Source organism: Flavobacterium sp. AC267, assembly GCF_979258715.1.
Genome location: NZ_OZ409875.1, coordinates 922357 through 980027, shown reverse-complemented (window position 1 = coordinate 980027; position 57671 = coordinate 922357). Strand labels below are relative to the sequence as shown.

At 33.9% G+C, this 57671-nt stretch carries 44 protein-coding genes and 12 pseudogenes (2 of these 56 only partly in view); 32 read left to right on the top strand and 24 right to left on the bottom strand.

Annotation, left to right across the window (positions count from 1 at the left end; translation table 11 throughout):
- From ACZZ95_RS05145 to ACZZ95_RS05075, 15 genes and pseudogenes are all read left to right on the top strand, one after another.
- Positions 1–1568 carry the 3' portion of a hypothetical protein gene (locus ACZZ95_RS05145; protein WP_463468270.1) on the top strand. The gene continues 568 nt to the left of window position 1, outside the view, so the window shows 1568 of its 2136 coding nt (coding positions 569–2136); its start codon lies off the left edge, out of view; its stop codon occupies positions 1566–1568.
- Complete coding sequence (locus ACZZ95_RS05140) at positions 1534–2712, top strand: hypothetical protein (protein ID WP_463468269.1); 1179 nt, start codon at positions 1534–1536, stop codon at positions 2710–2712. Before ACZZ95_RS05145 ends, ACZZ95_RS05140 begins: the two co-directional genes overlap by 35 nt.
- Complete coding sequence (locus ACZZ95_RS05135; RefSeq protein WP_463468268.1) at positions 2687–3841, top strand: SprB repeat-containing protein; 1155 nt, start codon at positions 2687–2689, stop codon at positions 3839–3841. The genes ACZZ95_RS05140 and ACZZ95_RS05135 overlap by 26 nt, the downstream gene beginning before the upstream one ends.
- Positions 3790–5124 carry a SprB repeat-containing protein gene (locus ACZZ95_RS05130; protein ID WP_463468267.1) on the top strand — a complete coding sequence of 445 codons (1335 nt, stop codon included), beginning with the start codon at positions 3790–3792 and terminating at the stop codon, positions 5122–5124. Before ACZZ95_RS05135 ends, ACZZ95_RS05130 begins: the two co-directional genes overlap by 52 nt.
- The gene (locus ACZZ95_RS05125; RefSeq protein ID WP_463468266.1) at positions 5096–6121 is read left to right on the top strand and encodes a hypothetical protein; all 1026 of its coding nucleotides are present in this window, start codon (positions 5096–5098) and stop codon (positions 6119–6121) included. Before ACZZ95_RS05130 ends, ACZZ95_RS05125 begins: the two co-directional genes overlap by 29 nt.
- The gene (locus ACZZ95_RS05120) at positions 6081–8453 is read left to right on the top strand and encodes a fibronectin type III domain-containing protein (RefSeq protein WP_463468265.1); all 2373 of its coding nucleotides are present in this window, start codon (positions 6081–6083) and stop codon (positions 8451–8453) included. Before ACZZ95_RS05125 ends, ACZZ95_RS05120 begins: the two co-directional genes overlap by 41 nt.
- Complete coding sequence (locus ACZZ95_RS05115; RefSeq protein ID WP_463468264.1) at positions 8441–9034, top strand: hypothetical protein; 594 nt, start codon at positions 8441–8443, stop codon at positions 9032–9034. The genes ACZZ95_RS05120 and ACZZ95_RS05115 overlap by 13 nt, the downstream gene beginning before the upstream one ends.
- Positions 9003–11603, top strand: a complete 2601-nt coding sequence (locus ACZZ95_RS05110) for a hypothetical protein (RefSeq protein ID WP_463468263.1) — start codon at positions 9003–9005, stop codon at positions 11601–11603. Before ACZZ95_RS05115 ends, ACZZ95_RS05110 begins: the two co-directional genes overlap by 32 nt.
- Before the next feature lie 74 nt (positions 11604–11677).
- The gene (locus tag ACZZ95_RS05105) at positions 11678–13408 is read left to right on the top strand and encodes a T9SS type B sorting domain-containing protein (RefSeq protein WP_463471627.1); all 1731 of its coding nucleotides are present in this window, start codon (positions 11678–11680) and stop codon (positions 13406–13408) included.
- A gap of 43 nt (positions 13409–13451) precedes the next feature.
- On the top strand, positions 13452–14432 hold the full coding sequence (locus tag ACZZ95_RS05100) for a PorP/SprF family type IX secretion system membrane protein (protein ID WP_463468262.1): 981 nt from the start codon (positions 13452–13454) through the stop codon (positions 14430–14432).
- 157 nt (positions 14433–14589) lie between these two features.
- Positions 14590–15779, top strand: a pseudogene (locus ACZZ95_RS05095) (phosphoglycerate kinase).
- 110 nt (positions 15780–15889) lie between these two features.
- Complete coding sequence (locus ACZZ95_RS05090) at positions 15890–17341, top strand: lytic transglycosylase domain-containing protein (RefSeq protein WP_463468261.1); 1452 nt, start codon at positions 15890–15892, stop codon at positions 17339–17341.
- 411 nt (positions 17342–17752) lie between these two features.
- Positions 17753–18722 (top strand): annotated as a pseudogene (locus tag ACZZ95_RS05085) (DUF4837 family protein).
- 156 nt (positions 18723–18878) lie between these two features.
- Positions 18879–19535, top strand: coding sequence for a DUF1579 domain-containing protein (locus tag ACZZ95_RS05080; protein ID WP_463468260.1), 657 nt, complete (start codon positions 18879–18881; stop codon positions 19533–19535).
- Between the two features lie 182 nt (positions 19536–19717).
- Positions 19718–20161, top strand: a complete 444-nt coding sequence (locus ACZZ95_RS05075) for a GNAT family N-acetyltransferase (protein WP_463468259.1) — start codon at positions 19718–19720, stop codon at positions 20159–20161.
- Positions 20162–20195: 34 nt separating this feature from the next.
- Here ACZZ95_RS05075 and ACZZ95_RS05070 read toward each other — a convergent pair whose 3' ends face one another.
- The 4 genes and pseudogenes from ACZZ95_RS05070 to rnpA all read right to left on the bottom strand — a co-directional run bounded on the left by ACZZ95_RS05070 (position 20196) and on the right by rnpA (position 23965).
- The gene (locus ACZZ95_RS05070; protein ID WP_463468258.1) at positions 20196–20999 is read right to left on the bottom strand and encodes an OmpA family protein; all 804 of its coding nucleotides are present in this window, start codon (positions 20997–20999) and stop codon (positions 20196–20198) included.
- 3 nt (positions 21000–21002) lie between these two features.
- Positions 21003–22641, bottom strand: a pseudogene (locus tag ACZZ95_RS05065) (S41 family peptidase).
- A 2-nt stretch (positions 22642–22643) separates the two neighbouring features.
- On the bottom strand, positions 22644–23486 hold the full coding sequence (locus ACZZ95_RS05060) for a DUF4349 domain-containing protein (RefSeq protein ID WP_463468257.1): 843 nt from the start codon (positions 23484–23486) through the stop codon (positions 22644–22646).
- A gap of 77 nt (positions 23487–23563) precedes the next feature.
- Positions 23564–23965 carry a ribonuclease P protein component gene (gene rnpA, locus ACZZ95_RS05055; protein ID WP_463468256.1) on the bottom strand — a complete coding sequence of 134 codons (402 nt, stop codon included), beginning with the start codon at positions 23963–23965 and terminating at the stop codon, positions 23564–23566.
- Positions 23966–24253: 288 nt separating this feature from the next.
- On the opposite strand from rnpA, the gene ACZZ95_RS05050 reads away from it, so the two are divergent.
- From ACZZ95_RS05050 to ACZZ95_RS05035, 4 genes are all read left to right on the top strand, one after another.
- Positions 24254–25000, top strand: a complete 747-nt coding sequence (locus ACZZ95_RS05050; RefSeq protein WP_463468255.1) for a lysophospholipid acyltransferase family protein — start codon at positions 24254–24256, stop codon at positions 24998–25000.
- A 45-nt stretch (positions 25001–25045) separates the two neighbouring features.
- Positions 25046–26038, top strand: a complete 993-nt coding sequence (locus ACZZ95_RS05045; RefSeq protein WP_463468254.1) for an acyl-ACP desaturase — start codon at positions 25046–25048, stop codon at positions 26036–26038.
- A gap of 193 nt (positions 26039–26231) precedes the next feature.
- Entirely contained in the window at positions 26232–26885 is a 654-nt protein-coding gene (locus ACZZ95_RS05040; RefSeq protein ID WP_463468253.1) for an HD domain-containing protein, read from the top strand.
- 105 nt (positions 26886–26990) lie between these two features.
- Positions 26991–27587: a hypothetical protein gene (locus tag ACZZ95_RS05035; RefSeq protein ID WP_463468252.1), complete on the top strand. Its 597-nt coding sequence runs from the start codon at positions 26991–26993 to the stop codon at positions 27585–27587.
- Between the two features lie 198 nt (positions 27588–27785).
- Here the strand turns inward: ACZZ95_RS05035 and ACZZ95_RS05030 are convergent, their stop codons facing one another.
- The 5 genes and pseudogenes from ACZZ95_RS05030 to ACZZ95_RS05010 all read right to left on the bottom strand — a co-directional run bounded on the left by ACZZ95_RS05030 (position 27786) and on the right by ACZZ95_RS05010 (position 32083).
- Entirely contained in the window at positions 27786–27971 is a 186-nt protein-coding gene (locus tag ACZZ95_RS05030; protein ID WP_463468251.1) for a hypothetical protein, read from the bottom strand.
- Positions 27972–28102: 131 nt separating this feature from the next.
- On the bottom strand, positions 28103–28276 hold the full coding sequence (locus ACZZ95_RS05025) for a hypothetical protein (RefSeq protein WP_463468250.1): 174 nt from the start codon (positions 28274–28276) through the stop codon (positions 28103–28105).
- Positions 28277–28975: 699 nt separating this feature from the next.
- Positions 28976–31075, bottom strand: a pseudogene (gene feoB / locus ACZZ95_RS05020) (ferrous iron transport protein B).
- Positions 31075–31314: a FeoA family protein gene (locus ACZZ95_RS05015; RefSeq protein WP_463468249.1), complete on the bottom strand. Its 240-nt coding sequence runs from the start codon at positions 31312–31314 to the stop codon at positions 31075–31077. Before ACZZ95_RS05015 ends, feoB begins: the two are co-directional and overlap by 1 nt.
- Before the next feature lie 103 nt (positions 31315–31417).
- Positions 31418–32083: an SCO family protein gene (locus ACZZ95_RS05010; protein ID WP_463468248.1), complete on the bottom strand. Its 666-nt coding sequence runs from the start codon at positions 32081–32083 to the stop codon at positions 31418–31420.
- Positions 32084–32309: 226 nt separating this feature from the next.
- Here ACZZ95_RS05010 and ACZZ95_RS05005 point away from each other — a divergent pair.
- The 3 genes and pseudogenes from ACZZ95_RS05005 to ACZZ95_RS04995 form a co-directional block, all read left to right on the top strand.
- A pseudogene (locus ACZZ95_RS05005) lies at positions 32310–33525 on the top strand (M13 family metallopeptidase); the annotation flags it as partial.
- Positions 33517–34371, top strand: a complete 855-nt coding sequence (locus ACZZ95_RS05000) for a M13-type metalloendopeptidase (protein WP_463471626.1) — start codon at positions 33517–33519, stop codon at positions 34369–34371. The pseudogene ACZZ95_RS05005 and the gene ACZZ95_RS05000, both read left to right, overlap by 9 nt.
- A 170-nt stretch (positions 34372–34541) precedes the next feature.
- Positions 34542–36603 (top strand): annotated as a pseudogene (locus tag ACZZ95_RS04995) (M13 family metallopeptidase).
- Positions 36604–36942: 339 nt separating this feature from the next.
- Here the strand turns inward: ACZZ95_RS04995 and ACZZ95_RS04990 are convergent.
- The 4 genes and pseudogenes from ACZZ95_RS04990 to hemB form a co-directional block, all read right to left on the bottom strand.
- Positions 36943–37392: a GyrI-like domain-containing protein gene (locus ACZZ95_RS04990; protein WP_463468247.1), complete on the bottom strand. Its 450-nt coding sequence runs from the start codon at positions 37390–37392 to the stop codon at positions 36943–36945.
- Between the two features lie 563 nt (positions 37393–37955).
- Entirely contained in the window at positions 37956–38354 is a 399-nt protein-coding gene (locus ACZZ95_RS04985; protein ID WP_463468246.1) for a c-type cytochrome, read from the bottom strand.
- An 11-nt stretch (positions 38355–38365) separates the two neighbouring features.
- Positions 38366–39280 (bottom strand): hypothetical protein, encoded by a 915-nt coding sequence (locus ACZZ95_RS04980; protein ID WP_463468245.1) that lies wholly within the window; start codon positions 39278–39280, stop codon positions 38366–38368.
- 53 nt (positions 39281–39333) lie between these two features.
- A pseudogene (gene hemB, locus ACZZ95_RS04975) lies at positions 39334–40326 on the bottom strand (porphobilinogen synthase).
- A gap of 266 nt (positions 40327–40592) precedes the next feature.
- On the opposite strand from hemB, the gene ACZZ95_RS04970 reads away from it, so the two are divergent.
- The 8 genes from ACZZ95_RS04970 (at position 40593) to ACZZ95_RS04935 (ending at position 45606) form a co-directional block, all read left to right on the top strand.
- On the top strand, positions 40593–41201 hold the full coding sequence (locus ACZZ95_RS04970; protein ID WP_463468244.1) for a hypothetical protein: 609 nt from the start codon (positions 40593–40595) through the stop codon (positions 41199–41201).
- 193 nt (positions 41202–41394) lie between these two features.
- Positions 41395–41646, top strand: a complete 252-nt coding sequence (locus tag ACZZ95_RS04965) for a hypothetical protein (protein WP_463468243.1) — start codon at positions 41395–41397, stop codon at positions 41644–41646.
- A 155-nt stretch (positions 41647–41801) separates the two neighbouring features.
- Positions 41802–42428, top strand: coding sequence for an Imm43 family immunity protein (locus ACZZ95_RS04960; RefSeq protein WP_463468242.1), 627 nt, complete (start codon positions 41802–41804; stop codon positions 42426–42428).
- Between the two features lie 396 nt (positions 42429–42824).
- The gene (locus ACZZ95_RS04955; protein WP_463468241.1) at positions 42825–43178 is read left to right on the top strand and encodes a hypothetical protein; all 354 of its coding nucleotides are present in this window, start codon (positions 42825–42827) and stop codon (positions 43176–43178) included.
- Between the two features lie 84 nt (positions 43179–43262).
- The gene (locus ACZZ95_RS04950; RefSeq protein ID WP_463468240.1) at positions 43263–43895 is read left to right on the top strand and encodes a hypothetical protein; all 633 of its coding nucleotides are present in this window, start codon (positions 43263–43265) and stop codon (positions 43893–43895) included.
- Positions 43896–43897: 2 nt separating this feature from the next.
- Complete coding sequence (locus ACZZ95_RS04945; protein ID WP_463468239.1) at positions 43898–44257, top strand: hypothetical protein; 360 nt, start codon at positions 43898–43900, stop codon at positions 44255–44257.
- On the top strand, positions 44235–44513 hold the full coding sequence (locus ACZZ95_RS04940; RefSeq protein ID WP_463468238.1) for a hypothetical protein: 279 nt from the start codon (positions 44235–44237) through the stop codon (positions 44511–44513). The genes ACZZ95_RS04945 and ACZZ95_RS04940 overlap by 23 nt, the downstream gene beginning before the upstream one ends.
- A complete protein-coding gene (locus tag ACZZ95_RS04935; protein WP_463468237.1) occupies positions 44479–45606 on the top strand; it encodes a hypothetical protein in 1128 nt (375 codons plus the stop codon). The genes ACZZ95_RS04940 and ACZZ95_RS04935 overlap by 35 nt, the downstream gene beginning before the upstream one ends.
- 173 nt (positions 45607–45779) lie before the next feature.
- Here ACZZ95_RS04935 and ACZZ95_RS04930 read toward each other — a convergent pair.
- The 11 genes and pseudogenes from ACZZ95_RS04930 to hemA all read right to left on the bottom strand — a co-directional run bounded on the left by ACZZ95_RS04930 (position 45780) and on the right by hemA (position 56120).
- Positions 45780–46668, bottom strand: a pseudogene (locus ACZZ95_RS04930) (fructose bisphosphate aldolase).
- An 88-nt stretch (positions 46669–46756) separates the two neighbouring features.
- The gene (locus tag ACZZ95_RS04925; protein ID WP_463468236.1) at positions 46757–47695 is read right to left on the bottom strand and encodes a DUF4421 family protein; all 939 of its coding nucleotides are present in this window, start codon (positions 47693–47695) and stop codon (positions 46757–46759) included.
- Positions 47696–47940: 245 nt separating this feature from the next.
- Complete coding sequence (tnpA, locus tag ACZZ95_RS04920; RefSeq protein ID WP_463468235.1) at positions 47941–48399, bottom strand: IS200/IS605 family transposase; 459 nt, start codon at positions 48397–48399, stop codon at positions 47941–47943.
- Between the two features lie 871 nt (positions 48400–49270).
- Positions 49271–50173, bottom strand: a complete 903-nt coding sequence (gene hemF / locus ACZZ95_RS04915) for an oxygen-dependent coproporphyrinogen oxidase (protein WP_463468234.1) — start codon at positions 50171–50173, stop codon at positions 49271–49273.
- On the bottom strand, positions 50163–50714 hold the full coding sequence (locus ACZZ95_RS04910; RefSeq protein WP_463468233.1) for a GNAT family N-acetyltransferase: 552 nt from the start codon (positions 50712–50714) through the stop codon (positions 50163–50165). The genes hemF and ACZZ95_RS04910 overlap by 11 nt, the downstream gene beginning before the upstream one ends.
- A 2-nt stretch (positions 50715–50716) precedes the next feature.
- Entirely contained in the window at positions 50717–51094 is a 378-nt protein-coding gene (locus ACZZ95_RS04905) for a hypothetical protein (RefSeq protein WP_463468232.1), read from the bottom strand.
- 135 nt (positions 51095–51229) lie between these two features.
- On the bottom strand, positions 51230–51799 hold the full coding sequence (locus tag ACZZ95_RS04900; protein ID WP_463468231.1) for a transposase: 570 nt from the start codon (positions 51797–51799) through the stop codon (positions 51230–51232).
- Positions 51800–51998: 199 nt separating this feature from the next.
- Positions 51999–53026, bottom strand: a pseudogene (hemE, locus tag ACZZ95_RS04895) (uroporphyrinogen decarboxylase).
- A gap of 124 nt (positions 53027–53150) precedes the next feature.
- Positions 53151–53826, bottom strand: a pseudogene (locus ACZZ95_RS04890) (uroporphyrinogen-III synthase).
- A gap of 3 nt (positions 53827–53829) precedes the next feature.
- Positions 53830–54752, bottom strand: a pseudogene (gene hemC / locus ACZZ95_RS04885) (hydroxymethylbilane synthase); the annotation flags it as partial.
- Between the two features lie 116 nt (positions 54753–54868).
- A pseudogene (hemA, locus tag ACZZ95_RS04880) lies at positions 54869–56120 on the bottom strand (glutamyl-tRNA reductase).
- Positions 56121–56347: 227 nt separating this feature from the next.
- Here hemA and ACZZ95_RS04875 point away from each other — a divergent pair.
- Complete coding sequence (locus ACZZ95_RS04875) at positions 56348–57220, top strand: helix-turn-helix domain-containing protein (protein ID WP_463468230.1); 873 nt, start codon at positions 56348–56350, stop codon at positions 57218–57220.
- 223 nt (positions 57221–57443) lie between these two features.
- On the top strand, positions 57444–57671 hold the beginning of the coding sequence (hemH, locus tag ACZZ95_RS04870; RefSeq protein WP_463468229.1) for a ferrochelatase. 786 nt of this gene lie beyond the right edge of the window; the window shows 228 of its 1014 coding nt (coding positions 1–228); its start codon is at positions 57444–57446; its stop codon lies off the right edge, out of view.

Genomic DNA, 57671 nt, shown 5'->3' with positions numbered 1-57671 from the left:
CTACTTTTGCAGTTGACGTTATTGAGCCAAAAATTGTATTGACTAAAGTTGTAAAAGGAGTTCGTACTAATGCGACTGGTGTTCGCGAAGAATATAATTTAGGATCAGACCCGGTTAATTTAGGTCAGGAAATAATCTACGAAATTGGTTTTAGAAATGAAGGAAATGACGACGCCAAAAATTTTACAATTACTGATGTACTGCCGCAAAATGTAATTTTTGACCGATCAGTTGATATTATTAAAAAAGATAATGGTGTACAAGATATCTCTTATGATCCAGCTACCAGAACACTTGTGTTTTCAGTTCCAGATGGTATTGTTAAAAAAGATGGTTCTACTTATACGATAAAATTTAGAGTTAGAGTAGTAAACGATTGTAACGAGTTAGTAGATGCTTGTTCTAACCTTATTAAAAATACGGCAACTTCTAGATATTTTGGAACTTTAAATCCAACTAATAACGGTAATCCTTATGGTGACGGAAGTTACTCTTTTAATACAGGATGTATTGTAGGTGATCCAACGTCTACTAACTTTTTGGTTGGTATTGACGATTGTTTGTTTCAAAGATCGGTATCACTTTGTGGTAGCGCAATTCTAAGAGCGACAAATGGATACACAACTTATGAGTGGAAAGATGAAGCTGGTAGAGTTGTTGGTACTACTAGAGAAATTACAGTTACAAAAGCTGGAAAATATACGGTACAAACGGGAGGTAATCCAGATTGTAAAGGTATTTTGCAGACTTATACCGTAACAGATTATGCTGTTGGAGCTAATGATAATCCAGTAAGCCCTTATGCAAGCAATATCGATCCAGCTACAGGAAGACCTTATCTTTGTACAAATGATAGAAAAGAGTTTCCAAAGATTTTCTTATGTGGTGAAAACGATTCAAAATTTATTGATACCAAAATTACTGCGGCCGATACGACTGTTAAATGGCAGGTAACAACAGATGTTCCTCCTACAGGATTCCCTGAAAGTTGTGCTTATGAAGATGCGGTTAACTGGACACAAGTCGCTCCAGATGGACCAACATTTACTGCCAACAAATCTGGATCTTATAGAGTAGTGGTATCTTATGGAAATAATTGCCAGAACATATTCTATTTTAGTGTCTTTAAGAATCCATTAAAAATTGCGGTTGACAAAAAAGACGTAGTTTGTAATACTCCTGGAAGAATTACAGTTACAAATCCACAGCCAGGTACAGGTTATACATATAGTTTAGACGGGACTAATTATCAAACTTCAAATGTATTTGATAATTTGGTTACTAATAATTATACTGTACACGTTAAGCAGAATGCGACAACTACAGAAACATCTTCTTGTCCATTCTCAATTGATGTTACTATTTTAAGAGCAGATTTTAAAACTACTGTTACACCAAATGATGCGCTTTGTGAAGGAAAAGGATCTATCCGTGCTTCTGCAGATAACGTTAATGGTGATTACCATTTTGTAGTTATAGATCTTGCAGGAAATATAGTGGGAGATTCTGGACAAAAAACGACTCCAAACTTTCATGAGTTTTTTGATCTTGTCTGCGGGAGTTTATGATGTTACAGTTACTACAACTGACGGTTGTACAGAAACGAAGAGAGTTACAATAAACGATAAAAAATTAACTGCCACGGCACAAGTTACCAAAACACTTGCTTGTGGAGATGGTGAAATTACTATACAAGCTTCTGGCGGAACTCCAGTTCCATTACCTCCAGGTGCTCCGGCCAATTCGCCGGCAAGATATTACTACACCGTAAATGGAGTAGATTATGGAACAAATCCTATTATTCCATTTACTAGACCATTACCTCCTAATGGAGAATTCACTATTGTAGTTACAGATTATAATTCTTGTTCTGTAACAGTAAAAGTAAAAGCTGAAGATGTTCCAAAACCTACTGTTACATTTACACCTCACGATGCTAAATGTTATGGTGAAAGTAATGGTTATATTGATGTGGCAATAAATCCTGCAAATTCAGGATACACAGTTGAATATAGCATTGATGGTACAAATTATAGTTCTGTTGCTCCAATTAACAATTTAGCAAAAGGAAACTACGATATAATTGTAAAATATACTTACGGTGGTGTAGAATGTATCGAACCAGCTGTAAAAGTGTTTATTGATGAACCGGGAACTGCATTAACAGCTTCTGCGGGAGTTTCTGAATTAGCAGGTTGTGATCCATCTGGAAACGGATTCGGTAAATTACGTATTACAAATCCACAGGGAGGAGTGCCTAATTATACATACAGTTTCGATGGAGGAGTTAACTTTCAGCCAGAAAATGAAAAGTACGTAGCGCCAGGAACTTATAATCTTTATATTAAAGATGCTAATGGATGTACTTTCTTAATGGAAGGTATTGTATTAGACAAAGAACCGGTAGCACCATCAATTTCAGTTGAAACACCAGTTGATTTTAATTGTGATGGATCTGCTACTAGTACAGTAATTGTTGATAACCCAGGACCAGAAAATTATAATTATAAATATTACATTGACGGAAGCACAACACCAAATACAAATGTTCCGCCAAATGTATTCTTAAATGTTCCTCCGGGATCACATACTATTCGTGTAGAATATGCTCTTTTAACAGTTCCAACTTTCAGTAATTTATTGAATGAAGATTTTGGTGTTGGTTACAATACTAAATCTCCAGGAATTGCAGCAAGCATATTGTTACCATGATTTAGATTTGCCTTCTACTTGTCCAAATAAGGCAGGTACTTTAGAAGACAATCAGTATGTTGTAACAAGACAAATTGTACCAAACAATTCAGCTTGGTATCCTTTTAGAGATCATACTTCAAACGCAACAAATCGTTTTGGACGTTTCTTAGCCGTAAACATTGGTGGAGCGGCAGGTCCAAACGGAGTTTTATATAGTAAACAAATCAATGACGTTATTCCAGGTCAGCCTGTAATTGTAGAAGCTTATTTAGCTAACTTGTTCAGAGCTGATTTCGTTGGAGGTGTAGATCCAAGTTTCGCTTTCGAATTGGTGGATACCAATGGAAATGTAATTGCGCAAGCACCGGCTATTCCGCCAACGCCAAATCCAACAGGAATTCCTCCTATCCCAACAATTTTAAGATCGAATAAGTGGGAAAAAAGAGAAGTAACCTTAAATCCAGGTAACAACACCACTTTGATCTTTAGAGTAAGATCAGGAAGTACAGAATATAGTGGTAACGATGGTGCTATTGATGATATTAAAGTATATCAATTGCCAAAATCATGTATCAAAGAAAAATTATTAACTATTGTTGTTCCAACAGGAAAAGCATTTACAGGAACTGCAGATGTTACTAAAGATGTTTCTTGTGGAGGTACAGGTGCTCCAAATGATGGAGAAATCACAGTTACAGCAACTAATTTTGACACTACTTACGGTTATGATTATACCATAGACGGAGGAGCAAATTGGATCAATGTTAAAACTACTCCTTTTATTATTAAAGGCTTAGAAGCTAAAACATATGATGTAAGAGTTCGTTACGATGCTACAACAGAAGCAACTTGTACAAAAACATTTACTCCAACAATTAAAGCCCCACAAGCACTTATTGCTGGAGGTGTTGTACATATTCCTGCAAAATGTTCTGTAGGAGCTACAATTAGAGCTTCAGCTTCCGAAGGAACACCAGCTTACGAATATGAATTAAGACATGCAGACGGAACAGTATATAAACCGTTTCAATCTAATACAGACTTTACAGATATCCCAGAAGGAGATTATGAAGTATTTGTAAGAGATGCTAATAAATGTGTCAGCGCAGTAGGTGCTCCTGTAAAAGTTGTAGCGCGCCTGCAATAAGCGCCGCATTAGATATTAATTCAGATTTCTGTTATGATACTGCAAACAAAGCTTCAGTAACGGTTATTGTTACTGGAGGAACGGGTCCATTCAGTTATAGTATTGATGGAAAACCAGCTCAAACACCTTCTAATGTATTTAATAATATTGAACCAGGAGACCATACAATCATCGTTATAGATGCAGTAGGTTGTTCTCCAGATCCTATTGATTTTAGAATTGAGAGAGAATTAAGTGTTGATAAAGGTATCAAGACGTTAGATTGTTCTCCAACAACAGGAAATGCTGTTGTTACAGGAACAATTTCATATGGATATCCTCCATATACAGTAAGTTTAGTTTCTGGTAATGCAACAGGAACACTTGTACAGCCAACTACACCAAGCGGAACTACATTTACTTATACAACAGGAATTGCAGATACATACATTTTTGAGATTAAAGACGCAAAAGGATGTACTAAAGAATTGACTGCTGTAGTTGATCCTATTACAAACCCAAGTTTAAGAGAGGTTAGTAAAGTGCCTGTTTCTTGTAACGGATTATCAGATGGATCTGTTGTATTAGTCGCGCAAAATGGTTCAGGCGGTTACAGATATAGCTCTGACAACATCACATTTACTAATACAACTGGAATTTTCTCTGGCTTATCAGCAGGACTACATACTTTCTATGTACGAGATAATAAAGGATGTTCAGGACAAATAGATGTAACTATTACTGCACCAGTCGCAATACAAGGTTCTGCATCTATTACGATAGCATATAATTGTGATCACGCGACAACAATTACTGCCACTGCAAGCGGTGGAAATGGTTCATTTACTTTTGTTTTAAAAAGAGGAACAACAACTGTAGCAACAAATACTGATGGTATATTTTCAGGACTAACTGTTGCAGGAACTTATAGTGTAGAGATTACAGATGGTAAAGGATGTCCGTTAACAGTTTCAGTAGCAGATCCTATTGTAGCTTTAACGCCTCCAACTGGTATGACTTTCTCTAACACAGCATTAAGATGTCCTGCTAATACAGTGGATGTTACAATTGATGGAGTAACTGGTGGTAAAGGTACATTGGCAACATTCCAATACCGTATCGTTTCACCAATTGCACTTCAAACAATATTCCAATCAGATCGTACGTTTACAGGCTTAGCTCCTGGAACTTACATGTTTGAGGTAATGGACGAAAATAATTGTAAGAAACAAGTATCCCATACAATTGATAAATTACCAGAGATTTCTATTACAAGTGTCTGCCGAAAGCGTAGTGAAATGTAAAGGAGAATTTAATGGATCTCTGAAATTTACCATATCTGGTTTCGGAAACAATACACCGTATTCTTATACAGTAGACGGAGGAACAACTATTTATACAGGTACAACTGATCCAACAGAAACGTCTTTTGATATTATTGTTCCTAATTTAAATGCAGGAAATCATTCCATTTTGGTTACGAATGGAACGACAAACTGTACTGTAACAAGAAGCCATAATGTAGCAGAGCCATTGGATCAATTAATAATGACTCCAGCAACTGTAACTCCAGAAACTTGTTCTGATAAAGGAACAGCAGTAATTAATGTTGCAGGAGGTTGGAGTACACAGTATACTTATACTATAACGCCTGCAACTGGTCCGGAAATCGAACAAATAAATAACAATAGATTTGAAGGTTTAGAAGATGGTACTTATAGCGTTAAGGTTACAGATTTAAATGGTTGTGAAGTAACAGGTTCATTTACAATTTTATTGAATGATACGGTAACGGCAAGTATTTCTTCTGCTAGTTTATGTTATACCACAACCAGTAAAGGAGCTATTTACGTAACTCCAAATATGCAAACGAATTATACCTACAGTATAAATGGACAAACGGCTCAAGGTAACGGAACATTCGAAAATTTAGAGCCAGGTAAATACATTATTACGGTTAGAGATTCTTCTACAGGATGTAGTGCCATATTAGACGAGCAGATTGTTGCCCCTCAATTAACAGTTAGTACCAACTTATTTGCTGGGCCAAAATGTAATACATCAGATGTTGTAATTACAGGTACAGTTTCTGGGGGAACTCAAGGAACAAGTGGAAATCCAGTATATACTTATACCGTTACAATTGACGGAGATCCAGAGACTACACCAGTAACAATACATAATGTTACGGCTACTGATGGAACATTTACTTACACAGATTCAAGTGGTATTGTCGCAGGAAAAACGACACCTACAGTATATGTATTTACATTTACAGATGCTTGCGACTCCAGGATGTAGTGTTACAGCTACTAGAACCGTACAGCCAAAAACAAATCCGGAAATAACAGATGTTGATCAAGTAGATGTGGTGTATTGTAGTGCCGATCAAACAGGATCTTTCAAAATTGACTTAGATTTTTCTAAAGGAGCTAGTCCTTACGTTTATACTGTTGTTAAGACGGATGTTACTCCAAATGTTAATTATGGAACACAAACTACAGGTCTTCCTAAAGGAACTTACTTGATTACAGTTACAGATGCTAATGGTTGTACTCATTCTATGCCTGGAACAATTGCGGGTCCAGACCCTATAGTTGTAGATTACACTGTGAGACCAATTACCTGCGATAACTCTGGAAATGTTTCAAAAGGTTCGATCATTATTAGTTCGGTTATTGGTGGTACACCAGGATATATATACCATGTTACAGGTCATAATTATGATAAATTAGAGCCTAATATTGGCGGAACTTCTGTAACTTTTGATATTGTTGAATTTGGATTGTATCAAATTAAAATTACAGATACGAACAATTGTTTAGTAGAATATAAAGATGTTTTAGTTGCTTCTCAGGTACAAAGTCTTGATATCGATGTAACATCACTTCCAGCAGTTTGTAGTTCTGGTCCAATTGGTGGAGGATCAGCAAATGTAAAGGTAGCTTCAGCGCTTACAGGAAACGGACCGTTCTATTTTAGTGTTTACAGGGGAGTAGATAATCCTTTCCCTTCTTCACAGTGGGTTCCTGAAACAACGCCTGGTACACCAAGTACACCAGGAAGTAAAGAAGCAACGATTACTGGTTTAACGCCAGGTGTAAAGTATACTTTTATGGTATATGATGATGGTACAAAATGTTACTACTTTCAAACACATGATCAACCAATAGCAACAAACTCTACTTTAGATACAAGTGCTTTAGTATCTACCAATGTGAGTTGTTTTGGAAGTGGTAATGGTCACGTTCAATTTACAGTTACAAGTATTTATCCTGTGGCAACTGACATTGAATATGAAATTTTTGACAGACTTAGTAATGTATCAACAGGAGTAACAGGTATAGGACAAGTGCCTGCAAATGGTTCTGTTACATTGACTAGTCCAGATTTAAATTTTGGTAATTACTATGTTTTAGTAAAAGAATCAGCAGGTGCAACTAACGCGGGATGTAGTATAGCTTCAGATCAATTTACGATTAGAGAATCTTCTACACTTTTATCAGTGAGAGCTAGTTCAGGAAAAAATGCCAATTGTGCGGCAAATTCTGGAGTTGTTACAGCTCAAGGACAAGGAGGAACAACAGTACCTGTTGCAGATCCGGCAAATGGTTTCCCAACAGCAGTTCCTTACTTATATCAAATTTTCCCAGATTTAGGAAACCCACGCGATATTTCTGATGATGTTCAGCCAGCGGCAGCTTCATTCAATATTGCATCTCATACGTCTAATACATTTAATAGAAATGCAGGAGACTATATCGTTTATGTACGTGATGCTTATGGTTGCGTTAAGCATGCTTTTGTTACAGTTGCTCAAGATCCGACACCAGTAATCACAGCAGTTCCTGCGCTTCAATGTACAGCTGTAGAAGGAGCTTTTGGTATAACTGTTACTTTAACAACATCAGGAGTTGGAGTTCATAGTTATAGTTTAGACAATGGGGATTTTGAAGAAGCACCATCATCAGCAACATCATTTACAATTCCTAATATATCTTCAGGAACACATACGGTAAGAGTGAAAGATGCTAATGGTTGTGGTAATACTGTTTCAAATATTGAGATTTACGCACCACTAGATATTCAAGCTAGTTTTACAACACAGCCAACTTGTATTAATACAGATGGAAGAATTACAGCGGTAGTTACAGGTGGTCATCCATCAAAAAACTTTAGATATACATTGGTAAACAATACCGTTACGGGTAGTACTCCGGTAGTTCAAGACAATGATCCTTTATTTATTGATCTGGCTCCGGGTAATTATACAATTACTGTTCAGGATTTAGGAACATTAAACCCAGCATTATATTGTAGTAAATCGGTAGATGTTGATTTAGCGATACCAGCAACGGTTGATTTCAGTTTAACTAGTACATCTCCAAGTTGTTCAGGTTCTCAAGGAACATTGAATAATGGAACGATTACCGTTACATTGCCAGCAACAAATATTGATATACCTTATAGATATACCTTAACTAAAATTTCACCAACACCTCTAGGAAGTCCAGTGACTCAAAATACGAAAGTATTTACAGGATTAACATATGGCGATTATGAAGTTACAGTTCGTTCTGCAAGAGGTTGTTCTTTAACTTTACCTTGGACTATTGCGGTATGCCAGAGGTGACAATAAGATTAGAGCAAGATGAATTCAAATGTACTGGAACCGCTTTTAATGAAAAAGTGGTTACTGTAATAGCAGGTGGAGGCGCAGGTACAAATCCTCAGGATTATCAATATAGTGCAAATGGTACAACATGGTATGACCATACTCATGTATTTACTGTAGGAGATAACGGATTCCAGAAGACATTAAGATATTATGTAAAAGATGCAAAAGGATGTATTGTTAGTGCTCCAATTACAATTCAGCCATTCCCTAAATTAGTTTCGGCTGTTGTTGCTAAAATAAATCCAGTGATGGATTGTATTAATAACAGACAAGATATTGAGGTTGTTATTACTGGTGGAACAAATACGCCATTAGCATTTACTTACCAAGCATACCGTGACGGTGTTGCTGAGGGAGGATTAGTACCAGTTACTAATGATAGATTTATTTATGGCGCATTAACACCTGGAAGTAATTATCACTTTGAAATTTTTGATAATAATACTACTTGTAGTATTCTGTCTAATACTATAGAAGTACCAGTATTTGATACTCTAAAAGTTTTTGCTACAGCTGCTTGCAAATGTAGATTGTAACGGGAACTCAACTGGAGCAATCGAAATCAATATTACAGGTTACGCAGGACCATATACCTATGAGATCCATAGAGGAGGAAATCCTTTAACTCCAGCTCTTACAGGAATAGGAGACAGTACAACATCAAGTTCATTCGTTCTTCCTCACGGATTAGCGGCTGGAACTGATTATACAGTTCGTGTTGTAGAGACAGCTTATCCAAGTTGTGACTTTACAACTACAATTCCTGTAGTTATTACTGAGCCAGCTCCATTGACTGGATTCTCAGTATTTAATGAAAATAAAAACTGTTTTAACACAGGTTCAAAAGTTACGATCGACCTAACTACTATTTCTGGAGGAAGTGGAGGATTAACTTATGCATTCGTTCAAGATAACGGAACGCCTGTATATGGTCCAGATAGTTTTGCTATCCTTGATCCTGCAACAGCCACAGAATGGGATGTGTGGGTAAAAGATAAAAACGATTGTGCGATCAAACTTGATGTTACGATTGCAGAAGATGTTAGTCCATCAAACCTTACTGTAAACACATTCAGTCAATGTCCAAGTCCAACAGGAACTTATACATTTACAGTTACTGCAACAACTGCAGGTGGTGCTGAATACAGTATTGGAAATGGTTTCCAGCCAACAGGAACATTTACTGTTGATAAAGCAGGTATATATATTGTTACAATAAGAGACAAAAACGGATGTACAAATCCAGTTCCATTCAGTGTAACAATTTTAGAACCTCTAAAATTAAAATCTCGTATTACTGCTGTACCAACTTGTAATGATCCTGATGGTGAAATTACAGTTGAAGCTGAAGGCGGAAGCAGTAATTATCAATACAGCAGTGATGGTACAAATTTTGGCACTTCTGCAGTATTTGGCGGATTAGTTCCTAATACTTATACTTTCTATGTTAGAGATACAACAACGGGTTGTACTGCACAAGTTACTGAAACTATTCAGCCAGCAACTTTAATTACTGGATTTGCATTAACAGCAACACCAGTAACATGCGCAGGATTCTCAGATGGAACTATTACAGCGACTATGACAACACCTTCAGCAGGTGTTAATGATAACCCGAAATACAGATATAGTATCGACGGAGGAGCTAATTATCAGGATTCTAATATCTTCACTGGTTTAGCTACAGGTCATTACGTAATCACAGTTATTTCTGGAAGAGGATGTATTACAACAGAAGAAACAGATGTAAATACACCATTACCAATTAACGTTCCTGCGCCAGCAGTTACTCAGTTCAACTGTAACACAGGAAGTAATGCAAGTAACTTTGCTACAATTACAGTTTCTGGAGTAACGGGAGGTTCTAATATGTATGCTAATTATGAATTTATAAAAGTAGGTACTCCAAATACGGTTGTTTATTTCGGATCTAATCCAGTTTATACAATTCATGATTTAACTGGAGGAACATATATCGTAAACGTTTATGATAATAAAGGTTGTATCGGAACTGCTCCAGCGCAAATTGTGATCAATCCATACATTGCTTTAGACAAAATCACGGTAAATGTTGATCGTGCCATTACATGTAATAATCTAGAAGATATTACAGTTTCAATTAGTTCAATCGGAGGAACACCAACGAATTTACAGTATACTGTTGTAGACATCGATGCTTCTACAGGAGCACTTGGAACTTTGTATCCTTTGCAAACTAATTCTGATGGAAGATTTACAGGTTTACCAGTTGCAAATTATTTAGTAACAGTAACTAATCTAGATACAAGTTGTAGTGTTGACTACATACATTATGTAAACGAGCCAAATACATTCGATCTTAAAATTGAGAATGTTCAGAACGTAACTTGTTTTGCAGGAAGCAACGGTAGCATTGATGTTACTATAGTAGACTTGTTAATTAAAACAAATCCAGTTAATCCTGATAGCGCAGGTCCATTTGATTATGTGATCCGTGACGCTTCAAACACTATTGTAACAACGGGTTCATCTTCAACAGCTGGTCCAACTACAATTTCTGGTTTATCTTCTGGAGTTTATAGTATTACTGGAACATTAGTAAATACACCGTTCTGTCAGTCAACTAAAAACTTTACTATTTCACAACCAGCGCTGACATTAGCGGTTACGGCTACTAAGAAAGAAATTACTTGTATTACAGGTAATAACGATGGTAAAATTATAGCATCTGTAACAGGCGGATGGCCAGGAGGATATAAATACGAGTTGAGAATTGGTACAAATATTATCACTTCATATCAAGATTCTCCTAATTTCGAGAATTTAACAGCAGGTAACTATACTGTTTATGTAACAGATAGCAAAGGATGTGAAGCATCATTTAATGTTCCGTTGGTAAATCCAACGCCAATTGATGTTACTATTGGAGTAGATAAAACAGTACTACTTTGTTTTGAAGATCAAGATGCGACAATTACTGTAAATACAGTAACTGGAGGTTCTGGTAACTATACATTTACTTTAAGCGGTACTTTAGCTGATGGTACACAAATTGTTAGAAGCGACACAGCCAAGCAGAACATTTGCTGGATTGGGTGCAGGAACTTATCAAGTAACTGCTTCTGATGATTGGACTTGTAGTAATGTGTCAAATCCAATTACTATAACGCAGACCTGCAGTAGTTAAAGCTTCTTTAGCAATTGATAGAACAGAAACTTGTCAAATTACGCCAAGAGTTACTCTTACTGCGACTGGAGGAAGTGGTACGTACTATTATAGTGTTGACGGAATCACCTATAATCCAACCTCATTTACTTCAATTGTAACAATTGATTTACCAAGAACTACGGCGACGGTAACATACAAATATTATGTAAGAGATTCTAACGGATGTTTAAGTGTAGAATCTAACGGAATTACTTTCGCGCCAGTTCCAGCAATTATATTTGAAACGTTAAGCCATACAGATATTCAATGTACTGGAGATGTAAAAGGAACAATTACCGCTATTGCAAAAGGTGGTTTAGGTAACTTTACTTATGTATTAACAGATGTTAATGGTAATCCAATTACGCCTGCTCCAGCACAAGTTTATCCTGGTGAGTTTACAGGTTTACCTATAGGATTCTACAGAGTAACAGCAGTAAGTTTAGATTGTAGACAACCATCTGAAATAATTGAGATCAGCGAACCAGGACAAGCTTTAACAGCTACTTTAGATGCAGTTAATATTACTTGTTCAGGATTTAACAATGGTAAAATAACGGTTAATGCCGTGGGTGGAACAGGAAGATATGTTTATGCAATCGCTCCTAATTTCGAACAATTCTTTGATAGCAATGTTTTCCAAAACTTAAGACCAGGAATTTATATTATTAGAGTTCAAGACGAAAATGGATGCTACCAAGATTATGAGCAAGAGATTACACAGCCTGATCCAATTGAAATTACAGAAGATCTAACTTTAAGAGAGGAAGAACATTGTGCAGGTGACCATGATGCTCAATTTGCAATTGATATAATTGGAGGTACAATGCCATACAGTTATAGTTTAGATAATCAAAACGGACCATTTACTGTTGGAGATCCAACACAAACTAAGTTTGTATTCTCTAACCTTGCTGGTGGAACTCATATTGTTTACATCGTAGATGCTAATCAATGTTCTCAAGAAATTACAATCGAGATGGGATTACCAGTTACATTAAATCCTACGATTGAAGTAACTTATGACTGTGTGAACAATGCACAGGCAAACATGGTTGTGGTGACAATTGATCCTTCTAATAATCCAGCGGATGTAACTTACTCACTTGATAACAATGGAACATTCCAGCCAAGTAACATCTTTACAAATGTTGCTCCTGGACCTCACTTCATGGTAGTAAGACATACAAACGGATGTGAAGTGTCTACTGAACTATTTGAAGTAGCGGCAGTAGATCCAGTAACTCTAGTAGATACAACAAACCAAAGCAGTGAAATCAATACGATATCAGTTAAAGCTTCTGGTGGTGTTGCTCCTTACGAATACAGTTTCAATGGAGAACCATTCTCTTCATCAAATACCTATAGAATCTATAAAACAGATGTTTATAAAGTGATCGTAAGAGACAGAAATGGTTGTGAGGCAACAATAGACGTTCCAGGTACATTCTATGACTTCTGTATGCCAAATTACTTTACACCAGATGGTATCGGTGCTAATAATACTATTGGTCCTGATTGTGGTGCATTAGCATACAAAGATCTGACATTCGATGTTTATGACAGATACGGCAGAGTAGTTGGTAAATATCGTGTAGGAGGAAAATGGGATGGTAGATACCACGGAAATGAATTACCAACAGGTGATTACTGGTATGTTCTTAAACTAAATGATCCGAAAGATCCAAGAGAATTTGTTGGACATTTCACTTTATACAGATAACAAAATTATAGCCCCAATGATGTTATCTAAAAAATTTATTACAATGAAAAAGTTTATTTTATCCTTAGTACTCATGGCTGTAACAACAAGTTACAGCCAAGAGTTAAACCTACCAGTGTTTACCCAGTATTTAGCTGATAACCCTTTCATTCTTTCACCTGCTTATGCCGGTATTGGAGATAATCTCCGTATTAGAGCCAATGGTTTAACGCAGTGGGTCGGAATTAAAGACGCACCAGACAACCAATCATTGTATGCAGATTTTCGGGTTTTAGATCGTTCGGGAGTTGGTTTATCATTTTATAATGACAGCAACGGAAATACAAGACAAACAGGAGCAAAAGTTTCATTTGCACACCACCTTATTTTAGATTATTCTTCAGAACAATATCTGTCATTAGGTATCTCTTATAACTTTAACAGTTTCCGTATCGAAACGGGTAACTTTACTGGAGATGTAAATGGTGTTCCAATTGCATTAGATCCTTCGATAACAGACAATCGTTACAATTCAAATAATAACTTTGATATTAGTGCTTTATACCGTAACAAAGGTTTTTATTTAAGTTTTAATGCCAACAACGTTTTAAAGAAAAACACAGACAAGTTTAGAGGAGTTGAACCAGAGTTACTTTCTAACTTTCAGGTGTATTCTGGATTCACTTTTAAAGATGGTGAAAACAGAAGAATCGAATACGAACCATCTGTTTTCTTGCAGTACTTTGCAAGTGACCAGCGTTCTACAACCGATTTTAACTTTAAGTACAGACGTTACAATCGTTACGAAGATTACTATTGGATTGGAGTTTCATACCGTTTCTTAAATGACCAGTTTCCAAAGCCATTAGCGGCGGGGCCTATGGCTGGTTTTATGAAATCTAAATTCTATTTTGCCTACTCTTATCAATTAATGTTTAATGGTTTAGGCACCTACAATTCAGGAACACATTCGATAACAATCGGGTTTGATTTCTTACAATCTATCAGTAACTGTCCTTGTACACAGAGTCCAGTTCGCGATTAAGCAAGTAATTTTATCATTTTTAAGAATTAATTTGTTTGTTTTCATAATTTACAACGTTTTCGTTTTTATTGAAGCATTATTTTTGCTTTTTTGAAATTTAGAGTACTGTAAAAGTTCTATATTTGTTATTCTTTCAAAAAATTAAAAAAATTAGCAGATGAAAACTTTAAACGATTTCGATTTTAAAAATAAAAAAGCAATTATCCGTGTTGACTTCAATGTGCCGTTGGATGAAAATTTTAATGTTACAGATACAACACGTATCGATGCTTGCAAAACCAACAATTGACACAATTTTAGCACAAGGCGGAAGTGTGATCTTAATGTCTCATTTAGGCAGACCAAAAGGAGTAGAAGAAAAATATTCTTTAAAACATATTTTAAAAACAGCTTCTGATATTTTAGGAGTTGAGGTAAAATTTGCTGAAGACTGTGTTGGAGAACCAGCTCAAACTGCGGCAAAAGATTTAAAACCAGGCGAAGTATTATTATTAGAAAATTTACGTTTTCACGCTGAAGAAGAAGCTGGAGATGTAGCTTTCGCTAAAGAATTAGCTTCTCTTGGAGATATTTATGTAAACGATGCATTTGGTACAGCTCACAGAGCACACGCATCAACTACAATTATTGCACAATTTTTTCCAAACGAGAAATGTTTCGGAACATTATTAGCTAAAGAAATTGAGAGTTTAAATAAAGTACTTAATAACAGTGAAAAACCTGTTACAGCGGTTCTTGGAGGTTCTAAAGTTTCGTCTAAAATCACAGTTATCGAAAATATCTTAGATAAAGTAGATCACATGATTATTGGAGGCGGAATGACCTTTACTTTCATTAAAGCACAAGGAGGAAAAATTGGTGAATCTATCTGCGAAGATGATAAACTAGATCTAGCTCTTGAAATTTTAAGATTAGCAAAAGAGAAAAACGTTCAAGTTCATATCCCTGTTGATGTTATTGCTTGCAGATGATTTCTCAAACACTGCAAATACTCAGATTGTAGATGTAACTGCAATTCCTGACGGATGGCAAGGTTTAGATGCAGGTCCAAAATCTTTAGAAAACTTCAAAAAAGTAATTTTGGAGTCTAAAACGATTCTTTGGAACGGTCCATTAGGAGTTTTCGAAATGGAAACTTTCTCTAAAGGAACCATCGCATTAGGAGATTATATTGCCGAAGCAACTGAAAATGGAGCATTTTCATTAGTTGGAGGTGGTGATTCTGTTGCGGCAGTAAAACAATTCGGATTTGAAGACAAAATGAGCTATGTTTCCACTGGTGGCGGGGCTATGCTTGAGATGTTAGAAGGGAAAGTTTTACCTGGAATCGTCGCGATTTTAGACTAAAAAATCACAATTAACATTTTTTTACATAGTTTTCTTCAATAAAGGGCTTAGATTTGCAAAAATACAGTTCCTATAATTCTTTGAGTTACAGAATTTTAAAAAAATGTTATATGATTGTAAAGAAAATATCCTTAGTGGTTACAGCTTTATTCTCTTTATCGATGTTCGCGCAGGAATCTGCAGAATTTTCTAGAGAAATTAAGCAAGACATTAAGTTGTCGTATTTAGATTCTATTAAAAGCACATTCAAAAAAGAGCCATTAGTCGCAAAAGTTGACAGTCTTTGGATGAATGAATTAGTAAGTTTAGATATTTACGACGATTTAACAAAAGACATTCAAACGATAAACAAAGATGTCACTGTCGATGAAGAATTGCCGACCGAACTGCTGAAACAGCGTTTAGCGGCAATGAATCAAAAATCACCTTTTGAGATTGAATACAATCAAGGTTTAGAAAATATAATAAAGTCATTTCTTAAGAACCGTAAAAAATCGTTTTCTCGATTAATGGCTTTATCAGAATATTATTTCCCAATCTTCGAGGAAGCTTTTGCCAAACAAAATGTTCCTTTGGAAATAAAATATTTAGCCGTTGTAGAATCTGCTTTAAATCCTAAAGCAGTTTCTAAAATGGGCGCCACGGGTCTTTGGCAGTTTATGTACGGAACCGGAAAACAATACGCTTTAAAAATTGACTCTTATATCGATGAAAGAAGCGACCCTCTTAAAGCTACAGTCGCATGTTCTGAATACATGACCAAAATGTTCAATATTTTTGGTGACTGGGAACTAGTTTTAGCATCTTACAACTCTGGTCCAGGAAATGTTACTAAGGCAATTCGCCGTTCTGGAGGAAAAACCAAATACTGGGACATTCGTAATTATCTTCCAAAAGAAACTCAAGGTTATGTTCCTGCTTTCTTAGCTACAATGTATCTTTTTGAATATCATAAAGAACACGGAATTAATCCAGAAAGAGCAGTTGTTAAAAATTTCGAAACAGACACTATCTGCGTAAAAAATCAAATGTCTTTCAAACAGATTGCCGACTTACTAGACATGCCGCAATCTCAGATTCAGCTTTTAAATCCATCTTATAAAATGAATGTCGTTCCTTTTTATCAAGGAGAACAACATTTTATTCGTCTTCCTAAAGATAAAATAGCAACATTCGTTTCTAACGAAGATCAAATTTACGCTTACGTTAAGCATGATGCAGAACACAGATCAACATCATCTAGACTAGCTGTAAAATATGCTCCAAAAGCTAAACCAGCGACAAAACCTGCGACAATTGACAATAGCGATTATGAATTTTATAAAGTTAGAAAAGGAGACAATTTAGGAGCAATTGCATCAAAATATAATGTGAGCACTACTGAATTAAAGAAATGGAATAATTTAAAAACGAATGCCGTTGCAATTGGCAGAAGTCTTAAAATTAAATCGGTTGAAGAAGCGCCTGCTAAATCAAATTCTATTATAGATAAAAGAGAAGAAGCAATCGCAGTGCAGACGATAAAGAAAAATCAAAAACGGCTGATCAGGACTACGTTGTAGCGACTGGTGACAATTTAGGCGACATTGCTAAAAAATTCGGTACGACTATTGCGGAGTTAAAAGAACTTAACAATTTAACTTCGAATAATATTGGTTTAGGAAAAACGCTTATTGTTTCAAAAGCGTCACCAATTATAGAAGAACCTGCTTCAGTATCTACAGCAATTGCATCAAACTCGGTTGATTCATTTAAGAAAAAAGCAGTTTCTAAAAATATTGGCGAAGATTATTACGTTAAAAAAGGAGACTCTTTATACAGCATTTCTAAAAAATATCCTGGAGTAACAATTTCAGATATTAAAAAATGGAATGGCATTAAAGATGAAGACATTAAACCGGGAATGAAACTTAAAATAAACGGATAATAGAATAATCTTATTAAATTTGGGTTTTATTTCATAAATTAAGAAAATGAATAAAACCCATTTTTTATTTCTATTACTTCCATTTTTCCTGATCTCCTGCTTTAAAGGTGATAAGCAAAACGATCCAGTTTCAGGAAAAACAAACGCCATTTCGATCATTATCGATGATCAATTATGGTATGGAGAAGTAGGTGATAGTATTCGAAATAAATTTGCTTCGCCAGTTCTTGGACTCACACAAGAAGAACCTCTTTTTACCATCAATCAATATCCAGCAAGACTTCTAGAAGGTTTTGTTACCGACAGCCGAAGCATTATCGTGGTTAAAAAAACGGCCACGGAAAAATTCGAAATCATTCGGAACAAAGATTTACCACACAATACTTTTCGCATTTACGGAAAATCTGTAGATGATATTATTTGCAGTATTGAATTAAATTCACCTCACATCATTAAACAAATTCGTGATGCAGAGATTCATAAAGTTCAAGAAGACAATAGTAAATCAGTCGCTAAACCCGGCGATCATTAAAAATAAATTTCATATCGATCTACAAATTCCTACCGGATATGAATACATGCTTCACAAGAAAAAATTTATCTGGCTTAAAAAAGAAATCATCAGCGGGAATACCAGTCTTTTGATATATCAAATCCCGTTACGTAATTTCCAAAAGAAAAAAGACATTGTAAATTCAATTGTTCGCATGCGTGATTCTGTTGGAAGCTACATAAAAGGGCGTGAACCCAACACCAAAATGATTACAAGTGAAGCCTATGCACCTTATTTTTCAAAAGTCATTTTAAACAATAAAGATGCTTTTGAAACCAAAGGAACTTGGGAATTAAAGAATGATTTTATGGCTGGACCATTTATCAATTATGCTATCGTAGACAAAACCTATAACCGTCTTTTGGTTATTGAAGGATTTTGTTATTCACCTTCAAATCAAGAACGTGATTTAATGTTAGAGCTGGAAGCAATTATAAAGTCGGTTAAAATTGATAAAAGATAAAAGACGCCAACTCCAGTAATTTTGAAATAACATTTGTGTCCTTTGCTTAAATCTCTGCTGACTTTGCAGTTACCTCACACAAAGTACAAACCTGAAACAAAACCTCTTGTTATTTTTCTTACTTTTGTTTTTTAACAATCACAAAAACAAAGACTTATGAAAAATGTAACCACAACATTAGTATTGTTTATGCTATGCTTTATATCCTGTAAAAAAGAGGTAAAGACAGAAACCGAAACCACAAAAGTTTCAGACAGCATTAAAACCGAAGAACCAATGGCTGAAGAATCAGTTGCAGAAAAACCTGTAGATTCAGCGGCTTACGTAAAAGCTTGGCAAGATTATGCCACACCAGGAAATCCCCATAAATTACTCGCAGATGAAGTTGGAACTTGGAACTGCGAAATGACTTTTTGGTATGAACCAAATGCCAAACCAGAAAAAGCATCTTCAGTCGCCAACATTAAAATGATTCTAGGCGGACGATATCAGGAAGCAAATTATGTCGGAAAAATTATGGGCGCACCTTTTGAAGGCAAAAGTACAGTCGCTTTTAATAATGCTACTAAAGAATACACGACGACTTTTATCGATAATATGGGAACTGGAATGATGATTGGAGTTGGTAAGTATAATGAAAGCTCAAAAAGCGTAGAATACAAGGGTGAAGTTGTAGACCCTGTAACAGGAAAAAAAGTCGCTTACAGAGAAGTTTATACAATTGTTGATGCATCAACTCGTAAAATGGAAATGTTCGATACAAAAGACGGAACAGAATATAAAAGCATGGAGATTATAATGAAGAAAAAGTAATTTTTTTTTTCTGAAAAGGCTCGAAGACACAAAGTTTTATGTAATTCCAAGATGAAACTTAAATTTGTGCCTTCGAGCCTTTTTATATTTTCCAAAATAATAACTTTGCAAAGTAAATTACAAGGACATCTTTTTACTTAGCGTCTTAGTGCCTTTGCGACAAAACAAAACAAACTATTAAAATGTTAAAATGGAAAATAAAGCCTTTTGAGGCGTTAAATGTAAACGAGCTATATGATTTGCTCCAATTAAGAAGTGAGATCTTTGTAGTCGAACAAAACTGTGTTTATTTAGATCTTGATGGTAAAGACAAGAAAGCGCCGCATTTAATTGGAGAGTTTGAAGGCAAAATTGTGGCATATTCTCGTTTATTCGATGCTGGGATTTCATTTGATAATGCTTCGATAGGAAGAGTAGTTGTAGATTCCAATTACAGAGATAGAAAATGGGGACACGATTTAATGCGCGAAGCAATTGCCGGTATTAAATCAAACTTTGGAAAAGATAAAATAACAATCGGCGCACAATTGTATTTAAAGAAATTCTACGAAAGCCACGGTTTTACACAGACAAGCGAAATGTATTTGGAAGATGATATTCCGCATATTGAGATGATTCGAGAGTAGAATTAAAAACTTTGTGCCTTTGCGGCAAAAAACATTAAAGACTAGTAATCAAAAACTCCACCCTTCGATCGTAATTATCTCCTCTTTTAAGCGGATACTTATTGCCGCATCCAACATAAGTCATGCGGCTTTTGGAGATTTTTTTATTCATTAAATAATAAAAAACAGTTTTGGCGCGATTCCACGAAAGTCGTCTTTCTTTGGTATCTCTGTCAATACCGTCGCTGTAAATTTCTGGAGTACAGCAGACATGACCGCGTATTTCAAACTTAAGATTTTGATGCTTTAGAAGCGTAACAACAACTTTGTCTAGTTCTTTTTTGGCATGATGGGTTAATTTAGCACTACCAATATCAAATAAAATTGATTCGAGATAAACTTTATCGCCAACTTTTAACTTGCCTTTGAATGAAGTATGAATCCCTTTTCCAAAACTATTCTTTTTGACAACAATTAAATCAACCCGCCGATTTTTCAATCTTGTTTCATACAGATTTTCAATAGTATCTGCCTTTACAACGATGCGTCCTTTTCCTTCTAGAATAATAATTTTATTTGGGTTAAAACCATAACTAACCAAAAGATTCTGAATAGTAACCGCTCGATTATTGGATAATCTAAAATTGTATTGATCTGTTCCGCGATCGTCGCAATAGCCATAAATCTGTATAGACTCAACCGTAGAAGTGTCTATGTTTTTTATAAAGTCCGAAACAACATTGATCTGTTTGTCTGTCAAATCATATTTATCAAATTCAAAATAAATAGTTTCAACAGGTTCCTGCTGTGCCGATACTGTATAAAATGAGAAAAGAAGTATGGCAAGATGGAACTTCATTCACTACATTTTTAAAATCGTTTTATATTCTGTCTGGTTATTTAATACATTAACTGCTCTTTTAATCTCAGAATTGTTTTTGATGTAAAACTGATACAAACCTTCTTGATATTGATATCTCTTAATCAATTCTTCCTGAATCATGTTTTTGATTTCCTTTTGGTTTTTATCCAATAAAGTAGTTTCGCTTTTTTCTAAAGTCGCCAATAACTGCTGATATTCAGGAACAATGGTTTCATCTATTTTTTCATTTTTAGCCGCGACTAAAGTGTTTTTCAAAGCCACTTCTGTTTCCGTATCAAATGTGATTTTATTGGTTTTCAAATATTGTTTGAAAGCGCTATAATCAGCATCTGTAATCGTTGGGATTTTATCTCCAAGATTTGGGTTTTTATAATAATAGGTTGTAGCATAATCAAAAACGCCGTCATTTCTTAACAAGGCCGTTGCAATGGCACTAGTTTTAGTTTCATCCAATTCGATATCTGGTAAAACACCGTCGCCGTCATAAACTGTTCTTCCTTTTCTGGTTTTAAAAGCATTAAAGTTCTTAGAATCGGTTTTTTGGGCAACTCCGTTTTTGTCTTTATGCGCGTAATCCAATGCTTGAATGCGGCGTCCAGATGGCGTATAATATCTAGAAATAGTAACTTTTAACTGCGTTCCATAAGTAAGGTCAACAGAACGCTGTACCAAACCTTTTCCAAAACTTCTGCTTCCAAGAATAACCGCACGATCTAAATCCTGTAAAGCACCCGAAACAATTTCTGAAGCCGAAGCACTTCTTCCGTTTACTAAAATCGCCAACGGAATCTGTGTATCAATAGGCTCTTTAGAAGTTTTATATGTATTATTATGCTTTTCGATTCTTGATTTTGTAGTTACAATTACCTCATTCTTTGGAACAAATAAATTACAGATATCGATAGCTTCGTTTAACAAGCCTCCAGGATTCCCTCTTAAATCGAGAACAATCTGTGTCGCGCCGTCTGCTTTCAATTTTTCAAGAGCCTCTTTTACTTCATTTGAAGCTTTTCTGCTAAAATGCGCCAAAACAATATATCCTGTTTTATCATCGATTTTTCCGTAAAACGGAACCGATTTAATATCCACTTCATCTAAAACCAAAACTGTAGTAAATGGTTTTCCCTGACGAAGATATTTGATGTTGATTTTAGTATTTTTTGTGCCTTTCAACAATTGAGAAGCATCATCTTTAAAATCGGCAATCAAAACATCGCCAATCTGAATAATTTCGTCACCGGCTTTTAGTCCCGCTTTGTCTGCTGGATAATTTTTATAAGGTTCGCGAACAACCAAACGATCTTTTTTTCTAGAAATCAAAGCGCCGATTCCTGTATATTCTCCAGTATTATTAATTTTAAAGTTTACGACATCCTGTTCGTTAAAATAAACCGTATACGGATCTAAACTTCCCAACATGCTTTTGATCGCTTTATCCATCAAATCACCAGGATTGGTTTCGTCAACATAATTGGTGTTTACAGCTTTATACAAAGTGGTAAAAATCTCGATCTGCTTGGCAATTTCAAAAAAATCTTCTTTAAAACTGGTTCCAACAAACAACATTCCCGCAGATGACGACAGGTATAATAAATTTCTTTTTGAAATACGGATACATGATTATTCTTTTTTTCTTTTTAATCTTTTTCTAATAAAATAAATTAATACGCTAAATATAATAATAAATGGCCAAATGCTTAAAAATGAAATTAAAAAGTCGGATAAACTGAAAAATCCAGATTTAATTGCCGTCCACAGTTTTGAACCATACGATATTTTAACGCCTTCTTTTTTGGTAATTGTTTTGTAAAATTCAATTCTAATTGCACTTTCAGAAACTCGGTTTTCCAAATATTTCAACTGACCTTCTTTGGCTTCGATCTCTTCGCGAATTGTCGAAATTTGTTCTTCAATCTCTAAAATCTCACTTACTTTGTTTGCTTTTTTTAAGATTTCGAGATAGCGTTCTTCGAGTTTTTTCTTTGTTTTTAATCTTGAAGTCAGATCAATAAATTGCTCCGTAACATCTTCGGCAGATATATTTTTAGTTTCAAAATAAGAAACACCTTTAGAAACATCAGTAATAAAACGGTCAAAATTCTGACTTGGTACTTTTATAGTAAGATTCCTAAAAACAGTTCCGTCACTTTTTCCTTCATAATCATTTAAAATATTTCCTCGGTTATCTGAAATTGCTTTTTGAATTTGATTAAAAGTAGTTTCAAGATTATCTGTTTCAAATCTTAAAGTAGCTTCCTTTATGATTTTTTGCTCAATTTTTTCTTCATTTGATCGAGGTGGTGGTGGAGGTGGTGGTGGATTTCTGTCATAAGAATCTGATTCATCTGGCGGAGGTAATTTCGGCGCGCTAATAGCGATGGCTTTATTCTGCGATTCAGAAGCTTTACTACATCCAGAAAGAATTAAAAAGATTAAAAGATAAAAAAATAAAATGTGACGCATAAAATTTAAATTTAGAGCGCTAAAACTACGATTTTTTTCATGTAATTAGATTAAAAATCTTACAATTTTAAAACCTATTATTCAATTGTATTTTCAGAATCATTTGATTTGTTTATTTGAGTCGCAAATTTCTCAAACAACTGAATCATTTTAGTATTGATTTCTGCGTATGATAATTTGTCTTTAGTCTGATAAAAAAGCATAATAGAATACGCTCCATCGAGATTGTCTAAAAGTAAATGCTTGTTTAAACGATACGTTTCTCTTAGAACTCTCTTAAAGTAATTTCGATCAACTGCTTTTTTAAAGTATTTTTTTGAAACCGAAACGCCGATTTTTGTTAGTTCTTCTGAATTTTCTTCCGCTTGACGGTAAACCAAACGAAGCGGATATTTAGAAACCGATTTTCCGTCAGAAAAAAGTAAGCCAATCGTTGTTTTGCTTTTTAAACGCTCGTTTTTAGGGTAAGTGAAGTTCATTTAAATTCAGAAAATATTTGCAATATAAAAAGCAAAGGTAATTTTTTTATTTGCTGTTTAAATATTCCGTAATGGGTTTTATGAAATCAATTTAGTCATTTGTATAATAGAAATCGCTAAGTATAGCCTATTTTTGTAATATTGATTTTTTAATGCCCTTATAATTCGTACAAATTTGAAGGTTTTTTTATTAATTTTTTTCTTTTAAACGCCTTATATATTGGTAGTTATATAATTTTTATAGGGCTAAAAATATATTTATTACTTTTGGCCTTAAATTTTTCAAGCATGCAAAAGATAATTTCATATCCAATCTCTGTAATTTATTATTTGTGTTTTGGATTTTGTTTGGCAGTTTTTCACCCAATACAATGGATTTGCCTTAATCTTTTTGGTTATCAGGCGCACAAAAAAAGTGTTGATTATTTAAATTTCTTTCTTTTAAAGTGTACCAATTTGGTTGGAACTACGTATACAGTTAGAGGAGTTGACACAATTCCAACTGGAGTTCCTATTATTTTTGTGGCTAATCACCAAAGTATGTACGATATCGTTGCTATGATTTGGTACTTTAGACGTTTTCATTGTAAATTTGTAAGTAAGAAGGAGTTAGGAAGCGGTATCCCAAGTGTGTCATTTAATTTACGCCACGGAGGATCTGTGCTAATCGACCGAAAAGACCCTAAACAAGCGATTCCAGTAATCAAAGGCTTGTCTGAATATATAGAAAAGAATATAAGATCTGCTGTAATTTTCCCAGAAGGAACTCGTGACAAGACAGGAAAACCAAAAGAATTTGCACAAAGCGGTTTAAAAATTCTATGCAAATATGCGCCATCAGCGTATGTGGTGCCAGTTAGTATTAACAATTCATGGAAAATGGTTCGTTTTGGAATGTTTCCGGTAGGCTTAGGAAATCATTTGACTTTTACTGCTCATAAAGCTATGGCGGTAAAGGATCATGATTTTGCCGAGTTAATGAAATTGACAGAAGAAGCAGTTAAAGAAGGTATAAATGAGTATAAACAGGTTTAAGTTTTAGTCCGAGCTAAAACGTACAACCCAAATCTATAATAAGTAATGTCTATAAAAAACATTAGATTAGAAGTAATGCAGTTTTTGGAAAAAAACGTGGATAGCTTCGTTGAACAGTATTTAATTCCAGTGGAAAAAATTTGGCGACCGTCTGATTTTTTACCAAATTCTGAAGGAGAAAATTTCTTCGAAGAGGTAAAAGAATTACGCGAAATTGCTAAAGAATTACCATACGATTTCTGGGTTACGCTTGTTGGTGATACCATTACCGAAGAAGCTTTGCCTACATATGAGTCATGGTTAATGGATGTAGAAGGTATTGACCAAATAGAAAATGGTGGAAACGGTTGGTCGAAATGGATCCGTCAATGGACTGGAGAAGAAAACCGCCACGGAGATCTTTTAAATAAATACTTGTATTTGTCTGGTCGTGTGAACATGCGTGAAATCGAAATGACTACACAGCATTTAATCAACGACGGTTTTGATATTGGAACTGGAACTGACCCATACAAAAACTTTGTATACACTAGTTTTCAGGAATTAGCAACTTATGTTTCTCATAACAGAGTAGCGCAGATTGCAAAGAAATTTGGCGATAATAAGTTATCTAAAATGTGTAAAATGATTGCTGGTGACGAAATGCGTCACCACCATGCATATAGCGAATTTGTAACTAGAATTTTTCAAGTTGATCCAAGCGAAATGATGCTGGCTTTTCAATATATGATGAAGCAGAAAATCGTTATGCCGGCTCACTTCTTGAGAGAATCCGGTCAAAAAATCAGTACTGCGTTTGAACAATTTTCAGATTCAGCACAGCGTATTGGTGTTTACACAGCAAATGATTATGTTGATATTATGCAGAAATTAATCATTAAATGGGAAGTTGATAAAATTACCAATTTGACTGACGAAGCAGAAAAAGCGCGTGATTACTTAATGAAATTACCAGCGCGTATGGCGAGAATCTCTGAGAGAATTGTAATTCCGCAAGAATCACACATCTTTAAATGGGTTGAACCAGCTAGATTGTAGATTTTAGATTGTTGATTTCTGATTTAAAATGATATTGTAATTTCAATTATTTAATTGATTTTAGAAATTGACATTGAAAATATATTTGTTGATTGTTAGATTTCAAAACTCTAACAATCAACATTTTTTATTTAATATAAAACCTTTCGTATAATCTGCATGATCTGCGAGAAAATTCAAATACTAATAATTCATGAATACTTCTGAACTAATAAACAAAACGATCACTTTTGTAAAAGAAAAATTAAATGATGCTGAAGGCGGACACGATTGGTTTCATATCGAACGCGTTTATAAAAACGCACTTTTAATCGCAAAAGATACCGTTTGTGATCTTACAGTGGTTCAATTGGGAGCTTTGCTTCATGATATTGCCGACAGTAAATTTCATAACGGAGATGAAACTATCGGGCCAAAGACAGCACGAGCGTTTTTAGAGACAGAAAATGTTTCAGAAGACATAATTCTTCATGTAGTCAGTATCATTGAAAATATCTCTTATAAAGGAGGAAATTTTGAAAAGAAATTCTCTTCAGTAGAATTGGATATCGTACAAGATGCGGATCGTTTAGATGCAATAGGGGCGATTGGAGTAGCAAGAGCGTTCAATTATGGAGGATTTAAGAACAGAACATTGTACGACCCAGCAATCGAGCCCATAACAAACATGACGAAAGAGGAGTATAAGAAGAATAATGCTCCAACAATAAATCATTTTTACGAAAAGCTTTTGCTTTTAAAAGATAAAATGAATACCCAAAAAGGAAAAGAAATCGTCGCCGAAAGACATCGTTTTATGGAATTATTTCTAGGGCAGTTTTATGCGGAGTGGGAGGGAATTAAATAATTATAGGTCTGGTATTTGCAAAGATTATTCTTTTATAACATCAAAAATTATGGTGCTTTTTTCTTACGAAAAGTCAAAAAATACTATATTTGACAAAAAGAGCATATGAAAAAATCGTTTTTAATAGTAGTTTTTATTTTTCAATCATTCCTATTTAGTTCTTGTGATAATGATAATAACGAAATAGCGAAAGCGACTTTAGAATTAACAATTAAAGATGAAGTAGGAAATAATATCAAAGATGCTAAAGTAACTTTATTTTCGACTAAAGAAGATTTTGAAAGTAAGTCAAATCCTCTGGGCATTTTAACTTCTGACAATGATGGAAAAGTAATTTTTGATAATTTAGATATTGAGAAATACTACTGGTTCGTCGAAAAGGAATGTAAAGATAATAGAAATGGAAAATTTTCGAGCGAATTAGCTTTAAAAGGTAACGTTGTTGAAAGAGAGGGTATAATAATTTCTGATAAGACAAGTAATATTGAGATACTTAATTCGAATAATATTCCACTTTCAGTAAACATAAATGGTGGGGAATATTTTATTGTAAATGCAAAAGAATACATTGAAGTACCCGGATTCGGCTTAGGAAAGTATACAATAACCTGGAAAAATGAAGCGGAAAATATCCCAATAAAAGTGGGTTCTGTTGAAATCGCAAATTGCGGATTTAGTTCTGCATTGGTTGTTTTATGGTAAGCGATGACATCCCAAAAGGCAAAGCTTCACAAAGAAATTTAAATCTTCGTGAAGCTTTGTCCTTTTACTATGTGTATCTGTAAAATTATATTCCGCAACGATTCGCCAAGAAAACACAAAGCTTCACAAAGAATTTTAATCTCTGTGAAGTTTTTTTATTGTCAAATACTAAATCTTATCTTAACTAGGCAGGAATAACTATTCCGTTGACCAGCCATTCTCATTTGAACCGCTTTCTATACAATGTATTGAATAACGATCAAATTCTTCTCCAAATTTTTCCTCAAAAACATTATAAGCAGAAAATCCAAAGCTTTCACCATCGATATCAAATGTAGCTTTTGAAGGGGTTTTATCGATCATATTATAATATTCTCGTCCCATTCCAAGTATAAAGCAACGGGAGTATAAAAAGCCATCATCAGAGCCATCTGTATACTCATATATTTCTTCTCGATCTATGTTGAAAAGTCTTTCTTCTAAAATGTGAATGAATTTGGTCAGATCTCCTTCATTTAGTTCAAAAGCCTTTTATTGTAATTTTCAAGAATTGAGCTTTCAAGTTCGTCGCTTAATTTTTCAAGTGTTTCGATGTCATTACTTTTTAAACAATCTAATCTTAATTTGTTTTGCTTAGGTGAATCTGACCATGAAAGTTCAATAATTTCCCAAAATTTGTCTTCTGTCATTGTTTTATGTTTATAGTTTATTCTAGAATAAAAATATTCTAAATTTTTAAAAGATAAATCCCAATAAGGTTTTTTTAATATCATTAAAAGACAAATCTTGCTGAGGCCATAAGTTTATGGAAGCTTTTCGAGCTCAGTTCTATGCAGAATGGGAGGTAATTAAATATTTTTCAGTCTCAGTTTACAGTTAATCAGTTAAAGTTGATTGAATTGGTTTTTTGCAAAAATTAAAAACAAGTAATTATTACAGCGCATAAAAATCCCAATGCAAACCATAATAATCGAGCAACTCTATTGTCTCTTACAATTTCTCTCTTTTCAGTATTCATATTGATGGATTTAAAGCATCAAAATTATCGAGTACAGCATTTATAAACCTGACGGAAAAGTTATTAAAGTATCATAAAAAGACATTTTTATTCAAAAGAATATATTCTCAATACAAAAAAAGCTTCGCAAAGAAATTAAAATATCTCTGCGAAGCTTTATGTTTTTTATTTTGTGAATCTCTGCGAAATTACTTTTTAAATCTCAGCACCTTAGAATCTCAGTGCCTTAGAAACTAAACTACGAACATCCACAATCAGTTCCATTCCCACAGTCCTTTTTCTTTTTAGATTTAAAAAAGTACTTTTTGATCAAAAAAGCAACGGCTAATCCTAATATGGTGAAAGCTATAATTTGCTGGATCATGATTTTTTATTTTAAGAGTTGATACGCAATTAGTGCAGTAAAATAGGCTAATGCACTCATGAAGACTAACTGCATTGCAGGCCATTTCCACGAATTGGTTTCTTTTTTAGTAATTGCTAATGTACTGGCGCACTGCATCGCAAAAGCATAAAACAGTAATAATGAAATTCCAGTAGGAAAATCAAATACTTTTTTTCCTGTTTCTGGACGAATTTCTGCCGCCATTTTGCTTTTTATAGTCGATTCGTTGTCTGTGTCACCAACACTGTAAATAGTTGCAAGAGTTCCCACAAAAACTTCACGTGCGACAAATGAACTGATTAATGCAATTCCGATTTTCCAATCGTAACCCAAAGGCGCAATGGCAGGTTCGATTGCTCTACCCATTAATCCGATATATGAATTCTCCAGTTTTTGAGAAGCAACTTCATTTTCAAACTGAGTCTCGTCTATAGCTTTATTGGCAAATCTTTCTTTTACAATAGATTCTGCTTCATTAAAATCTTTTCCAGGTCCGTACGAAGCTAAAAACCATAAAATGACCGATATCGCCAAGATGATTTTACCCGCGCCAACAATAAAAGCTTTCGTTTTCTCTACAACATTGATTCCAACATTTTTAAAAAGCGGCATTTTATAGCTAGGCATTTCAACTACGAAATACGTTTTTGATTCCAACTTTAAAACTTTGTTCAAAATATAGGCTGATAAAATTGCTTGCAAAAAAGCCTAAAACATATAAAAGCATTAAAGTTAATCCCTGAATATTTAGAAAACCAAAAACACGTTTACTCGGAATAACTAATGAAATAATAATAGCATAAACAGGTAATCTGGCAGAGCAAGTCGTGAAAGGCGTTACTAAGATCGTAATAAGGCGTTCTTTCCAGTTTTCGATATTTCGCGTAGCCATAATCGCTGGAATCGCACAAGCAGTTCCCGAAATTAAAGGCACAACACTTTTTCCAGAAAGTCCGAATTTGCGCATTATTTTGTCCATTAAAAATACCACACGGCTCATATAACCGCTTTCTTCCAAAATAGAAATAAACAAGAACAAGAAGGCAATCTGCGGAATGAAAATAATAACACCGCCAATTCCCGGAATAATTCCCTGCGAAAGTAAATCAGTCAAAATACCGCTTGGCAGTTCTGCGGCAACCCAGTCGCTTAACGAAGCAAAAGTGCTGTCAATAAAATCCATCGGAATTGTCGACCAGCTGAAAATAGATTGGAAAATCAAAAATAAAATAGCAAAGAAAATGACATAACCCCAAACTTTATGCGTTAAAACGCGGTCCAGTTTAGCTCGGATATCTTTGGCCATCGAAGCGTCAACTTTTAAACCTCCTTTTAAAACATCATTTATAAATTGATATCTTTTAATGGTTTCTTTTTGTTGTAAACGCTTTAATTCTGAATGTGATTTGGTAAAAGTGCTTGAACTTCATTTCGGTCTAAATTCGAAAAATTAACATCCTGTGTAATTACCAGCCACAATTTGTACATTAATTGATTCGGAAAAGCATGCTGTAATTTTTGAAAATATTCAGGATCAATTACAGAAGCATTTAAACACGGTTCGTTCGGCAGGGTTTTATAAGAAACAATTAGTTCTTTCAATTCCTCAATTCCTAAACCTTTGCGCGAACTTACCAAAGCAATTTTGGTTTTTAGTTTTTCTTCTAAATACGGAATGTCTAAGGTAATTCCTTTTCTTTCCATACGATCAGACATATTGATAACCAAAATCGTTGGAATTTCAAGGTCTTTGATCTGTGTGTAAATCAGTAAATTTCTTTTCAGATTTTCAACATCTGTTACAACAACCGCAACATCAGGATATAATTTGTCGTTTTTGTTTAATAAAAGTTCAATAACCACGCTTTCGTCCATCGAACTGGCATTCAAACTATACGTTCCTGGTAAATCTAGAATGTTAGCTTTTATATTATGAGTCAATTTGCAGAACCCCATTTTTTTCTCAACCGTAATTCCGGGATAATTACCAACCTGCTGGTTAAGACCCGTTAATTGATTGAAAACTGAAGTTTTTCCAGTATTTGGATTCCCAATAAGGGCAACATTTATATTTTGAACACTCATTACAAATTGTTTTTGATAAGTTCAACTTCAATTTCACGAGCGGTTTCAATACGAATCGCGACATGCGAACCGTTAATATCCAAATATAAAGGATCTCCAAAAGGGGCAATCTGCAGTAATTCAACTAAGTCGCCAGGAAGACAACCCATTTCTAATAATTTAAGTGGAATAAGATCGATATCAAAATCTTTGATAATGGCTTTCTCGCCTTTTTTCAGAGTGTGGATTGTATTTTGCAAGCTTATTTAGATTGAATTTAGATTGCAAAAGTAGACAATTATTCTTTATTTCAAGGCATTTAACACTTGCTCAAATGCTAAATGTTTCTAAAAATAAGGCTTTTTACTCTTTTGAGAGGAAATCAATATCTTCTAAAAGACGTTTGATGTCTTCTTTGTTTGTTCCGTCATAAAAACCTCTAACACGTCTTTTTTGATCAACCAAAACAAAATTCTCGGTATGAACCATATCGTACAATTGATCTGGGCGTCCAAGCTTTACTGCCAAATAGGATTTTCTGGCCATTTTGTAAATGTCTTTTTTATCGCCGGTAACCAAATTCCACTTGCTGTCTACAACACCGTATTTAATTGCATAAGTTTTTAAAACAGAAACGCTGTCCACTTCTGGAAAAACCGTATGAGAAAGCGACATAACTTTCGGATTGTTCAAAACAGCCTTTTGAACATCTACAAGATTCGTTGACATTTTCGGACAGATCGAACCGCAAGTTGTAAAAAAGAAATCGGCAACATAGATTTTTCCTTCGTAATTTTTCTGCGTAATCGTATCGCCATTTTGGTTTACAAATGAAAAATCGGCAATTGTGTGGTATTTGCTTTTATATTGAACCGTACTGTCAACTAACTCAGGATTTACATCGGCTGGATTATAAATTGGCAGTGTCTTTTTAGGTTTTAATGCCGAATAAAACAAAGATATCGTAACAACCGAAAACACTATTAAAACAATAAAGAATTTGCGGTATTTATATAAAAGCGATTTCATAAAAATAATTTGGCGCAAAAGTACAAAAAGGAGGTTTTAAAAACTTTACTACAATATTTTTTAACAGGCTTTTGTAACATTTATCATAAAGATGCATACTAATGAAAAAGTTTTAAATTGCTAGCTGTGAAATTAATGCTTGTTTTTGATTTTGCAGTTAGGATTTTAACATAATTTTTAAAATAATAACAATATGTTTGTATTTTCCACTAAACTATAAACTTTTATGAAAAAACAATTTGCTAAACCTGTGTTTGGTGTATTATCTGTAATGTTTTCAATGACTGCAGTTCAAGCACAAGAGACAGCTTCTAAAGAACCGGGTATCAATGTATCTTACATGGATAAGAAAATCAGCCCAAGTCAGGACTTCTTTAAATTTGTAAACGGAACTTGGCTTGAAAAAACAGAAATCCCGAGCGACCGTACAACATGGGGAAGTTTTAATGAGCTGATCAAAAGAACTGACAAAGATGTAATGACGGTTTTAAAAGACGCGTCGAAAAACCCAAAATACAAATCAAATACAGATCAGGGAAAAGCAGTTAATTTATTTAACACCTACTTAGATACAATTGGAAGAGATAAAAAAGGAATCGAACCACTAAAACCTTATCTGAAAAAAATCGATGCCATTAAAAATGTTGCCGATTTACAGAAATATTTGGTGGAAATGGAAAAAGAAGGCGGTTCTGGATTTTTCGGTATCTACGTTGGAGCTGATGATAAAAACAGTTCTAAAAATTCCGTAAATCTTGCTCCAAGCGGACTTGGACTTCCAGACAAGGATTATTATATTTCTGATGATAAAGATTCTAAAGAAAAACGTGCAAAATACGAATTGCATGTAGCAAGAATGCTTCAGTTTATTGGAGAATCTCCAGAAAAAGCAAAGCAAAGTCGTCGCCGAAATTTTAGCTTTGGAAACAGAATTATCGCGACCGAGATTAAACAGAGTTGAACAAAGAGACAGCCGTTTGCAATACAACCCAATGACTGTTGCTGATATTCAAAAACTGACACCGGCAATTAAATGGAATGAATATTTCTCTGGTTTAGGAATTACGAAATTAGATTCAGTAATTGTGAGCGAACCAAAATATATGAAGGCGCTACAAACTGTTTTTACTGAAAACAAAGTAGGAGTGTGGAAAGAATATTTGAAATGGGATTTACTAAACGGTGCTTCTGGACAATTATCTACAGCACTTGATGATGCCCGTTTTGACTTTTACAGCAAAACTTTAAGAGGAGCTATCAAACAACTTCCAGCTGAAGAGAGAGCGCTTAATATAGTAAATAGTACAGTTGGTGAGGCTTTAGGTAAATTGTATGTAGAGAAATTATTTCCTGCTGAAGCAAAAGAGAAAGCGCAGAAAATGATCCAAAATGTGATTTTAGCTTATAAAAATAGAATCAATTCTTTGACATGGATGTCTCCTGAAACAAAAGTGAAAGCGGTTGAAAAATTAAACAAAATCACGATCAAAATCGGATATCCTGATAAATGGAAAGACTATTCTGCTTTAACAATGAAGAGTGTTTCTGAAGGTGGAACTTACTTTGATAACATGAAAAATTTATCAAAATGGGGCTTTAAAAAAAGTATTGATAAATTAAGTAAACCAGTTGATAAAACAGAATGGGGAATGTCTCCTCAAACGGTAAATGCATATTATAATCCGTCTTATAACGAAATTGTATTTCCAGCGACAATTTTACAGTCGCCATTTTACAATTACCAAGCTGACGAAGCGGTTAATTATGGTGGAATTGGTGCAGTAATCGGACATGAAATTTCTCATGGATTTGATGATTCTGGTGCACGCTATAATGCTGATGGAAATTTAGTTGACTGGTGGACAGAAGAAGATTTGAAACAATTTACAGTTTTAGGTACAGATTTAGCCAATCAATACAGTGCTCTTGAGCCATTGCCTGGAGTTCACGTTGATGGTAATTTTACTTTAGGTGAAAACATTGGAGATTTAGGCGGAATCAATGCGGCTTATGATGGTTTACAATTGTATTTAAAAGAAAATGGTAATCCAGGATTAATTGACGGATTTACACCAGAACAACGTTTCTTTATTTCTTGGGCTACCGTTTGGAGAACAAAAACAAGAGACGAAGCGATTAAAAATCAAGTAAAAACAGATCCACACTCGCCGGGAATGTACCGTGCGTATGTGCCAATTCAAAATGTTGATGCTTTCTACAAAGCTTTTGACATCAAGAAAGGCGATAAAATGTATGTTGAACCAGAAAAACGAGTTAAAATCTGGTAATAGAATAATTATAGAATGAAAAAACGGCGCTTAATTAAGTGCCGTTTTTTTATGGATTTAAAGCGCCGGCAAATTAAATTATATTCCTACAATTAATTATTCGGAAATTTTAACATATTATTCAAAATAATAACAATATGTTTGTAATTATACTAAAACGTTAAATAAAAATGATAAAAAAGCTTTCCAAACCTATGTTTTGTGTAGTTTCTGCAATGTTTTCATTAACAGCAGTACAGGCGCAAAATGCAAAGCCAAAGGAACCAGGAATTAATGTTTCGAACATGGATCCTAAAATTAGTGCAAGTCAGGATTTTTTCCGTTACGTAAACGGTGCCTGGTTAGATAAAACAGAGATCCCAAGTGATCGTAATTCTTGGGGGAGTTTTAACGAACTGCGCCAGAAGACCGATACCGATGCCCTTGCTATTTTAAAAGCGACATCGAAAGATCCAAAATATAAATCAAATACAGATCAAGGTAAGGCAATTGCTTTATTCAATACTATTTTGGATACTGTTGGAAGAAATAAAAGAGGTATTACACCGCTTCAACCTTATTTAAAGAAAATCGATGCCATTAAAAATGTTGCAGATCTTCAAAATTATATAACCGAAATGCGACTTGTGGGCGGCTCTGGTTTCTTTGGAGTTTACGTTGGTGCTGATGCTAAAAATAGTAACAAAAGCACCGTTAACCTTGGTCCAGGAAGTTTAGGTTTATCTGATAAAGATTATTACAACGCTGATGATAAAGATTCTAAAGAAAAACGTGAAAAATACGAAGATCACGTTGCCAGAATGCTTGCAATACATTGGTGAATCTCCTGCAAAAGCAAAGGAAAGCGCAAAACAAATTTTGGCTTTAGAAGTTGAAATGTCTGCGCCAAGATTGGACCGTGTGGAGAGAAGAGACAGAAGAAAACAATACAATCCAACTGCTGTTGCAGATTTGAAAAAAAATACGCCTTCTATTCAATGGGAAAAATATTTCACAGGAATCGGAATGGCAAAATTAGATACTGTAAATGTGGCACAGCCCCGTTACATGATCGCTTTGGAAAAAACTTTTACGGAAAAGAAAGTAGAGGCTTGGAAAGAGTATTTGAAATGGTCATTATTAAACAGATCTGCTTCAACTTTAAGTACAGAGATTGAAAATGCCAATTTTGATTTCTACGGAAAAACATTAACTGGAGCTTTAAAACAGCGTCCGCGCGAAGAAGTAGCTTTGCAGGTAATCAACGGAGCAACTGGAGAAGCTTTAGGAAAACTATATGTAGAAAAATTATTTCCTGCTGAAGCAAAAGCAAAAGCGAAAGACATGATTGCTAATGTAATGCTGGCTTATGAAAACAGAATCAATGCCTTGCCTTGGATGTCAAAAGAGACGAAAGTAAAAGCCATTGAGAAACTAAACAAATTGACGGTTAAGATTGGATATCCTGATAAATGGAAAGATTATTCAAAACTAGAACTTAAAAACGTCAATGAAGGCGGTACTTATTTTGATAATATGAAAAATTTATCAAAATGGTCTTATGCTGAAGCCTTAGCAAAATTGGGAAAACCAGTTGATAAAACAGAGTGGGGAATGTCTCCGCAGACAGTTAATGCTTATTTCAACCCTTCTTATAACGAAATTGTATTCCCTGCGGCAATTTTACAGTCGCCTTTCTATAATTATCAAGCGGACGAAGCAGTTAATTATGGCGGAATTGGAGCAGTAATTGGTCACGAAATCTCTCATGGTTTTGATGATTCAGGAGCACGTTACAATGCTGACGGAAACTTAGTGGACTGGTGGACGCCAGAAGATTTAAAACAATTTACAGTTCTTGGTGGTGAATTAGCGGCACAATACAGTGCATTAGAACCGCTTCCTGGGATTTTTGTTGATGGTAAGTTTACTTTAGGTGAAAATATTGGAGATTTGGGCGGTATTAATGTCGCTTATGATGGTTTGCAATTGTATTTGAAAAAGAATGGAAATCCAGGTTTGATCGATGGATTTACTCCGGAGCAACGATTTTTTATCTCATGGGCTACAGTTTGGAGAACAAAATCTCGTGACGAAGCGATCAAAAGTCAAGTTAAAACAGATCCGCATTCTCCAGGAATGTATAGAGCTGTGGTGCCAATTAAAAACTTAGATTCTTTTTATGAGGTATTTGGAATTAAAAAAGGAGAACCTATGTATTTAGAACCAGAAAAGAGAGTTAAAATCTGGTAATTTAGATTCTGTGATATTAAAATGGGGCTGTCTCAATTTGAGACAGCCCATTTTTTATAATTATCTTGTTTTTGAATGAAAACTTTAGTTTTTCATTTTCTTTATCTTTTTATCATTCCGTAGGAATGTTTCATCGGTAGAAAAAAAATAGTTACCAGTCTCGTTTACGTTCCGTAGGAACGTTTGATATATTTGATTATTGAAAAAAAATGAGAATGTCAAACGTTCCTATGGAACGTAAAAAAATGAAAACATTATAAATTTTCTACCGATGAAATGTTCCTATGGAACAAATATATAAAATAGAAAACGGCGGCTGCATTGGCGCCGTTTTCTATTTTATTTAATTGCAATAAATATATCAACTTCTGAATTTTCAATATTTTGTGCTTTTTCACCATAAATTTCGAAGTCTGATGTAAAAGATCTGTCCAAATCTGAATTCCAAATTTTGATCCATTCATTAAAAACAGCTCCTTCTGTCAAATTTCCTTTTGCAGTAAATTTTTCGTAGACTGCTTTTTCTATAGTTTTACCTGTCATCTCTTCTGGAATTGAATCCAGATTTTCTACAGGACAGCCCAAAATGGTTGTATACGGTTCAGTATGATCTTTTTCGTAATCTGTATATATACAATAAACAGAATTATTTATTTTATTTGAAATTTTTTCAGCAATTCCTTCTGCGATAAATTTGTTCCAAAGTGCAGGAATATCTTTTCCCGATTGACCATTTTGATTAGTTGTACGTACTGAAATACCAACTACATTGAATTTTTGAATTTCCATTTTGTTTAAAATAATTTTGTTAAATACAAATTTACAATGAGAAAGTGACAACAGCATGTCAGTAATAGGCTTAAAATGTCAATTTAAGTTTTTATTTCAAGTTGTTTTTCAGTTCAGATATCGTGCCCATTTTTATACTTATTTTGTTTGTGAATGAAAACTTTAGTTTTTCATTTTTCTATATCTTTTTATCATTCCGTAGGAATGTTTCATCGGTAGAAAAAAATAGTAACCAGTCTCGTGTACGTTCCGTAGGAACGTTTGATTATTGAAAAAAAAAATGAGAATGTCAAACGTTCCTATGGAACGTAAAAAATGAAAACATTATAAATTTTCTACCGATGAAATGTTCCTATGGAACAGATATATAAAATAGAAAACGGCGCCAATGCGGCGCCGTTTTTGTTTTTTTGTACTAAGTCCCAGAGAGGGACGCAATATTTATAGAAGATTTATTTTTTAGTTCTAAACCCTGTAGGGGTGATATTTGACGTAAAATTTCGCTCCTGTGGAGCTTTAATTCATAATGACAAATTAACTATAAATATGCTGTTCCGATGGAACTATTTCAAATGACTGTAAATATAAACCTCAATAGCTTTTAATTCTTCATCAGACATTGCCTGCGTTATCGGGAAGTTTGTTTTCATCACCGCAAACTGAGTCGGATCTACAATGGGTTCGGCATTTCCTTTTAAAAAAGTAACCATATCGCCCTTTTTGTCTTTGTAGATTTTGGCAATTTCTTTAATGCTTGGTCCAATCACTTTTTGATCCGGCTGATGGCATGCAAAGCAATTTCCAGTTCCCTCAAAAATTTGTTTTCCCAATTCTTCAGGTGTTTTGGCTTTCGCCGATTCTCCTTCAGAATACGATTCCGTTGTCTGATCTGTTTTTTCAGAACCCTCTTTTTTACAAGAGGCAAAAGCTAAAACAGCAACTAAAAATACTGCTTTATTCATATTTTAATATATTATTTCATCGCTTCAAATTTGTAGCCATTAAAAAGTAATTTAGCTACAAGTTGTTTTTCAAGTAAATCTTTGTCTCCTTTTTGAACAGAAAGCTTAATTTTTTCTGTGTCCGTAAGGGTACCTTTTAAAGGGAAATATTTATTGTCTGCAGTAATTACTTCGTCTTTAATATTTTTACCTGTTGTTGGATTAGTATATCCTGTTTTTGTAGCATACCATCCACCTAATTCTCTGTATTTTGTTTGTTCTCTGTTGTTATTATCTACAACTGTAAATATTGAATTTACCATGTACACTAAACTTGGAGGCCAATTAGGCATATAAGTGATATTTTTTTTCACGACATCTCCAATTTTTACATAATCTTGTACCATTCCATTTTCCTTTAAAACTTCTTGTTTTTGGTAAATGATTCCGTTTGTTACTTTTATATTTAATGCCGCCATAGCATCCTGCTCCACTTTTAACTGATCAACAGTTTTTTGGTTAGCATCTGCAATTACTTTCTCAATATCAGTTGGCGTTCCGTTTATAAATTCCAAAACTCCTTTTTCATCAATTCCTGTCGCACTGATAAATTTGTATTTGTCATTACAAACACTTGCAACAATAGTTCTTTGAAAACTTAGACCTTGATCTTTACCATAATCAACTACTTCATTAGTTTTGCTGTTACTTAAATCAGTAAGAACAGACCAGTAAAGCGTAGATCCATCAGACATTAAAGCGCTTTTTCTCTCGATTGAAAAAATTGGGCGACTATCCAATGTCAGGATTTTGTAATTTACCTTTTCTTTGTCTAGAATTGCAACCTCAGTTCCATCGATACTGATTTTGTCTTTTTTAAATTTAATTTCCTGAGCTACAGCTGTTAAGCTAGTAACTAATAAGAAAGAAAGTAATAATTTTTTCATATACATTTAGTTTAGATTTGTGGCGCTAAAGTATATGTTTTTTTCGTAATTAATTACTTGTTTAATAATATTGCCGCTTCTTTTGCAAAATAGGTAGAGATGATGCTGGCACCCGCGCGCTTAATGCAATACAATTGCTCTATCATAATTTTATCATGATCCAGCCATCCTCTTTCTCTGCCGCCTTTACCATAGCGTACTCACCAGAAACTTGGTAAACCGCAACTGGCACATGAACCGTATCTTTTATCTCACGAACAATGTCTAGATAAGCAATTCCAGGTTTTACCATTACGATATCTGCACCTTCCTCAACGTCCAATAAAGCTTCGCGAATTCCTTCAATTCGGTTCGCATAATCCATTTGGTAGGTTTTTTTGTCTTTTGGAATATCTTGAGAATCTACTGGAGCAGAATCTAAAGCATCACGGAAAGGGCCGTAAAAAGCAGAAGCATATTTGGCGCTGTAACTCATAATTCCAACATTATGATGTCCGTTTTCTTCCAACGCTTTTCTTATCGCCAAAACGCGTCCATCCATCATGTCGCTTGGCGCTACGAAATCGGCACCCGCTTCGGCGTGGCTTAAACTCATTAAAGTTAGCGCGTCAAGAGTAGCATCGTTTATCAATTGGCCTTTTTCGATAATTCCGTCATGACCATAAATAGAATACGGATCTAGGGCAACGTCTGGCATCACGATCATTTCTGGAACAGCATCTTTAATCGCGCGAATGGCTTCGTCGCATTAATCCGTCTTTGTTCCAGGCTTCCGTTCCTTTATTGTCTTTTAAGTTGTCGCTCACTTTTACATAAATGTTCACCGCTTTGATACCTAAATTCCAAGCTTCTTTTACTTCTTTAATCGTGTTATCCAGAGAATGACGGTAAATTCCCGGCATCGACGGAATAGCCGATTTTATATCTTTTCCTTCTGCAATAAACATTGGAAGCATAAAATCCTGAGGACTCAAACTGGTTTCACGAACTAAAGAGCGAATAGATTCATTGGTTCTTAAACGGCGGTTTCTCTGTAATGGGAACATATAAATTTAGATTTTAGATTTTAGATTTCAGACTGAACCTGATTTCCTTGAAAACAGATTGATTCATCCTTGTTTCTAAAAGTGTAATTGTTTTTTTCTTTTTCGAAGATTTTTTACTTTTTATAAAGTGCTTGCAAAGTTAAAGAAAAAGGAACAGAATTAGGAGTTTAACGGCCGTGAGAATGAGTTAATATTATCTAAAAATTTGGCTGTGATTAGATATTTGAGGTACATTTGCAAAATTAGGAAAAATCTTATTTTTGGTTATGAAAATTTATAGTTTAAAAATTCCAATAAATACAAATTACGCACAACTTAGAGCATCGATGGATCAAGAATTTGCAAAGCAGAAAATTGATGTTTGGTGGGAAGATTGGGGCGTTTCTGGAAATGAAATAAAGGATTTTATTTATTGTAATAGATCTAAAGCTTGTTTGGAATCAGTTGCAAATGAACTTGAAATAAACTTTAAAGGATTATCTAGTTTCAAAATAGATATAAAAAAAACACACAAAGAAGAAATGGGTAATATTAAGAAACTCAAATATCTTCCTAAAGAAAACCCTAATTTAAAATTTATCTACACTTCTGTTGAATTTAAGTTGCTGTCTCAAAGTACAGTGGAATTCGAAGAAGATGAAAATGGCAATCAACAAATTGAAGAAATTTATGGTATTTCGGAATTACAAGGAGATATAATTATACCGAGAGAAGAAGGAAAGGGTTTTTTCTTTAGTAAAAATGACATAGATGGGTATGATTTTTTTAAACCAATAGATACTGGATTTCTGTTATGTACAGAAAAAGTAAAGCAGTTTTGTGAAATGAAAGGTTATAGAAATGTTGTTTTTTTAGAAGTTGGTAATATTATTTAGGTAAAATTAGATAGCTCGATTTGTAATCCCGCTAGCGCGGATTTGCAATCCGTGCCCGCAAAGATTGATTTTTTTTGCTTTAAGAATTTAGTATTGTGTTTCCCTATTGTGGACACAAATTGCCACGCTATCAATAAATTACAAGAAGATGAATAAAAACACTATACCTAAGCATCTAGAAAGTAGTTTTCGAATGTTAACAAATGCTTTTCCTGATGGAATTTCTGAAAAAGAATATTTCATTTTAATCTCAATTTTATATGATCATTTCTCTGATAGAAATCTGGCAGATTTAATTGCAATATTAACGGGAAAAGAAACAGTAATATGTTTAAATGATGTATACAAGTATAATGATGGTAAAGTTCATCAGCATGATGAATTACTATTAATAATTGAAAAATTAAAAAAGAATGGTTTTGACGAATGGCTCAATGAAGAATAGATCCGATATCGCGGATTTACAACCCGCTAGCGCGGATTTGTAATCCGTGCCCGTAAAGATTTATTTTTTTGCTTTGAGAATTAGTATTGGGTCTCACTGTTGTGGGCACGGATTATAATTTTTTGAACTAACTGGTAAAATCTTATTTTTTAAAAATGAAAAAGATTGATAAAAACATTTATGCAATTTTCAAAAAAAAAGAAAATTCATGTCCTACTTTACTAGAAGGAATATTACATACAGAATTTTTTGAAAAAGAACCATTTGAAGGTCGGGCTTCTGATAGTGGAGAATGGAGAACCACAAAAAATATTAAAACTGTACTGCCTCAGGTATTATGGTTCGTAACAAAAGATAAAAAATACGAATTTGATTTGAGATGGGATAGTCAAGGTTTTTTCATCTCATCTGAATTTCTGAACTTATTATTTAAATTTCAGATCAACAACTTTCAATACACAGAATTACATATCGTAAATAAACATAATAAAAACATCCATTCAAAGGAATATCATTATCTAAGATTTTTTGACAAGCTAGAAGATGCGATAGACTTAGAAAAATCGAAGATTGATTTTGATAAGCGAAACGGAAGTATAAAAAAGATATGGGATTTACAATTTAAAGATTCGATAAATTTCCCAGATGTGTTTGTTTTAAGCACTATTGGATTTGCAGGTATTTTATTTTGTTCAGAAGAATTTAAAAAAGAAGCCGAAAATCTCAAATTAAGAGGAATTAGTTTTATTCCTTCTAATAAAGCAGGGCTTTATAGACCTTAAACCCGCTAGCGCGGATTTCCAATCCGTGCCCGTAAAGATTGAGTTTTCTTTAAGTTGCTAAGATTTTAAGTTTTTTCACTTTTTCATCAAGTTATCATTCCGTAGGAAGGTTTCATTGGTAGAAAAAAAATAACGATCGCCCACATTTACGTTCCGTAGGAACGTTTGATATTAACCGATTCTTAAAAAATGATGTCAAAATCAAACGTTCCTACGGAACGTAAAATAATGATAACAATATAATTATCTACCGATAAGATGTTCCTACGGAACAAGGAAATATATAAAATAAGAAGAGAGATGTTTCAATGAATAATAAACCTGCTAGCACAAATTTACAATCCATGCCCGCAAAGATTTATTTTTTTGCTTTGAGAATTAGTACTAGATATATAAATGATGGAAGAAAATTTAAAACAGTTTTTTGAATATAATAATTCAGATGAAGAGTTGGAATATTACATTCGAATGAATGCAGAGTGGAGTGAAGAATCATTTATGAGGATGAAAAGATTAATTGAAAACATCATAGTACATCATTCCAGTGGTTTTAATTATGACAAAGTTTTTGTCCACTATTGTAATGAAGTCATTCAAAGAATAATTAATATTATATCAAATTATGCTTTCTACAATGGAAGTTGGCCAGACGAATTTACACAAGAAAGCTATATGGCTTTTTTAGATGAAAGAATCAAACAATTAAAAACGCTAAGGGAAGATTTTATAGATTCAATTCAAGTTCTATAATTTGATATTTATATATTGACTAAATTAACCCCAACAATTTAGAAGAAATAAGGTTTTTAAAATATTTCCATCTAAATTTGTCTAATGAAGAAAATTCTCGCTTTATTTTGTTGCTTACTCTTGACAAGTTGTTTTGAGATAACAGAAAGAATCAAACACCACGACGACCAAAGTGGTGAATATACACTTATGATCGACTTTTCACGATCTTGGTTTAAGACAAAATCTGCTATTTGGCTCGAAGAAGTCGATGGCGTTAAAATTCCCAACGAACAGGAAATTGTTCAAAAGCTGGAAGACTTTAAAACCAAAGCTTTAAAAATTGACGGAATTTCAAACGTAACCACAAAAACAGATTTTGACAATTACGTTTTTATCATCAAACTCAATTATGCGAATTTGAAAGCATTAAATGCTGTTGTAAATACGATCAACAATCAGCGTGATCAGATTCACTTTAGCGGAAGCGGAAAAAATTTCGAAAGAATTGCCTCTTATCCAATTCCCGAAAAAGTAGTAAATGATCCGAAGAAAAAGAAAGATCTTGAAGAAGCTACTATTACTTCGATTTATACTTTTGATAAAGATATTCTCTTCGTAAATAATACAAACAGTAAAATTTCGACAAACAAAAAGACGGTTTTTTTAAAGCAAAGCATGTACAGCGTTTTGAAAAAATCGACATTAATGAATAATACCATACAATTAACGCCTTGATTATGAAACAATTTTATACTTTAATTTTTTTACTCGCCTCTTATTTAACGTTTGGACAAACCAACAAATACGATTATTTTGTGCAATTCAACGGAAATCAGCTTTCTAAAAAAGTAAGCGTTTCAGATGTTTTAAATCATCCGTTGATAAACAAATACAGCGACAAAAAACCTGATTTTGATTTTAGTAAATATACTTCGCAGATCAATTTTGATCAAAAAATAACCATTCACGGCAGTTTCACAGACAGCATTCCGTATTATCAAGTTACCATTCCAATAAAAGGGAGGGAAGCGCTTAGACAGTTTTTGATAAAAGAGTTTAAAATCAATAACAGTAGTGACTCTATTGCGAGCAATTGAAGATTTTGATAAATATTCTGTCTATACACCAAACGGCAAAAAGAGATCAATGGTTTGGAATGATACTTATTTGGTTGTTTTAGAGTTGACAAAAAAACTTTCTAAAAATGTTTATGATTTGCAGACTGAAGTTCAAATTGATTCTGCTTATTCGGACGAAAGCTATGGCGATCCAGTAGAAGTTGTAGAGGCACCTGTAATAATTGAAGAGGTCTGCGCCTATGGCAAATTCAACTCAGGAAGAAAATTTATATGATGGAAATCCGTACGAAGAATATACTTTACAGCAGGCAGAATTTGATCGAAAACTAGCAGACAAACAAAATGAAATTATAAAAGCATTATTTGAAAACGGTTTTACGGCGCCAAGTTCATCAAAAATCAACGAATCTGCAGATATTTCATCTTGGGTAGATTATGGCGGTGCAATTTCGAGTTTGTATTCGGCTTACCAGTATCCGACGACGATTTTTGGCGGTTATGACAAGTTTTTACCGATGCAGAATAATTTTGGAAATTTTGTAAAAGGAATAAATGTTGATTTTTATTTTGACAATGATAATGCCCGTATTGAAGAAGTTGTAGAATACTCTGCAGAAATTGCGGGTGTAATGAATAAAATTACCAATAGAAAAATCAATAAAAAAATATTTGATTATTTCCCTGAAGAAAAGCCTTTAGCTTACGGTTCGTATCACATGAACACAAAAGAGGCGCTTGAGAGTTTTCCTTCCTTAACGGCTGATATATTTCAGAATCCAAAATTTGGAAAAGAAGATATAAGCGTTATTACCGATTTAATATCGACAATAATCGATGAAGAAGCTACAGCAAAGCTTTTCGATGGTGATTTAAGCGCTTTTTTATATGGAATGAAAGATGTTGAGGTAATGACCAAAAAGTACGGTTATGATGAGAATTTTCAAGAAACAATTACACAAGAGAAAGTGAAAAAATCAATTCCGTTGTTTGCTGTAATTTTTACTTCAACACATCCGACATTTGGAGACAAGCTTTTACAATTGGGCGTTCGTAAAAAGTTATTAACGCAAAATGGAAATCAGTATCAGGTTTTTGGAACGGAAGAATATGGTACTGTTTTTATTCTAAAAGATAAAGATGTCGTAATTGTTGCCAATACAATGGATTATTTTAATAAAGGAACAGGTTCTTTTGTTAAAGAAACAAAGAAAGATTTGTCTAAAAATTATATGATCGGAAAACTTAATATTGCTCAGACTGTAAATGCATTTGGCAAGAATGCGAAGGAATCAGATTTGGTTCAAATCAATAAAGTTGCTTGCGCAGTTTTCAGATATTACAACAGAATCTCCAAAGAAATTAATTGATAATAAACTGAAATTCATCTTCAAACTAAACTCTAACAAATCTGATAAAAATATCATTTTGCAGACATTAGATTTAGCCGATGAAATGACTTCAAAATAATTCAAGAGTTATAAAATGTAAAAGCCCGAAAATTAGATTTTCGGGCTTTTTTTATATCTCAAAAGTGAATTTTTTATGTGATGGAAGCTTTGTAAATATCTTTAATTGTGGTTTCAAGTACATCGTTGAAATCATCATCAGACTGACCCGCCGTAAGTCCTTCAGAAAGTGCTCTTGAAAAACTGGCAATTAATCCGTGGTTTTGAGTCAGTTTAAGATTTGCATCTTCTCGCGAATAACCGCCAGATAACGCCACAACACGTACAACATGCGGATCTGACATTAATTCGCTGTAAAAATTATCTACAGTCGGAATTGATAATTTCAGCATTACTTTTACCTCTTTGTCTAATGCATTAAGCTGTTTACTGATTTCTTCTTTTAGAATTTCTTCTGATTTTTCTTTATCCGAACTGTAAATATCAACTTCAGGTTCAATAATTGGAATAAGTCCTTTGTTAAAGATTTGTAAACCAACTCTAAATTGCTGTTCTACAATATCACGTATCCCATCAGGATTTGCTTCTTTAATAACCGAACGCATTTTAGTCCCAAAAACATTTCGTTCTATTGCTCGTGTCAGCAATTCATCTAAATTGGGAATTGGTTTCATCAGCTGTACAGCCGCCGGCAGTATCAGCAAGTCCTTTATCAACTTTTAGAAAAGGAACTATGTTTTTCTTTTCCCACAAATAATCTGCCGTCCATTGACCGTCGATTTTGCGGTCCATTGTGTTTTCAAACAAAATAGCACCAAGAATATATTGGCTGTCGAAAGCGGGACTTTTAATAATTCGGGTTCTCATGTCGTGTACCAGAGTGTACATTTCTTCATCATTTGAATAGCTGTTTTCTTGAACGCCATATAGCGATAATGCCTTTGGTGTGCTTCCGTCGCTTTGATCTAGTGCCGCAATAAATCCCTTACCGGAATGCATACGATTTAATTGATCCTGATTTATGTTTTCCATGATAATGCATTTGATTTTACAATAGCTGTAATTTACGCATTTTTTTTCCTCGGTATTACTTTCAAAAAGTTAAGATTTCTTAAAGTCCAATTTTTTCATTTGCCTTATCATAAATCTCTTTTACTTTTTTTGGAGGATCAAATCGGTACCCAACAGAAATTTTGAAGGTAGTAATATTGTCGTTGAGTCGGGTTTGTACTTTTTCGTCTTGAGCAAAACTTACAGAATTCAGACTCGTATAAGCGAAGAAACGATCTTTATTATAAGCAATCTTCAAGTTAAGATCCAACTGATACAATGCTGAGGTCTCGCCATCCATATCATTAATTCCGGCGCCTAAAGCTATTCCTGCACCAATTAAAACACGGTCGCTGATTACAAAATTATAAAAATAGGAGGGAGCTAAAGTAAAAACATACAAATCTCCAGGAGAAGAGTCTGGAGTATTTAAGTCCAAATTAGTGTAATAAAAGGAAAAAGTTGGAATAAAACTTCCAGAACTTTTTGTCTGCCATTCGTTATGACTTACCAATGATTTAAAAGAAAATTTGTCATTAAAAACATAAGCCGTCGATCCTCCAATTTTAGTAGTGCGCATATTGGGCAACTGCGCGGTTATGTTATCATCACTAATGTAAAATCCTTTTTGATTGATAAAAGTAAACGACTGCATCCATTTTTTATAATAAAAACGGGTGTTGAAATTGAAGTTTTTAGAATTTGAATCGCCTTTATTCCCGCTAAGAAATTTTGGAGCAAAACCAATAGTAACGTCAATGATTTTATAGCTTAAATTAAAACCAATCTGTTCTCTTCGATTGGGAATTAGATCTACATAAATTTTTGGATCCTGACTATCCGAAGTAATCTGAAAATTATTTGAAGTATCTAAATAATAAACGCTGGTGGTAATTTTATCATCGTATGATTTAAAATAGGGGTTTTGCGACGTATCGTTTTGGGCAAAACACCCAAAAATGCTGGCAAAAAATGCTATGTAAATCAGTTTTAGATTCATATTTAGTATTTAGCAAAAATTTATAGTATATCCAATTATCATTTGAGATGAGCTCTAGCAGAGCAAAATAATGCTGTAGATAATATCACCCCCGATGGGGTTTAGGATGTACTAATTTATAAAATTTCTATAAATATATTGTCCCTCTGGGACTTAAATAAAAAAGCTTCGAAGAGGCAAAATGTATATAGTAAAAATAGAAGTGTGCCTTAGAAAGCTCCGTTGGAACGAAATATTTATAGGAATCAAACATCATCGAAAACATATTCATTTTTAAAATCAACATTAAATAATTTTAAAAAATCAATATATTCTTCTTTAAATGTTCTTTTCTTATGATGTTCTTCTTGATTTTCAATGTATTTTATAACATTATTCAATTGAGAATGTCCATAAGTAAAAGCTCCAAATCCAGTCTGCCATTCAAACTTTCCATTAATCCATTTTTGATCATTTATGAATTTTGAAGAATTTGCTTTAATATCCCTTACTAAATCTGATATTGATTTGTCAGGTTTTAAGCCAATTAGAATATGAATATGATCCGGCATTCCATTAATTGTAATTAATTTTTGCTCTTTATTGCTTATAATACCAGTAATGTATTTATAAATTTCATTTTTCCAGTTTTTAGAAATCAAATTTTGTCTGCCTTTAACTGCAAAAACAATATGAACATATATTTGAGTATACGTATTTGCCATTTTTTATTAAAATTATTTAAAGAGTAAAGCTAATTAATAATTTTAAATTTGTAGGATAAATATTTCTATAAATATTTCGTTCCGATGGAACTTTATTCAAGATGAATTATTGAAGTTGTAGATATATGTGCCTTCCTATAAATATGTCGCCCCGATGGGGCTTTATGTTGTTGAATAAATTATTTCTATAAATATTTCGTTCCGATGGAACTTTATTTAAGATAAATTATTGAAGGTGTAGATATATGTGCTTTCCTATAAATATGTCGCCCAATGGGCTTTATATTGTTGAATAAATTATTTCTATAAATATTTCGTTCCGCTGGAACTTTGTTCGACATGAATTATTGAAGTTGTAGATATGTGCTTTTCTATAAATATGTCGCCCCGATGGGGCTTTATATTGTTGAATAAATTATTTCTATAGATATTTCGTTCCGATGGAACTTTATTTAAGATAAATTATTGAAGTTGTAGATATATGTGCTTTCCTATAAATATGTCGCCCCGATGGGCTTTATATTGTTGAATAAATTATTTCTATAAATATTTCGTTCCGATGGAACTTTATTTAAGATAAATTATTGAAGTTGTAGATATATGTGCTTTCCTATAAATATGTCGCCCCGATGGGGATTTATATTGTTGAATAAATTATTTCTATAAATATTTCGTTCCGCTGGAACTTTATTCAAGATGAATTATTGAAGTTGTAGATATATGTGCCTTCTTATAAATATGTCGCCCTGATGGGGCTTTATATTGTTGAATAAATTAGCAAAGCCTAGTCCCAGAGGGACGAAATATTTATAGAGAAATTACAAGGTATTATTCAAGAGCTCCAGCGGAGCGAAACAAATTTATCTTAATATTAAACCCAATCAATTGGATTTTCTAATGCATTTACTAATTTTTCTTCCTTACTTCCAACTTCAGGATGATGATCGTAAACCCATTGTACGTGTGGGGGAAGACTCATTAAAATACTTTCAATTCTTCCGTTAGTTTTTAAACCAAATAAAGTGCCTTTGTCGTGAACTAAATTAAACTCCACATAACGTCCACGGCGAATTTCCTGCCAGGTTCTGTTTTCTGGAGAATACTCTAAATTTTTTCTTCTTTCTACAATTGGAACATAAGCTTCAAGAAAACTATTGCCGACTTCGGTTACGAAATTGTACCAATTTTCCATTGACATTTGCTCATTTGCTTTGCAATAATCAAAGAACAAACCACCAAGACCGCGGGCTTCGTTTCTGTGTGCATTCCAAAAATAGGAATCACATTGTTTTTTATATTTTGGATAAAACTCTGGATTGTGTTTGTCGCAGGCAGTTTTACACGTTTGGTGAAAGTGTTTTGCATCTTCTTCAAACAAATAATATGGGGTTAAATCTTGTCCGCCGCCAAACCATTGTTCGATCACATTTCCAGATTCATCATACATTTCGAAATAGCGCCAATTGGCGTGCACGGTGGGAACCATTGGGTTTTTCGGATGAATTACCAAACTTAAGCCACAGGCAAAGAAATCGGCTTCGCCAACGCCAAACATTTTCTGCATCGTTTCAGGAAGTTTTCCGTGAACGGCTGAAATGTTTACGCCGCCTTTTTCGAAAACAGCACCGTTTTCAATAACGCGTGTTCTGCCTCCTCCTCCTTCTGGACGTTTCCATAAATCCTCACGGAATTTTGTCGTTCCGTCAACAGCTTCTAAACCGGCGCAGATTTGGTCTTGTAATTTTTGTATGTATGCGTAAAATTTATCTTTCATGAGTATTGTATTCTGATTTAAGCAACCCGAAATAAACCGTGTTTTGCAATTCGCCGGCACCATTTCTAAATTCGTCTCTTAAAATTCCTTCTTTTTTAAAGTTATGTTTTAATGCGATTCGCTGACTTGCCAAATTTATTTCTGAGGTGCAGATAAAAACCTTATTCATCGTTAATTCATTAAAACAAAAATCAAGAGCATGCGAAACCATTTTTGATGTAATTCCTTTTCCCTGATAATCTTCGTCAATAAAATATCCCAATTCACATTTTGAAATGCGGTAATCAATCGTTTTTACACACAAATAGCCAATTAAATCGTTTGTTTCGATATCTCTTGCATAAAAATAAAAACCTTCATTGTTTTTTTCTTTATCAAGACTTACCGCTAGAAAATCTGTCGCTTTTTTTAATGAATCAGAATTGGCAAGAGTTACAGGAAAAGTGTGGCCTATATGGGTTTTATTCTTGTCTACTAGTTGGTAAAATTCTTCGGGAAGAATGTTTTCAATTCGGTCGATTTTCCAATCTGTAAAACTCATCTTTATTTGTTTTTAGCCGAAGCGATTTTAGTATTGATTCCAAATGAAAAAACTTTGCTTTCCTGTTGGATATATTGGTAAAGTGCTAAAGCTTTGTCATTAAAATTATAATTTTCAACTTTTGAAAAAGCAATTAAAAAATCAGCAAACTGTTCCAATTGATTGAAATCTAAATGACGTCGCACTAATAAAGTAATTAATTCTTCATTTTTATAGTCAACTAGAGTTGAGATATTTAATCCGAATTCCTTTAGCTGATTTTCAATATTAATTTCCTGATCGTTTGTCAATGGCTGAGGTATAAAGTCAAGAGCGTGCAATGTTTTTAATACATTGTCAATTCTGATACTTTCTTCGTCTCTAAGTCCTTTATTTAGCATGATTTTCCGCTTCCTGCCAGGTTTCCAAAACCTTTTAGGTATTTAATTGTTTGCATAATCCATTTAAAAAGAAGATTTCGATAGTTTTTAAACACCTACAAGGTTTTAAAAACCTTGCAGGACGAAACGTAACTATTACTCAAAAGTATAAGTTTCGTTTAAAAGTTCATTCTTTTGATTATGACAAAAGATGAAATTTTCAAAATCTCCAAATAACTCTAAAACTTCATTTCGTTCTATTTTTGTCTCTTTATCCGACATAAAAGCTTTATAAGATGAAAATCTGAAATCCTTAAAGTCAAGATCAAAATGATGTTTAGGATTTAGATGAACATAAACTATCAATTGTTTTAGATACTTTTCGTTTTTTAATTTTATTCTTTTAAAATGTTTTTCAAATAAGCTTCCTGTTCTGTTGGTATGTTTATTAAAAGCTTTTGCATAAGAATTAAACAAGTTTGAAAATGCTTGTGTAACTTCTTTTTCTTCAGAATTAAGCCGAATCACTAAATGAAAATGATTGTTCATTAGGCAATAAGTAAAAACCGAAATTTTATGAGATAAATATTTTGAAACCTGTTTTAAGAAATAAATCTTATTGTCATCACTTTCAAAAATATTTATCCCATTAATACCACGATTATAAATATGATAATAATAATCTTTCTCTAGAACCTCTAACTTCATATTGCATCTCTTTTTCATTTCCTGCAAGGTTTTCAAAACCTTGTAGGTCTTCATTATAATCAAAGGAAAGACTTCATCATACCTACAAGGTTTTGAAAAAAACCTTGCGGGAAAGCCAATCGAAGCAGAAATCTTGTCTAATTTTATACCTACAAGGTTTTGGAAACCTTGCAGGAAAGCTTACTGAGACTGAAAACTGAAAACTGTCAACTGAATACTATTGATTGTATTCCTTAACCGCGTCAATAAACGCTTTTGCGTGATCTACAGGGATATTTGGTAAAATTCCGTGACCTAAATTTACAACATATTTATCTTTTCCGAATTCATCGATCATTTCGTGAACCATTTTTTTGATGGTAGGAATTGGAGAAAGCAATCTTGACGGATCAAAATTTCCTTGTAAAGTAATGTTTCCACCAGACAAATAACGTGCATTTCTAGGCGAACAAGTCCAGTCTACACCAAGTGCCGAAGCTCTACTTTTACCCATTTCGCCAAGAGCAAACCAACATCCTTTCCCGAAAACGATAACCGGAGCATTATCAGCCAAAGCCTCAACGATCTGGTTGATATATTTCCATGAAAATTCCTGATAATCAACCGGAGAAAGCATTCCTCCCCAAGAATCAAAAATCTGAACGGCATCAACTCCCGCTTTTACTTTTTCTTTTAAGTATAAAATAGTTGTATCTGTAATTTTTTGTAATAATGTATGTCTTAGCCGCAGGGTTTGAGAATGCGAAACCTTTTGCAGTATCAAAACTTTTCGAACCTTTTCCTTCAACAGCATAACAGAAAATTGTCCAAGGAGAACCAGCGAAACCAATTAATGGCACTTCGTCGTTCAGCATTTCTTTAGTCAATTTAATGGCATCCATTACATAACCTAAAGTTTCCTGAATGTCCGGAACAAAAACTCTGTGAACATCTGCCATTGAACGAATTGGATTTGGTACAAACGGACCGAAATTTTCTTTCATTAAAACTTCAATTCCCATTGCTTGAGGCACAACTAAAATATCTGAGAATAAAATAGCGAGCATCTGGAGCAATTCTGCGAATGGGCTGTACTGTAATTTCTGCGACTAATTCTGGAGTCTGACAACGTGTGAAGAAATCATATTTATCACGCAAAGCGATAAATTCTGGCAAATATCTTCCAGCTTGACGCATCATCCATACTGGCGGACGTTGAACAGTTTCTCCTTTTAATGCTTTTAAAAATAGGTCGTTTTTTAACATTTTTTTTTATTGCTTTAGGCTTTAAGCTTTAGGCTTTAAGCGTTGTTTTCTGTTTTATTATTTGCTTACGGCTTAAAGCCTAAAGCGTATTGCTATATAAATTTTTTTGCTTACTGCCTAAGGCTTAAAGCTTATTGCTATATTGAATAATTACATCTTCGATAACGTCTTCAATCGTGGGCTGATCTGCAATAATGATGTTTTTGGTAATTTTATGTAAAGCTTCGGCAGTGGTTTCCCCAATGCAAAAGCACGTTTCCTTTTTAATGGTATTTTCTTTTAAATAACTTTCAACGCCAGATGGGCTGAAAAACAATAATGCATCAACTGCAGTTTTTATTTTCTGAGGCTGTAATGATGTTTCGTAAACCTGAATTTCGTTGAGTTTTATTCCGGCTTCTTTTAAAGCGTTTGGTAAAGTATCTCTTCTTAGGTTACCGCTAAAAAAAGTATAGCTTTCACTGCTGTAAATCAAAGTTATAATTTCGGCTAAATCAGATGCATAGCCTGTGTAGGCCACAACATTGAATCCGTTTTCAGATAAAAGAATCTTAGTTTTAAGCCCAACGCAATACACGTTTTTGCTTTTTTAGTTGTTCTGATTTTGGATTTGACAAAACGCTGTGAACTGCATTTTGGCTCGTAAAAATTAAACTTTCGTTGAGGTCTTTTAATTCAAAAGGTTTATTTTGAGTTTGAATGAAATCGGATTCGATTACATCAATATTAGCATTTACTAATGCTTGTTTTTGCTCGCTGGAAAGCTTTTTAGTAGATAATATCTGAATTGATTTCGCCATTATTTTTTTCAGGGATTCTTTAATTTCGTCGCATTAATTCGGTTCCTCCATTATTCAAAATCTCCTGTGCCGAATGAAAACCTAGTTTCTTCCATTCCGAAATATCAACCGTTTTGTCGATTTCCAATTTTTGTTTTCCATCAATTGAAAGTAAAATACCTTGAAAATGTAATGTATCTTCTTCTTCGTTATAAGTTACCAAAGATCCAATTGGTGCGGTACAGCCACCTTCAAGCGTTCTTAAAAACTGACGTTCAATATAGGTACAGATTTCAGTTTCAATATCATTTAACTGCGAAAGTGCATCAAGTGTATAATTATCATTTTCCATTGCCACAACAAGCATTGCTCCTTGTGCCGGCGCGGGAATCATCCAGTCTAGATTGATGTAATTTTCAGGTTTTAGGTTAATGCGCTCCAAACCTGCAGTACGCAAAAACAGCTCCGTCCCAGTTATTGTCTTGCAGTTTTTGCATACGCGTATTCACGTTCCCGCGTAAATCAACTACAGTATGATTTGGGTATTTGTTAAACCATTGTGCCTGACGGCGTAAACTTCCAGTTGCAATTGTACTTGGATTTGCGAAATCGGGATTTCCCTTATGAACTAAAATGTCCAAAACATTGGCTCTTGGCAAAACAGCGACTTGAACAATTCCTTTTGGCAAAGCCGTTGGAACATCTTTCATGGAATGCACTGCGATATCAATATCACCATTAATCATAGCGATGTCCAGCGTTTTGGTAAAAATTCCAGTAATTCCTAATTCATAAAGAGGTTTATCCAGAATAATGTCGCCTTGAGATTTAACCGCAACAATTGAGGTTTTATAGCCTAAGTCGTTTAGTTTTTTCTCGACAGTATGTGCCTGCCAAAGTGCCAATTCGCTATCGCGAGTTCCAATTCTGATTGTTTTTTCCGCCATTTTGTTGAATTTCACCATATAAGGTATGTAAGATAATTTAAGTAGTTTGGATCAAAAAACAATTAGCCTGCTATTAAATGAACTTATATAACTTATATGGTGGAAAATTTATGTTTTTAAGATGCTTTTATTTTGAAGACTTTTTCGATCCATTCGATGCTTTCATCCACCATGGTGTCGTCGTCTTTTAAATGATTTGCGAAATGAGTAGTAATTTTTTGAATGATTCTGTTACTGATGATTTCCGCTTGCGCCTCATTAAAATCAGCAATTTTTCTGCTTTGAAAATCTAATTCAGAAACTTTAATTGCATTCAATTTGTCTTTTAAAGCATTGATGGTTGGTGCAAATTTTCGCCCTTTCATCCAAACAACAAATTCTTCTTTGATTTCTTCGATAATCGCTTCAGTTGCTGGAATGTGTAATTTTCTGTTTTCCAAAGTTTCATCTGTCAATTGAGACAAATAATCCATGTGAATTAAAGTCACACCTTCTAATTCCTCCACATTTTCATGAACGTTTTTCGGAATAGATAAATCTAAAATCAACAAAGGTTTTTTAAGATTCAAAATCGCTTTGTCAACTGTTGGGTTTTGCGCGCCTGTTGCTACAACCACAACATCAGCTTTTTGAAGTTCTAAGTGTAATTCAGAATAATCTTTAACAATCAGGTTTAGTTTTCCAGCCAATTTCTCGGCTTTATCTTTAGTTCTGTTGATTAAAGTAATATGTTCATTTTTAGTATGTTTTACTAAATTTTCGCACGTATTTCTACCGATTTTTCCAGTTCCAAAAAGCAAAATATTTTTATTACTGATATCTTCTACATTTTTAAGAATGTATTGTACCGATGCAAAAGAAACAGAAGTTGCACCAGAACTAATCTCAGTTTCGTTTTTAATTCTTTTGCTCGCCTGAATTACAGCATTTACCAATCTTTCCATAAAAGTATTGGCCAATCCCATTGATTTAGAATGCGAAAAAGATGTTTTGATTTGAGATATAATTTCGAAATCACCCAAGATCTGACTATCTAAACCAGTTCCTACGCGAAACAAATGATTGATAGCTTCTTGGTTTTTGTAAACGAAACCAACTTTTTGAAAAGCGTCAACAGAACCATTGCTGTTATCGCAGATCAATTTTATTAATTGAAATGGATGTTCTGCAAAACCATAAATCTCGGTTCTGTTGCAGGTTGAAGTGACAATTAAACTTTCTATTCCATCGTTTTTAGCTTGTTCCAGCAAACGCGTTTTAGCAATTGCATCCAAACTAAATTGACCTCTGACCTCAGCATCAGCTTTTTTTATAACTCAGACCAACTGAGTAAAAATAAAGGTGTTTCGGTACGTTATTGTTTTCCATAAATTCACTTTCATAAAAGTGCAACAAAATTATTACTATACTATTGATAAAAGTAACGCTGAAAGTACTTTTTGTATCGCCGCATGTTTTTTTGATTCTAAACATCTGTTTTTATGCAAAAAGGAGTACTTTTGTAGCAAAATCAAGTCGTTGGAAACAATTTGTTTAGAGTCATTCTAAATAACATTTTGCAATTGTTCTGATTTTTGTTTTAAAAAAATATCGCTATGAGTTCTCAAGAAGTTATAAAAATTGAAGACGACTTTACGCTGATCCGTTTTCAAAACGATGGTTCTGAGCCTTTTTATGCACAGCACGAAATAGGTACTGGCCTGATACAGTTTCACTTCGGAATAAAAGGCAATGCCAAATTTTTATTCAATCAAGGTGCTTACGCCTTAGATTTGAAGGAAGAAAAATCGTCGCTTTTGTATAATCCGCAGAAAGAATTACCGCTGAATTTAGAATTGGCTCCAAACTCTTGGGTGATTTCTGTAATTGTCTCCATCAAAAAATTTCACGCGTTATTTTCTGCAGAAGCAGATTATATTACTTTTTTAAGTCCTGATAATAAGGATAAGAAGTATTATAACGAAGGAAATATTAGTCCGTCAATGGCAATTGTATTGAGTCAGTTATTTCATTATAACCTTCATCCATCCATAAAAAACCTTTATTATAAAGGAAAAGGATACGAATTATTGAGTTTGTATTTTAACAGAACAGAAGATCCAAATGCAGAACAATGTCCGTTTTTGATAGATGAAGATAACGTTTTAAAAATTCGAAGAGCCAAAGAAATCATCATCGCCAATATGGCCGAACCTCCGGGATTGCAAGAATTAGCAGATGAAATTGGTTTAAATTTAAAGAAACTTAAAATGGGTTTCAAACAAATTTACGGCGATACGGTTTATGGTTTCCTTTTCGATTACAAAATGGATTTCGCCAGAAAACTTTTAGACAGCGGTTCTTATAATGTAAATGAAGTGGGACTTAAAATTGGCTACAGCACCGGAAGTCACTTTATCGCGGCATTCAAGAAAAAGTTTGCCACAACTCCAAAAAAGTATTTGATGTCGATTAATGCGAATGTTTAGATTTTTTGGTTTGCCACGAATTTCACAAATTTCCGCGAATTAAAATATCTGCTGGATCTGCAAAATCTGCGTGACAATTTCAACATCAATTTTTGATATTCAATCATAATTAAAAAGTAATAATTATCATATTTCTAAAAAGTAACAAGCAATACTTTTGACGAAAATTTAAAAAACAAATGCTTAAAGCCTACAGCTTAAAGCCAAAAGCAAGAAAAAAATAATGAAAGGCGTATTATTAGTAAATTTAGGATCTCCAGAAAGTCCAACACCAAAAGATGTTAAACCTTATTTAGATGAATTTTTAATGGATAAATACGTGATCGACGTTCCGTATTTATTGAGAGCATTATTAGTTCGCGGTATTATTTTAAGAAAAAGACCAGAGGAATCTGCACACGCTTACGCGAAAATTTGGTGGGATGAAGGCTCTCCGCTTGTAGTTCTTTCA

Coding starts and splice junctions, on each gene's coding strand:
- ACZZ95_RS05140 (WP_463468269.1), top strand. CDS start 1,534: ATGAGTTTTTTGATCTTGTCTGCGGGAGTTTATGATGTTACAGTTACT.
- ACZZ95_RS05130 (WP_463468267.1), top strand. CDS start 3,790: ATGTGTCAGCGCAGTAGGTGCTCCTGTAAAAGTTGTAGCGCGCCTGCA.
- ACZZ95_RS05120 (WP_463468265.1), top strand. CDS start 6,081: ATGTATTTACATTTACAGATGCTTGCGACTCCAGGATGTAGTGTTACA.
- ACZZ95_RS05115 (WP_463468264.1), top strand. CDS start 8,441: ATGCCAGAGGTGACAATAAGATTAGAGCAAGATGAATTCAAATGTACT.
- ACZZ95_RS05100 (WP_463468262.1), top strand. CDS start 13,452: ATGAAAAAGTTTATTTTATCCTTAGTACTCATGGCTGTAACAACAAGT.
- ACZZ95_RS05090 (WP_463468261.1), top strand. CDS start 15,890: ATGATTGTAAAGAAAATATCCTTAGTGGTTACAGCTTTATTCTCTTTA.
- ACZZ95_RS05080 (WP_463468260.1), top strand. CDS start 18,879: ATGAAAAATGTAACCACAACATTAGTATTGTTTATGCTATGCTTTATA.
- ACZZ95_RS05075 (WP_463468259.1), top strand. CDS start 19,718: ATGTTAAAATGGAAAATAAAGCCTTTTGAGGCGTTAAATGTAAACGAG.
- ACZZ95_RS05070 (WP_463468258.1), bottom strand. CDS start 20,999: ATGAAGTTCCATCTTGCCATACTTCTTTTCTCATTTTATACAGTATCG.
- ACZZ95_RS05060 (WP_463468257.1), bottom strand. CDS start 23,486: ATGCGTCACATTTTATTTTTTTATCTTTTAATCTTTTTAATTCTTTCT.
- rnpA (WP_463468256.1), bottom strand. CDS start 23,965: ATGAACTTCACTTACCCTAAAAACGAGCGTTTAAAAAGCAAAACAACG.
- ACZZ95_RS05050 (WP_463468255.1), top strand. CDS start 24,254: ATGCAAAAGATAATTTCATATCCAATCTCTGTAATTTATTATTTGTGT.
- ACZZ95_RS05045 (WP_463468254.1), top strand. CDS start 25,046: ATGTCTATAAAAAACATTAGATTAGAAGTAATGCAGTTTTTGGAAAAA.
- ACZZ95_RS05040 (WP_463468253.1), top strand. CDS start 26,232: ATGAATACTTCTGAACTAATAAACAAAACGATCACTTTTGTAAAAGAA.
- ACZZ95_RS05035 (WP_463468252.1), top strand. CDS start 26,991: ATGAAAAAATCGTTTTTAATAGTAGTTTTTATTTTTCAATCATTCCTA.
- ACZZ95_RS05030 (WP_463468251.1), bottom strand. CDS start 27,971: ATGGGACGAGAATATTATAATATGATCGATAAAACCCCTTCAAAAGCT.
- ACZZ95_RS05025 (WP_463468250.1), bottom strand. CDS start 28,276: ATGACAGAAGACAAATTTTGGGAAATTATTGAACTTTCATGGTCAGAT.
- ACZZ95_RS05010 (WP_463468248.1), bottom strand. CDS start 32,083: ATGAAATCGCTTTTATATAAATACCGCAAATTCTTTATTGTTTTAATA.
- ACZZ95_RS05000 (WP_463471626.1), top strand. CDS start 33,517: ATGTCTCCTGAAACAAAAGTGAAAGCGGTTGAAAAATTAAACAAAATC.
- ACZZ95_RS04990 (WP_463468247.1), bottom strand. CDS start 37,392: ATGGAAATTCAAAAATTCAATGTAGTTGGTATTTCAGTACGTACAACT.
- ACZZ95_RS04985 (WP_463468246.1), bottom strand. CDS start 38,354: ATGAATAAAGCAGTATTTTTAGTTGCTGTTTTAGCTTTTGCCTCTTGT.
- ACZZ95_RS04980 (WP_463468245.1), bottom strand. CDS start 39,280: ATGAAAAAATTATTACTTTCTTTCTTATTAGTTACTAGCTTAACAGCT.
- ACZZ95_RS04970 (WP_463468244.1), top strand. CDS start 40,593: ATGAAAATTTATAGTTTAAAAATTCCAATAAATACAAATTACGCACAA.
- ACZZ95_RS04965 (WP_463468243.1), top strand. CDS start 41,395: ATGTTAACAAATGCTTTTCCTGATGGAATTTCTGAAAAAGAATATTTC.
- ACZZ95_RS04960 (WP_463468242.1), top strand. CDS start 41,802: ATGAAAAAGATTGATAAAAACATTTATGCAATTTTCAAAAAAAAAGAA.
- ACZZ95_RS04955 (WP_463468241.1), top strand. CDS start 42,825: ATGATGGAAGAAAATTTAAAACAGTTTTTTGAATATAATAATTCAGAT.
- ACZZ95_RS04950 (WP_463468240.1), top strand. CDS start 43,263: ATGAAGAAAATTCTCGCTTTATTTTGTTGCTTACTCTTGACAAGTTGT.
- ACZZ95_RS04945 (WP_463468239.1), top strand. CDS start 43,898: ATGAAACAATTTTATACTTTAATTTTTTTACTCGCCTCTTATTTAACG.
- ACZZ95_RS04935 (WP_463468237.1), top strand. CDS start 44,479: ATGGCAAATTCAACTCAGGAAGAAAATTTATATGATGGAAATCCGTAC.
- ACZZ95_RS04925 (WP_463468236.1), bottom strand. CDS start 47,695: ATGAATCTAAAACTGATTTACATAGCATTTTTTGCCAGCATTTTTGGG.
- tnpA (WP_463468235.1), bottom strand. CDS start 48,399: ATGGCAAATACGTATACTCAAATATATGTTCATATTGTTTTTGCAGTT.
- hemF (WP_463468234.1), bottom strand. CDS start 50,173: ATGAAAGATAAATTTTACGCATACATACAAAAATTACAAGACCAAATC.
- ACZZ95_RS04910 (WP_463468233.1), bottom strand. CDS start 50,714: ATGAGTTTTACAGATTGGAAAATCGACCGAATTGAAAACATTCTTCCC.
- ACZZ95_RS04905 (WP_463468232.1), bottom strand. CDS start 51,094: ATGCTAAATAAAGGACTTAGAGACGAAGAAAGTATCAGAATTGACAAT.
- ACZZ95_RS04900 (WP_463468231.1), bottom strand. CDS start 51,799: ATGAAAAAGAGATGCAATATGAAGTTAGAGGTTCTAGAGAAAGATTAT.
- ACZZ95_RS04875 (WP_463468230.1), top strand. CDS start 56,348: ATGAGTTCTCAAGAAGTTATAAAAATTGAAGACGACTTTACGCTGATC.